Below are 56548 nucleotides of genomic sequence, written 5' to 3' on the forward strand. Positions count from 1 at the left end.
CAGGGCCGGGAGCGTCGCTCCCACCGCCACCAGCAGCAGGCTGGCGAGCAGGGCGACCAGCATCGTGCCCGTCGTGCCGCGCAGCCGGGCGGGAAGCGCGGCCATGACACCGGGCTTCCGCCCGCCGCGCTCGAAGCCGTCACCGGGTTCGAGGACGAGGACGACCCCGGTGAAGCTGGTGTCGAAGTCCTCGGCGGGCACGAACCGGCGTCCCTTGTCGGGGTCGTTGATGTGCACGCCCCGCCGGCCCAGACGGCGCCCCACGCCGTCGTACACGACGTAGTGGTTGAACTCCCAGAACAGGATCGCGGGCGCCTGTACCTCCGCCAGGGCCGCGGGCTCCATCTGCATGCCCTTGGCCTGGAGACCGTAACTGCGGGCGGCCTTCAGTACGTTGCTTGCGCGCGAGCCGTCACGCGAGACGCCACAGGCGATCCGCAGTTCCTCCAGCGGCACGTGCCGGCCGTAGTGGCCGAGCACCATCGCCAGCGAGGCGGCACCGCACTCCAGGGCCTCCATCTGGAGCACGGTGGGAGTGCGCACGGTCCTGGTCCGTGCGGGCTTCGGCGCCGGCCGCGACCGTCGTCTGCCGGCCGGGGACCCCTCCGGGCGGTGCCTGCCGCGGCCGGGCGGCGGCAGCTGCTGGGCGGTGCGGGAGGGGCGCGGTGCGGTCACGGGAGCAGCCAATCGATCGGGCGCTGGTCGGCGAGACGGACGGAGCCGGTTGCCAGGGTCATGGAGCCGATCGCGTACGGGGGGCCTTCGGCCGAGGACCACCGGTAGCCGGACTTCGTGGAGTCCGAGCGCTGGATCCTCACCAGGACCGCCAACGGCCTGCCGTGCCGGGAGAACTCCTTGCCGAGCTGCGCGTCGCCGAGGAAGCGGGTGATCTGCTGCTGTGTCTGCGCGGATCTGCCGACCGCGGCCACCTTGCCGCGCAGTACCCCGTACTGCTGGGCGGGCACGGACTGGACGGTGAGGTCGACGAAGGCGCCCACCGGGACCGACGCGGCACTGCTGCCGGACACGTACAGCAGGACGACCAGCGGGTCGTCGGCGCCGTCGATCCGTTCGACGCTCGCCACGTCCGCGCCGGTGGTGACCACGGCGCCGATCGTGGCCGTCACCGAGGTGAGCCGGCCCGCGTCGATCGTGCGGACGACGCGTTCACCCCGGTCCGTACGGACCTTGAGCAGGGGGGAGTTGCGGGGCAGGGTCTCGCCCTCGTCGGCGAGCACCTCGGTGACCTGGCCGGCGACCGGGCTCTGCAGGACGTAACTGCCGCGGGCATGCGTGAGGATGCCGGGGGCGTCGAGGGTGCCGGTGACGGAGCCCGTCACGGCCCAGAAGCAGGCGGCGGCCATCACGGCGACGGTGACGCAGAGGACGAGCAGGCCCTGCGGGCGGGCGAAGCGCACCGGAAGATCGAGCTGTTCGGGCGACTGCAGCTTGGAAAGGGCCTGTTGGCGGAACTGCACGGAACTCTTCCCTCACCTGTCAGCGGTCGGCACCGAGCCCCGGAACCGACGGGTTCCGGGGCTCGGCGGGGTGCTGCCGTCTCTCAGAGACCGGCGGTCAGGCCGGTGGCCAGACCGGTGACCGCGCCCGTGTTCACGCCGGTGGCGCCCTCGACGAGACCGGTGACCGAGCCGACGAGGCCGGCGACCGGGACGATGCCCTCGACGGTGCCCGTGACGTTGCCGACGACGCCGCCGACGAGGCCGCCCGAGACGCTGTCGAGGTCGCTGTCGGAGATCTCGGCGGTCTCGACCTGGGGGGTGTAGTTCATGATGAGCGCCCTTCGTGTGGAAATTGCTTATCCACGGGAGCCCCGTCGTGCGGCCCCCGTATGGGCCAGGATCAAAGCACGCCCCTGCCTTGTACAGCCAATCGAACTACGACGGATCCGTGGTTATCGCTCCGCTTGAATCGAATCACGTGCAGAGGAATCCATTGCATGGGAGCAGATCCTTCATGAGCTTCACCGGATGAATTCGACGCCCCCGCAACTTCATGCCTCGCGCGGGTGTTACCGCCCCAATCGTCCCCTTGAGCCGCCCCGACCTGGTGTCCCGTGACCGGAACGGTGACCGGTGTGCGCACGCCGTGTGCGGGTTTCTCCGGTCCGGCCGTCCCTCGCGATTCCGGACGGCCGACGCGGTGTGCTGCCGGGGGAGTGCGCAAGACCTGCGTATTGCACTGATGTGAAATCGAGGCGGACTTACGGGCGACTGTGCGTCATCTGCGAATGGATGGCGCGTTTATGGAGCGTTTTACGGGCCCGCGTGTTCACCTCGTCACTTTGCCTCCGGATATGTGGAGAAGGTGCGCGCGGATCAATGCCGGCTGCGTCGCGCCGGGCCGCGGGGCATCGGGCCGCGGTCCGGCAGCGGAGCGTCGCTCGGACGCTCGGCATGACTCATGACCGACGAAGGGCCCGGTCCCCTCAGCGGCTGCACGTGGTGAGCCGGAGCCGGTGCCGGCAGCTCAACCCCGCTGCCGGTCAGCGGCGCTCACCGGGCGAGCCGCGGTGCGACCTCTACGGAGAGGTCGTTGTCGAACGTGTAGTACGGACGCGCCGATACCCCGCCGAGCTCGGCGGCCGGGTAGACGAAGACCGCCTTGCGGTCCGCGATGTCGTCCAGCAGCCGGGCCACCCGGATCAGGGGTGCGCCGGTGGCCGGCCGGACGTACACGTCCCAGACCACCGGGGCCTCCCCGGCTCCCGGCCCGCCGCCTTCCGCCATGAGCTCCTCGTAGCCGACGGTGAACGAGAAGTCCTGGCCCCCCTCGGCCCGGAGCGCGAACTCCCGTACGGCGGAATCCTTCCCCCGCCGGTTCAGCGACGCCGTCGCGCCGTCCCCCAGCCGGACGCCGAACAGCCGCGCCGTCACGGTCATCGAGCTGTCCGCGAGGACGATCCGGCCGGCCTCCGCGTGCGTGGCCCGCCACCAGGCCCGTACGGCGAGCCGGCCGTCCTTGGTGGCGTACGGGATCCGGACCGCGACCGGCGTGGCCCGGTCGTCGCCCCCGCCGGACACCAGCGCGCGCAGATCACGCAGGCCGGGCAGCAGCGGTGTGCGCTCCTTCCCCGGCGCGCCAACGACGTAGGCATCCCAGCGGCCCTCCTCAAGAGCCGGGGCCGTCTCCACCACTGCCCGCCACCGGTCCTGCCCCGCGGGCTCCAGCTCGACGTAGCGGCCGGTCCCCTCCGGCTTCCCCTTCTTCGGGCGCGGCTGAAGGAGCAGCCGGGGATGCGCCGAGGCAGGCAGCGGCCACCGTACGTGCAGGACCAACCGCCCTTCCTCCTCCGCGGTCACCTCCCCGCAGGGCTTCTCCACCGGTGCGTTCGTGCCGTCGCCATCTCTGTCACTCATCGTCGAGCCTTCCGTGCGACCCTCACGACGCTGCCGGCCGCGACGAGCATGGTGTCCCTGGCCGCGTACCCGCCGCTCACCAGGGCGTGGTCCGTCCCGCGCGCCGGACGGCCGCTGCTGCGGGCCGCCAGCAGTTCCTCGAACAGCTGCTCCGCCTGGGCCACGACGGGGGCGGGGGCGTAACGCCGGGAGTTCTCCAGCGCGGCGCGCCCCATGCGCCGGCGCAGTTCGTCGTCCCCCACCAGGTCCAGCAGGGCGCCGGACAGCGCGTCCCGGTCCCCGACCGGTACCAGCCGGCCGTCCTCACCGGGCGCGATGATCTCGCCGGGGCCGTACGCGCAGTCGGTGCTCACGACAGGCAGCCCGCAGCGCATCGCCTCGACGATGGTCATGCCGAAGGGCTCGAAGTCGGACGTCGCCGCCCCGATCGAGCCCTTGACCCACTCGGCTTCCATCGGGGTCACCGCGCCCATCAGGAAGACGTTGTTGTACAGCCCGAGCCGGTCGATGAGCCCACGCAGCCGCTCCTGCTCCTCGCCCCTGCCGTAGATGCGTAACTTCCAGTCGGGATAGTGCGCGGCGACCGCGGCGAAGGCCTCGATCAGCAGGTCGAACCGCTTCACCGGCGCCAGCCGTCCGGCGGCGACGACCACGCGCTCGCGGCCGTCCGCCGGTGGAAGGGCCGGGGCCGGGACACTGTTGGCCAGCGCCTGCACCCGTACGCCCGGCAGCCGCATCTTGCGTCGGTAGGCGACGGCGTCGGCCTCCGTCACGGGGGTGATCGCGTCCAGGCGCGGATAGACCCGGCGCAGCGCCCTGCGCAGCCGGGGCGGGTGGTTGTCGAGCGTGAGGTGTTCCTGTCCGACCCGCACCGCCCGCGCGGGTGCCTGGAGGGCCAGGTGGACGTTGAGACCGGGGCGGGTGCCCACGACGACATCGGCGTCGAGCGACGCCAGCGCCTCGCTGATGCGCTCGTCGGTGAGCGCGCTGTACTCCCGGTAGCGGTACTCGGACGAGGGAAAGATCTTCGCCGGTGTCAGATGCCGCGGGTCGTTCTTCTCATGCCGCAGGTCCACCAGGGGCCGCAGCCGCACGCGCGGGTCGAGTGCGAGGTTCGGCCGTTCCCGGTTGCGGAGAGCCGAGATGATCTCCACGTCGTGCCGATCGGCCAGCGCTCGGGCCAAGTTGAACGTAGTAGTGATCGTCCCTCCGATCCCGTATGCGTTGTGTATAAGAAATGAGACTTTCATGCCGTGCATGACGGCCGGCACCTACGGAAGGTTGCCTGCGTGACCCCTCGGTATGGGGCCGGGGCTCGGGTGACGGGACTTAGCGGGTCGTCGATGCGTGGGGTGCGACGGGCCCGGGGGAGTGCGCGGTGTTCGACCGCACCCGGACCCACCTCTCCCGGGTGTTCCGCAAGACCGACGTCGGCACCCGGGCGGGTCTCGCCGCCCTCATGGCGCGTTCCTGACACCAGGAGACGTCCCTGCGGCCGCATGCCTCCTGCACGGGGCGGGCCGCGCCGCAGCACTACGTCGTCGCCGGCGCGATTGCGCGGATGCGGCCCGTGCCGGCCGATTCGGCCCCGGGACGCCGGCCGGGCCGCGTGCCGGGGCGGCGGGGTGTGTCTCGAAGTCGGGGGTAGGAGGGTGAGAAGAGCGGAGTGAGGGAGGGCCGATGGTGAAGGACACGTCGCTGCGCGCGATGGGATGGGCACAGACGTTTCCGGTATCGCAAGGAGTGCGGGCCGGCCGTCAGTGGACGCGGGAGCACCTGGCGTCCCTGGAGTGGACCAAGGACGCCCCCGAGACGGTGGACTCGATACTCCTGAGTGTGTCCGAGCTGATCACCAACGCGCACGTGCACGCGCACAGCGACGCCCAGCTGGTTCTCACCTGGGACAGCCACTGCCTGCACGTGAGTGTCCACGACTCCGATCCGCTGCCCCCGGCGAAGCAGTCCGAGGACGTCACGACGACCGGCGGACGCGGACTGGCCATCGTCGACGCGCTCGCCGACGGCTGGGCCACCCATCCGCAGGCGTCGGGCAAGACCGTCACCGCCTGCTTCGTGCCGCCCGGCGCTCCGAAGCCGAGGCACGGCGCGGACGTCAGCTGAGATCCGGGCGCCGGCGACCGCTGAGGAAGGGCGCGCCGGGCCGGTGAGCGGTGTTCCCGCCGGAGCGTCGACCGGCGCCGGGTTTCGCCGCCTGCCGGCTGCCTCGCCGGGTACACGTCTGTGCAGCCTCCCCCGGTGGCGTGCGCGGGAGCTGACGACCGGGTGGCTGTTCAGCGGTATCGGTGTCGGCGTCGCCGCAATCGCCTGATGCGCCCGCCGGCTCGCCGGTCCGCCTCCTCGTGCTGTCGGTCGATCACGTCGGCGGCTGCAGCGCACCCGGGACCGAGGCAGACCGGTGGGACGAGGCACTCCTCCGGCTCGATCCGCAGCACGAGCAGGCCCTGGCCCGGCGGACGAAAAAGGCGGCCGCCGCTCGGCCGGCGGTTTTGGGACCTCGTCCCCATGGGCGTCATCTGGGCACTGGGTGCCCAGCTGCGGTTCCGCCGCCTGCGCTCCGCTTTCCGGGTCAGCCTCGAGGACGCCAGTCGGAGCAGTCGGAGCCACCTTGCGTTTCCCGCTCTTCGCGCGGCGGGTATCGCTGTGCTCGTGCTGACACTGCCCTCCCACCCCGCACCGCTCCACACCCATTTCACCGAGAACGGATACCTGCCGCTCCCCGGTCTCCTGACCCACGAGGGCCTCCAGGCGCTGCGTGACGAGTCCGCCAGGCTGGAGGCCGCTGCCACCCGCCGCGACTTCGACATGGAGTGCATGGCCGACAGCCCCCGCCACATGACCACCCTGGGCGGACAACACATCGCGCAGGACTCCGAGCTCATCGGCTCGCTGTACCGCGACACCGAACTCCTCGCGCTCCTCTCCGCCCTCCACGGCACGCACGTGCTTCCGGTGCAGGAGGTGGTGGAGCGGCACGTGCTGAACATCCTGCACCACCCCGGCGACACCCACGGCGCCCATACCGACGACTACCCGCTGGCCTTGGTGCTGTTCCTGGAGGTACCACCTGGGTCCGCCGACGGCGGGCTGCTCGAGTTCAACCCCGGACGGACGGACCTGACGGCCCTGGGCAAGCCCGGCACGCAGCAGGTCTACCACCACGCGGGCGACGCCTACCTGCTGCGCAGCGATCTGACCGCCCACCGCGTCACGCCCCTGAGCCGCCCCGGCACGCGCCGTTCCGTCCTCAACTTCGCCTACACGGCCAAGGGGCACCGGGCACCCGTCACCGAGTCGGCCGAGCGCCTGTACGCCTGACCGGCTCGCGGTTCAGGCCGGGCGGGACGGCTTCCGCTTCCTGGCGGGACGAGGCGCCTGTAGCCGTGCGCCAACCCCGCCCCCCGGCCGTCCCGGTGCCCCGGCCGAGGTCGGTGGCCCGCCGCCTCAGTCCGGGGATGCTGCGGTCTCAGCTCAGGCGGTGGTCCAGGAGGGCGAGTCCGGCTGCTGCCGCGCGGTGTTGGTAGTCGCGCAGTCCGGGGGCGCCGGGTGGGGCGGGCCTGCGGGCGTTGCGGTGCCAGTGGCCGGTGAGTGCCGCGAGGAATGCGGTGGTGGTGTCAGGGCTGCCGGCGGTGGCGGGGTGGTCCAGGAGCAGGCGGGCGATGTCTGCGGGGCGTGGCCGGCGAGGACGAGTTGCGGCGCGAGGGATGCGGCATCGACGCAGGCGGGGCCGGTGGTGGCGTGCGCCCAGTCGACGAAGGTCACACCGCGGTCGTGGTCGCGGACCATGTTGTCGGCGCGGAGGTCGCCGTGGACGACGCGGTCACCTGTGGCGAGGGCGGGCCAGGCCGCTTCCAGTTCTGCGAGTTGTGGCAAATGGCTGCGCGCGGCGGGAGCGAGGTCGTCCGGTGGATCGTCACGCAGTTCTTTCCAGCCGTGCAGGAGCCCCGCTGCCGAGGGCGCGGCGCTCACCGCCGCGACGTATGACGCCGGGGCGGGGGCGGCGGTGAGTGAGTCGAGGAGTGCCCAGGTCTGCTCGACGTCGCCGGAGGCCGGGGACAGGTCGGGGTCGGGGCCGTCCAGGTGGGCGATCACGACAGCGGTCCAGCCGGCGGTGCGATGGATGCCCAGCAGGTCCGGGGCCGGGGCGTAGGGGGGTAGCGCGTCCAGGGCGGCGGCCTCGTGGAGGTTGGCGACGGTCAGCGGGTCGTCGTCGGGCGCCGCTTTGACGAAGACCCGCCGGCCTCCGGCCAGTCGTAGCGCGGCGGCGAGCTGATGGCCGAATCCGCCGCTGGGGGTGACCGCTTCGGTGACGGGTGCTCCCAGCGTGGTCTCGAGGCGGGCGCGCAGCGGCGGGGGAACGTCAGCCCATTGCAGACGGCCGCTGGGGGAGGGTGAGGGAGGAGGCATCGGAGCAGCTCTCAGGAGTCGGGGTGTCCTGCTCGCGGACGTCGCGCTTGTCCGGCGCGTCGTGGTCCAGGGTAGGGAACGGTGAACGGCTGCCCGACGGGATGGGGGCGTCCGGGTGGAAGCCGGGGGCATGACAGCGCGCCCGCGGTCTGCTGGGGGACTGGTCCGATCAGCAGGCGCGGGCGCGCCGGGGGTGGGGCGCTGTCTGTCGAGAGCGGGGGTCAGCGCTGCCAGGTCCACTTCTGGTTCGCGGTGCCGTTGCAGGTCCACAGTTGCAGCTCGGTGCCGTTCGCGGTCTTGCCGCCCTTCACATCCAGGCACAGTCCGGACTGCTGGGCGACGATGGTGCCGTCGCTCTTCACGGTCCACTTCTGGGACGTGCCGCCGTGGCAGTTCCACTGCGAGGCGCACCGCCTTCGCCGCCCCTCGTTCCGGTCTGCCGAGGGGCACGGAAGGTGGTGCGGCATGTCCGGTACCGGTTCGGCCTCGGCGCGGAGTGGGCGTGGGGTGGTGTCGGCCCCGCTGTTCCCGGGCCGCCGACCGATGCGGAGCCATGTGTTCCAAGGTTGATTTCTGGTCGAGCACGGCCGGGCGGAACGCGCCCCGGCACCTTCGGGTCTCCTCGCCCGTGCGGGGGCAATCCGCGCCGCAGGCAGCGGTGTTGCGCATGATGCAACAGTGATGTGTGACCAGTTGAGGGGCCGCAGGCCTCAGGCCATCTCTTGCCACCTCTCGCTCGGGTGTGCCATTAATCAGCGGTCTCGCAGGGGCCTCGGCCTGGAGGCACCAGCGGTGCACGACGTATCGGTGGCAGCCGCATGCCCTGCGGCCGTTACTCCGCGCGCCCTCGACATCATCGGCTGAAGGAGTGCGAACGAATGACACGTAGGACGATCGTTGCAGCTGCACTGCTCACGCTTGCCATCGCCGTACCCACGGCCACGGCGGCGGCAGCCGTGGACGCCTACGCCGGCGGTGCGCACGGCTGGTCTCCCGCCAAGGCCGACAGCGGGATGGTGGCGGTCAAGGACAACAGCAGTGACGGGGACCCGGTGAAGGCGGAGTACTACCGGATCGACTCCGTGGGGTCGAAACGCACCCTCTGGAACCACAGCGGCCCCAGCACCACCTCGTACTCGGCCGACGCCTCGACCATCTACGAGTTCAAGGTCTGTGACGAGAACTACGCCGCGCCGGACGACTGCTCAGGCTGGAAGTTCCCCTAAGGCCCCGAGGGCCGGTGCGGCACCTTCATTCCCAAGAACAAGAGGCACGTTTCTGTGGACCGGCAGGACTCTTCGGGGCTCCACGTCAGCGACCTGTACTACGAGGTCGCCGGGCGGACTCTCCTCGACGGTGTGGAGCTGTCCGTGGCCCGGGGCGAGTCCGTCGCCGTGACCGGCCCGAGTGGATCAGGCAAGTCGACCCTCCTCATGTGCGTACTCGGCCTGATCGAACCGCAGGCGGGAACCATCACGGCAGCGGGCAGGGACATCACCGGACTCGGACCGGCGCGGCTCGCCCAGGCACGCCGGGAGACGCTGAGCATGGTGTTCCAGTTCGGCGAACTCCTCCCCGAACTCAGCCCGGTGGAGAACGTCGCCCTGCCGGTCCTGCTCGCCGGTGGACGCCATCAGGACGCCTACCGGCGGGCGGAGGAACTCCTCGGTGAACTCGGTGTCCCCACCGGGTCCGTTCCCACCGGCACACTCTCCGGCGGCGAGCGTCAGCGCACTGCCGTCGCCCGCGCCCTGATCACCGAGCCCGCCGTCCTGCTCGCCGACGAGCCCACCGGAGCCCTCGATCCGCAGGCCAAGGAGGCAGTCGCCACCCTCCTGTTCACGGCCGCACGCGACCGGGGCTGCGCACTCCTGGTCGTGACCCACGACGTCTCGGTGGCCGATCGCGCCGACCGGCGCCACGAACTGCGCGGCGGGGTCCTGACCGCAGCGGGAGCCCTCTGATGCGGAACCGCATCCGCACCGCGTCCACCCTGTTCAGGATCGGCCTCGCCGCAGGCCGTGCCACGCCCGGTGACCGCTTGCGATGGTGGGGCCTGTTCGGCGCCGCGGCCGCCGTCGCCTTCGTCGTCCTGGCGAGCGTGGCCACCGTCGCGACCTTTGACGGCCGGGAGACCAGGGCCGACGCCAGAGGTCCGGTGGTCACCTTCGGCAGGGACGCCCCTCTGCTGTACCGGATGGGGGCCGACGCCGTCGGCAGCCGTCCCGTCTCCCTGGTCTTCGTCCGGCCGCTCACCGCCGATGCTCCGGTGCCCGCCGGTGTGACCCGCTGGCCCGAGCCGGGCGAGGTGCTGCTCTCTCCCGAACTCATCCGTACCGGGGCCGGGGAAGGAATCCTGACCCGCTACGGACGGTTCGCCGGCACCGTCACCACGGACGGCCTGGTCACTCCCTCCGAGCGGATCGCCTACGTGCGGGTGGCGGACGAGGCGCCCAGGAACGATCGCAGGTGGCTGCCCGTGTCCGGCTTCGGCAGCAACGGCGCAGCGACGGGGGAGATGGTCGATCAGCCGGCGGTGAGCTCTCCTCTCCTCGCCCTGTGGGCCTTGACCGGGCTGCCCGCCCTCGCTCTGACCGTCGTCGCCGCACGGGTAGGCTCCCGCACCCGCGACCGGCGCAGCAGCCTGCTGCAGGCGCTGGGCGGCACATGGCGCCACCGCATGGGCGTCAACATCGGCGAGGCGGCCGTCCCGGCCGCGCTGGGCACAGTCACCGCGCTCGTCCCGTACGCCGTCGCATCCGTGCGCAGCACACGCCTGGCGCCCACTGGGTACATCCTCGATGAGCGCGATGTGTGGGGCGCCTGGCCCATGGCGGCCGTTGCGGCAGTGGTGTCTCTGGTGGTGGTGCTCGCCGTCGTGGTGGGCGCGCACCGCGTTCACCGGGACGGTACGTCCACCCGCCCCACCACCTTCGGCGACCGGGTCCCCGCATGGCGCCTGGGCCTGTGCGGTGCGGGCGTCGCCCTGGTCCTGACGAGCCAGTACCTGCCCCGCAAGGCGCAGCTCTTCGTCTTCACCTCCGGAACCGTCGTGATGTGGGCCTTCCTGTCCTCCGTCGTGGCCCTCCTCACCCGTCGCCTGGGTTCCTCGGTCGCCGACAGCGGGAGACGCAAGGGGCATCCGGGCCGTCTGATCGGCGGGCGGTGGACGCATGCGCACCCCGGCGTGGTCGTCCGCCTCGCGCTGGCGATGGTGATCGGCATCGGCATCGTCGCCCAGATGCAGGTGTGGACCAGCAGGCTCGGAGTTCACTCGCAAGCGGCGGCCGCCACGCACCAGCGGATCAAGGACACCGTGATCGAGGTGACCTCCAGCAGCATGACCGCGGCGCGGACCGGCCGCTTTCGTTCCTCTCTGCCGGCCGGGGCAGTTCTGCTGAGCCGTACGTTCCATGATCCCGGACCGCCGCGAGATCCATGGGTCACGGTCGGAGGAACCTGCCGCGACCTGCGCGTCCTGCGGGTGAGGTGTCACGGTGGTGCGACGACACCGACCGGCGGAAACGCCCAGGTGGAGGAGATGCGCCGCTGGTACGGCAACCTCAGGTTCGAACCGGTCCCACGGTTCAGCGTGAAACCGGACAGCACGCAGTCCCTCCTCGTCGTGACCTCGGCCCCTGGACAGTTGGCCGAGGTGAAACGGGCCGCCTTCACGCTCCCCAACCCTCCGGTGCAGGTCGAGGCGTTGGGAGGGAACTGGCTTGGGTCCTCCCGCTCCCGGCTGCCGAACTGGATTCAGCTGTTCGGCATCACCGGCATCCTCTTCGTCCTCGGAGCCGGCGCGGTGAGCGCGGCGGCCGAGTTCGTCCGGATCCGCCACGCTCTCGCCCCGCTCTCCGTCCTGACCGGCCGGCGCCGGGTGTTCCGGTCCGTGGCCGCATGGCACCTCACCGCGCCCCTGCTCATCGCGACCGTCGTCACAGGGCGGTGACCGCGTGGCACTCGGTGTTCTTCATCGCCCTGGTGCAGGAGGGCTCGGTGTCCTGGACCGTTCTGGCAGCCGGCGTCTCAGCGTGTGCCGCGGTCTCCCTGGCCGTCGGACTCCTCGGCGCACGCGCGGCAGCGCGCGAGGCCGAACGGTGGAGGCCGACCGCCGACTGAGGCACTGGTAGGCCGAACCCCCGGGGCACAGCCGCTACTTCTGCGCAGAGGCCAGGGTGTACGACGTCTCCTCGGGGACGGGCGGCGTCTCACGGCGGGCCAGCAGGTAGTAAAGCGCCGCCGGGACCGTCAGGCCCACGATCCAGGAGATGTCCGCGCCGCCCAGCGGAGCCGCCAGCGGGCCCGTGTAGAAGTGCGTCACGAGGAACGGGAGCTGGGCGAGGATGCCCACCCCGTAGACCGTGAGGGCCTCCCAGCGCCAGGCGCCGTAGCGGCCCTGCGGATCGAAGAGCGCCGGGATGTCGTACCGCTCCCGCGAGATCAGGTAGTAGTCGACCAGGTTGATCGCCGACCAGGGCGTGAAGAACGTCAGCAGGAACAGCAGGAAGTCCTTGAAGGACGTCAGGAAGCTGTCCTTGCCCAGGAGCGCCACCACCGTCCCCGCCACCATGATCAGCGCGATGTACGCGGTCCTGCCGCGCGGCGACAGCGCCTTCCGGCCGCGGAATCCGCTGATGCCGGTCACCATCGACATGAAGCCGCCGTAGGTGTTGAGCACGTTGATGGTCAGCTTGCCGAGCGCGATCACGAAGTACAGGAACGACGCGATCAGGCCCGTGCCGCCCAGGCCGACCAGGTATCCGACCTGGTTCGCGAGGAACGCGTCCCCCGCGCTCGCCGCGACGAGCACTCCGAACGTCGTCGACCACTGCGAGCCGATGGCCGAACCGGAAAGGGTCCACCAGAACGTGGCCCGCCCCGACGTCGTACGCGGCAGATAGCGCGAGTAGTCCGCGACGTACGGCCCGAAGGCGAGCTGCCAGGATGCCGAGAGGGATACCGCGAGCAGGAACATCGGCAGGTCGAAGTGTGCGTCCCCGAGCAGCGCGGACAGGTCGACCCGGTCCAGGAGGCGGATGCCCAGGAAGACGAAGGCGAGCGCGCAGACCACACTGGCCACCCGCCCCAGGACGTGGATCACGCGGTAGCCGACCGCCGCCGTCACCGCGGTGACGACCGCGAAGAGGATGATGCCGGTGGTGTCGTTCGTGTGCGTGAGCTGGGCCGTCGCCTGCCCGGCGAGGACGCTGCCGCTCGCGAAGAAGCCCACGTACATGAGGACGACCAGGAGCAGGGGAACGGCCGCGCCACGCACCCCGAACTGGGCGCGGGACTGGATCATCTGGGGCAGGCCGAGCTTCGGGCCCTGCGCGGAGTGCAGGGCCATGACGGTGCCCCCGAGCAGATTGCCCAGCAGCAGGCCGGTCGCCGACCACACCACGTCGCCGCCGAAGACGACGGCGAGTGCGCCGGTGACCACCGCCGTGATCTGGAGGTTGGCACCGAGCCACAGAGTGAACTGACTGAACGCGGTCCCGTGCCGTTCGTCGTCCGGGACGACGTCGATGGAGCGTCGTTCCACCAGTTTTTCAGCTGCCATGACTCGGTTACCTGGCCTCTCGGTGATGTGTGCTGCCGCTCGGTCCGGGGGCGGCAGCTACTTCTTCTTGATCCCGTGCTCCGCCGCCCAGTCGTTCGCGACGTCCTCGGGGTCCTTCTTGTCCTTGTCCACCAGGCGGTTGAGCTCGGTGAGGTCCTTGGTCGTCAGCGCGTTGCCGAGACGGCCGAGTGCCTTGCGGACCGTCGAGTCGGCCTTGCGGTCGGCGATGAGGGGGACCACGTGCTGACCGGGGATCAGGTTCTTGGGGTCGGTGAGGACGACCCAGTGCTCGGCGACGATGTCGGTGTCGGTGGTGAAGAGGTTCGCGACGTCGACGTCGCCCTTCTTCAGGGCGCCCTTGACGAGCGGCCCCGAGGAGTCGAGGGACTTGAACTCCTTGAACTCCACGCCGTACACGTCCTTGAGGCCCACCGAACCCACCGCCCGCTTCTTGACTTCGGGTGCCGCACCGATGACGAGCTTGCCGTTGTGCGCGGCGAGGTCGGCGAGGGACGCGAGACCGTACTTGTCGGCGGTCTCCCGGGTGACGACGAAGGCGTCGGAGTCCTCGGCACTGCCGTAGGGGAGTATCTGGAGGCCGTCCGGCAGGACCATGGCGAGGGCGTTCTGCATCTCGCCCTCGGCCGAGGCCGTGGACTTGGCGTCGAGATAGTGCAGCAGGGCGCCCTGGTATTCGGGCAGGAGGTCGATGTCGCCGCCCTTGAGGGCGGGGATGAGGATCTCGCGGGTGCCGAGGTTGGGGCGGACCGTGGTCTTGACTCCGGCCGCCTCCAGTGCGGCGGCGTACAGGTATCCCAGCACCTGGTTCTCGGTGAAGTTGGCGGTGCCGATGGTGACGCCGTCCTTGCTGGAGCCTGCGCCCTTGCCGCCGGAGCCCTGCCCGTCGAGGGAGGTGATGCCACCGCTGCAGGCGGCGAGGGCGGGGACGGAGGCGGCGGCGAAGAGCCCGCCGAGGAGAGTCCTGCGGTTCATGGTGCTTACTCCTGGGCCGACTTGGCGGGGCGGTGACGGAAAAGGACGCGCTGGAGTGCGGAGAGCGCGAGATCGAGTACGACGGCGACGACCGCCACGAGTACGGCGCCCCCGAGCACCTGCACGAGGTCGCGCTGGGCGAGCCCGTCGAAGACGTACCGGCCGAGCCCCCCGAAGGAGACGTAGGCGGCGATGGTGGCCGTCGCGACGACCTGGATGAGCGCGAGCCTGAGCCCGGTCATGATCAGGGGGAGCGCGAGCGGCAGTTCGACCTGGAGGAGGACCTGGTGCCGGCGCATCCCCTGGCCGCGCGCCGCGTCCCGCACCTCGGGGTCGACGGCCGTCATCCCGGCGTAGGTGTTGGTGACGATGGAGGGAACGGCAAGCGCCACGAGGGCGATGTAGACGGGCCACATCGACAGTCCACTGGCGAGGAAGACCAGCACGACGAGCCCGACCGTGGGCAGCGCGCGTCCGAAACTGGACAGGTTGATGGCGAGGAAGGCACCGCGCCCGGTGTGCCCGATGAGCAGGCCGACCGGCAGCGCGATGGCGGCGGCGACGAGGGTGGCGAGCAGCGAGTACTGCAGGTGCTCGGCGAGGCGGTGCCCGATGCCGTCGGGACCGGCCCACTGCTCGCCGCTGACCAGCCAGGCGCCGAGGCCCTTGAGGAGTTCGTACATCAGGTCAGGCCCTCTGCTTCTGCCGGCGGGTCCAGGGCGTCAGTACGTACTGGAGGGTGACGAGCAGTGCGTCCGCGACGAGCGCGAGGAGCAGGGTCAGGACGACTCCGACGATGACGGGGGTGGGGAAGTTGCGCTGGAAGCCGTCCGTGAAGAGCTGTCCGAGTCCGCCGTCGCCGATGTACGTGGCCACGGAGACGAGGGAGATGGCCATCACCGTCGCGATCCGCACCCCCGCCATGATCACGGGGAGGGCGAGGGGCAGTTCGACGGTGAGCAGGGTGCGCAGCGGCCGGGTGCCCATGGCCTTGGCGGCTTCCTTGGTCCTGGCGGGGACGGAGTCCAGACCCTCGACCGTGTTCCGCAGGAGTACGACGAGCGTGTAGATCGTCAGGCCGATGACCGTGGTGGTGCGGGTGAGCCCGCTGACCGGCAGGAGGAGTACGAAGACGGCGATGGACGGGATGGTGAACAGGACGTTCGACAGGCCGAGGAGGAGCCCGCGCAGTTGCGGTACACGGTGTGCGACCACGGCCAGGGGGAGCGAGATGACCAGGCCGAGGAGCACGGCGGTGAGGGCGGCCTGGAGGTGGGAGAGCGTCAGGGTGGCGAGATCACCGGTGTGGTCGGATATCCACGACCAGTCCACGGTCATGCGGCGACCGCGCTTGCCGCGCTGTGCACGTGCCCCGCGTGTGCGTGGATGTCCTCGCGGGACGTCACGCCCGTGAGGACACCGGCCGCGTCGACGCGTGCGACCAGTCCGCTCGGTGCGGAGATCGACTCGTTGAGAGCCGAGAGGAGTGAGTCGGTGTCCCGCAGGGGGCGGACCGGCATCTGCGTGTCCGTGTCGGTGTCGCGCCAGGCCAGCGGCTTTCGGGCGGCGTCGAGGGACAGCTGCCAGCGGGTGCCTTCAGGCGCGGGCCCCTGGGGGACCTCCGCGAGCGTCGTCAGGGAGAGCAGCTTCAGGCCGCGCTCCGCGCCCAGGAAGTCCGCGACGAACGCGTCCGAGGGGCGGGCCAGCAGTTCGGCGGGGGCGGCGCACTGGACGAGGTGGCCGCCGGTGCGGAAGACGGCTATGCGGTCGCCGAGCCGGACCGCCTCGTCGATGTCGTGCGTGACGAAGACGATGGTCTTGTTCAAGTCTCTCTGCAGGCGCAGGAGTTCGTCCTGGAGCTGGGTGCGGACCACGGGGTCGACGGCGCCGAACGGCTCGTCCATCAGAAGTACCGGCGGGTCCGCGGCGAGCGCGCGGGCCACGCCCACGCGCTGCTGCTGGCCGCCGGACAGCTGATGCGGATAGCGCCGGCCGGCGTCGGCGGACAGGCCGACCGTCTCCAGGAGTTCCGCCGCCCGCGCCCGCGCCTTCCTGCGGCCCCAGCCGAGCAGCAGCGGCACGGTCGCGATGTTGTCCAGGACTGTGCGGTGCGGGAAGAGCCCGGACTGCTGGATGACGTAGCCGATGGAGCGGCGCAGCTCGGCGGCGTCCTGCTCCAGGACGTCCCTGCCGTTGACCCTGATCGTCCCGGAGCTCGGATCGACCATGCGGTTGATCATGCGGAGCGTCGTCGTCTTGCCGCAACCGGAAGATCCGACGAGGACGGTCACGCCCCCTTCCGGCATCTCGAGGGTGAGGTCGTGTACCGCGACTGTGCCGTTCGGGAAGCGCTTGTGGACCTTGTCGAACTGGATCATGAGGAGTCCCTTACCCGGCTGCATATCATCATGCAGAGTTCTCGGTGACTGAATGGATTGTCAATAGGTTGTCGCCACTCGGGCGTAAATCCCTGGCGATGAGCGGTCGTAGGGCAAGACGGAGTGCCCGATCGGGGATGAATCATCACTGATGTCGTCTCATATCGTGGACGGGGTCGCCGACGACGCCGGCGCGATCGTCGTCCTGGACGGCCGCGGACCGATGGTCGCAGATACCGAACGGCTGGCCGAATTCGCCGCAAGTCGGTTCCGGTCGCCGACGGGGCGAGGCGTGTGGAGACCTCGCGGAAGGCTGCGCGGGAGATCGCCGCGTGGGTTGCGCCCGTGAGCGCGCGGCCGATACCGGTGCCAACCGGAACGGTTCCGTGCCGGCTGTCCGCACGGAGTTCAGCGCGCCCGGGCGGAGGCGGGAAGGGCCGTACTCCTCGGTCGCCTCGTCCAGCCGGCGGCCGGTGCCCAGCGTCGCGCAACGGCTTCGAGCACGGCACCTGAGAGGGCGTGGCGCCGACGGCGGCGCTCCCTGTCTGCGGCCACGGGACAGCGCATCCGGGTCGCCACGGCGACGGACGTCCTGGTCAGGCCGACAGCCAGGTGGAGGAATCCGCCAGGGCGGGCCGGCAGGAAGTCTCCCGGATTCTCGAAGTGCTGACGACGCCCCGGTGCCGTGCGCCGTCCGCCAGGGTCCCCACGTACCGCGTTCCCCCGCAGGCCTTCTCCAACTTGCGGCGCAGGTTCATGACATGGGCGTCGACAGTTCCGCCTCGGTGCTGCGGGCGGTGAGGAGCAGGATCGGCTTCCGTGAGTGCGGCCGGCTTCCGGCCCTGCCTCGAAGGACGGTCAGGGAGCCGGGGTGGGGCCGCCGGGCCGGAACCGCTCGACCCCGACGATGTGCCGCACCTTGACCGGGCGGACGATCACCGCGACCCGTTGCTCAGTCGGCATGACCCACTCGAACCGCTCAACGCCCAGGTACTTGCGGGCCAGCCGGTCCATCCGGTCATGCGCCTCCTGACCCTCGATGAAGCGGGTCACCTCGCCACTGATCTGCACCCGGTCGAAGGGGTCGTCGGCGTCCGCGTGCGAGAGGTAGACGCGCGGATCGCGGCGGAGGTTCTCCTCCTTCACCCGGCCCACCGAGGTGTTGAAGGTCAGCTCGCTCTCGCCCTCCAGATCCACCCACATCGGGCTGACCTGCGGCGCTCCGTCGGCGAACACGGTGCCGACGTACCAGATGTGGGCGGCCCGCAGTCGCGCGCGAACAGCCTCGTCGAAAGTCGCAGTCATCTGCGGAGGCTACCAACCATGATCGACGCGACGTTTCCGTGAGCCATGGATTCGCCGGGCCCCGTTCCTGTCCGCCCGGGCCGCAGCGCCCTACGCCCGGGGGCATTCTTCAACCGTGGTCGTCACCCGCGTTGCTCCGGCTCACCGCCCTGCGGCTAGTTTGTGTGCAGTACGGATACGCAGCCCGTGGTGGCAGAGGTGCACGGGGGAGCAGGAGGTCGGGAAGAGTGTCGCTGCGTGCAGGTGACCCAGTCGAGATCGGCGGCTATCCGCTTGAGGCACGGCTCGGCTCGGGCGGCATGGGCACGGTCTTCCTGGCCCGGACGAGCTCGGGGCGGCCTGTCGCCATCAAGCTGATCCATCAGCAGTTCGCGGGCGACGACGAGTTCCGCACCCGTTTCCGGCAGGAGGTGGCCGCGGCGAGGCGGGTGAGCGGCGCGTTCACCGCCGCCGTGGTCGACGCCGCCCCCGAGGCCGAGCAGCCGTGGATGGCAACGACCTACATCGAGGGGCACACGCTCGCCCAGCGCATCGCGGCCGACGGACCGCTGAACGGAGCGGAGCTGAAGCGGCTCGCCATCGGGCTGGCGGAGGCACTGCGGGACATCCACCGGGTGGGGGTCGTCCACCGGGACCTGAAGCCCTCGAACGTCGTGCTCTCGCAGGAGGGCCCGCGCGTCATCGACTTCGGCATCTCGCGCGCCGTGGACCAGCAGACGCTGACGATGACGGGGCGGGTCATCGGCACGCCACCCTTCATGTCACCGGAGCAGTTGCAGGCGCCGCGTGGTGTGGGGCCGAGGTCCGACGTCTTCTCGCTGGGGACACTCCTGGTGTACGCGGCTACGGGCCACGGGCCCTTCGACGCCGACAGCCCGTACATCACGGCGTACCAAGTGGTGCACGAGGAGCCGTTGCTGGGCGCCGTGCCGGTGGCCTTGCGCGCGGTCGTCGAGCCGTGCCTGGACAAGGAGCCCGAGGGGCGCCCCTCGGCGGACGAGCTCCTCGTGCTGCTGCGGGACCTGCCGGCCGAGCTCGGCGGGACCGACGGCGGGACCGACGCGCGCGGGGCCGGCGCGGGCCGCACCCGCGACATGATCACCCAGCAGCACCTCGCGACGCGGGCCCCGGCCGGCCCCGACACGGACAGCGCCGGCGCCCCCGTCGCCCGCAGGCTGCGCCGCCGATGGCGGCCCGTGCTCGCGGCCGCGGTAGCGGTGGCGGCGATCGGTGGGGGAGTCGCCGCGATGAAGGCGGGCGGCGTGGGGGAGAGCGGCGACGGGGACAAGGGCAACAGCGTCGCGGCGCCGGGTGCCGCGCTGCCGACCGGCTTCGGCCCGTGGCGCAAAACGGTGCCGGGCGGTCGCGAGGACATCCCCGACGAGCTGCGCTGCGTCGCGCACGGCGACGCGCTGTTCTGCGGCGGTGGCGGTGTGGTCGCGACCCGTATCCGGGCCTCGGACGGCTCGCGGGTGTGGACGGCGAAGAGCCCGGGCGTCCCCGTCCAGGGCATGCACCTGGTGGGCGCCACCGACGACACGGTGCTCGGATACCGCTTCGCCGCTCAGGACGCCCCGCAGGGCCCTCCCAGCGAGGTCGTGGCCATCGACGCGAACAGCGGCCGGGAGCTGTGGTCCGTGCCGTCGGGCGCCCAGTCGAAGGCCGTCACGGGGCGGACCCAGGACGCCCTCGTGGTCGGCTCCGCCGTCGTGACGGTCGACTCCTCCGACTCCCGCTTCGAAGCCCGGGACGCGCACAGCGGGGACGTCGCCTGGACGACGTCGTTCCCCGCAGGCACCCAGTGCGCTCCCGTCCCGGTGGGCCCGCAGCTCTACGCGATGTGCGCGATGAACACGGAGGTGGATGCCTCGGAGGTGCGCCACCCCACCCTGTACGCCGTCGACCGCACCTCGGGGTCTCTGGGCAGGCCCATCGCGGTCGACGGCCCGGCTGTGCCGATGGGAGTCGCCGACGGCAGTCTCGTACTGCTGCAGGAGCACATCGAGGGAACGGCGCTGGCCGGGTACGACGGGGTGGCGCGGGTCGACCCGTCCTCGCGGAAGGTCACGTACTCCCGGCTGGCCAAGACGTACGCGGGGACGCCCGGCATGGCGGGCGGCTCCGTCTACGTGAGCGGGCAGACCGGACTCGTCACCGCGCTCGACCCGGCGACCGGCCGGAAGAAGTGGTCGCGGCAGACGGGCGTGGAGGGTGCGTCGGGTCCCGTGGCGGGAGCCGGCGCGCTGTACTTCAGCTCGGCCACCGGCCGGGTGGCCGCGCTGTCCCCGAACGACGGCGCACCTCTGTGGGCAACAGATCCGCGGGCCGACGGTCTGACGGGCGAGCAGGGCGCGAGCCCGCGCGTGACCGTCGCGGGGCGTGCGGTGATCGTGGCCGCGGCCAAGAACACACTCTTCGCCTTCGACGCGCAGAACCCGCCGAAGTCCGGCTGACCCCGGCGGCACCGGACACCGACACACTCACGTCAAGAGTCAACTCTGCTCGTGAGTGTCGGCCCCAGGGGCCCGAACACGCACAACCCTCCCCAACACTCACGCCCGTGTGCCAGGGAGCTTCGTCGTTGCGCGGGTCCGCCCAACTCGAGGTCAGCACCTCAACAGTGGAAAGCGCTCAGCGGTAGTACCCCTCGAACACGGCTCGTACCTCGTCGAGCAGCGCGGGGCCGTGCTGTGGCACGGGCGGCCGACCGCTGCCCGGCCTGATGTCCAGGAGCTGGTCGTTGGACAGGGCGTACACCACCCGTCGTAGCCCGGCCTGCTGGATGACCGCCTCGCACATCCCGCACGGCTGGCAGCTGGTGTACATCGTGGTGCCCGCCGCCGTGGCCGCGTCCAGCTCACGCGCGGCCCACCTGGCGAGCTTCAGTTCCGGGTGCGCCGTGATGTCCTTGTCGGTGAGGGTCGTGTTGTGCTCCTGCGCCAGCACCGTGCCGTCCGGGCCCGCCAGCAGCGACCCGAACGGCGGGTCACCGCCCGCGCGGGCCTTGGCCGCGAGCGCGATGGCCTGTCTCAGGAGGGCGTGGTCATCGGGTGTGGTCATGACTGCTCCGTCACGGTGCGGGGTGAGTGGAAGTGCGCGGCCACTGTGGCGAGTGCCTGCCGGCCCGCCTGCGGGTGGCATGTCTCGCGGGGGTCGCCGTCGTAGTGGTCGAGGACGACGGTCTCGGCTCCCAGCAGCTTCAGTTGGTCGAGGTCATCCATGATCTGGTCGATCGTGCCCTCCCCGGCGAGCCGTTGCGGTCCGCTGAGCGGCGCCGCAGTGGGTTTGAGGGCGATCCGGGGGGCCAGGGCGGGCACGGGGAGGTGTTGCTCGTCCGCGGCCGCCTCCAGCCTGACCGCGGCTTCGCGCAGCCACGGCATGGTGCAGCGCAGCGGGTGCCATGCGTCCCCGAGTCGCACGGCGCGGCGCAGTCCCGCGTCGCTGTTGCCGCCGACCCACACCGGGATCTTCCGCTTTCCGTAGTCGGCGGTGTCCGCCCAGGCCGCCCGCATGTCCCGCAGGTGGTCGTCGGTCAGGCGTCCTCGGCGTTCGAAGGGAATCCCGAGGGCGGCGAACTCCTGCCGTGCCCAGCCCACCCCCATGCCGAGGACCAGCCGGCCGCCGCTCAGCTCGTTCAGATTGGCCGCCATCCGGGCCGTGAGCAGCGGGTGCCGGTAGGGCGCGATGAGGACTGTCGTGCCGAGCCGGACCCGGGTCGTGAGGCCGGCCAGCCAGGACAGGGTGGTGAAGGGCTCGTAGAAGGGCGCCGGATACTGCTTGGCGACGTCGGGCGTGATGGCGACGTGGTCCGAGACCATCAGCAGGTCGAAGCCCAGGCCCTCCACGGTCTGGGCCCAGTTCCGCAGGACTCCCGGGTCGGTTCCCGGGCCGAAATTGAGGACGTTGACGCCGATCTTCATGCAGATCAGCCTAGCCAGGCCAGATGGGCCGTCAGAAGAGATTCCTGCCTGTTCAGACGCGGTTCGCCCGTGGATACCCCGGTAATCTGGCCGGATGACCGAGAATCTTGACTCGACGGACTGGGCGATCCTGGATGAGCTTCAGCGGGACGGCCGGATCGCGTTCACGGAGCTGGCACGGCGGGTGAACCTGAGCGCGTCGGCGACGACGGAGCGGGTGCGGCGCCTGGAGGCGACAGAGGTGATCACGGGCTACCGGGCTCAGGTACATCTGGAGCGGACCGGATATGCGGTGCTGGCAGTGGTGCGGCTGAAGTACCCGGGCAACCGGCACGAGCCGTTGCGCAGGCTGCTCGGGGAACGTCTGGAGATCCTGGAGTGCCTGCGCACCACCGGGGACGACTGCTACGTCATGAAGGTGGCAGCCACATCGATGGCCCACCTCGAGGAGATCGTCGACGCGCTGGCCGAGTTCGGGAGCACGACCACCAACGTCGTCCTCAGCCGGACTCTGCCGTCCCGCGGCCCGCAGGAGCCCAGGGTGAATACCCCGGCCGCTCTCTGAGCGATCACCCGTCCGACAGAAGAACCCAGGGACAGTCGGACGGCGATGTCGAGATCCCGTGGCCGGCTCCGTCACCGTAGTGAGAGCGGCCGGAACGGGCCGCACCGGTACCGAGGAGAGACACCATGGCCAAGTACCTGCTGCTCAAACACTACCGCGGCGCTCCGGCTCCGGTCAACGACGTGCCCATGGACCAGTGGACGCCGGAGGAGATCTCGGCCCACCATGAGTGACTTCGCGGCCCGGCTGGAGACGACCGGCGAGTTCGTCGACAGCCAGGCCCTCTCGTCCGAGGGGACGTTCGTCCGCTACGACGGCGAGGGGCGCCCGCCGGTCACCGACGGCCCGTTCGCCGAGACCAAGGACGTCATCGCCGGCTGGATGGTGATCGACGTCGACAGCTACGAGCGTGCCGTGGAGCTGGCCGGAGAGCTGTCGGCCGCCCCCGGGGCGGGTGGCAAGCCGATCCACGAATGGCTGGAGCTACGCCCGTTCATGGGCGCGCACCCCACCATCACGGAGTGCCCCCATCGATGAACGAGGCCCTGCTGAGGACCCTCACGCCTGGCGTGCTCGCCGTCCTCGTCCGCCGCGGAGCCGACTTCGCGGCCGCCGAGGACGCCGTGCAGGACGCACTCGTCGAGGCGTTGCGCGTCTGGCCGGACGACCCTCCGCGCGATGCGAAGGGCTGGCTGATCACCGTCGCCTGGCGCAAGTTCCTCGACGCGATGCGGTCGGACGCCGCTCGCCGCAGGCGTGAGGACCTCGTCGACGAGGAGCTGCCGCCCGGACCCGGGCAGCCGCCCGCGGTGGACGACACGCTCCAGCTCTATTTCCTGTGCGCCCACCCGTCGCTGACACCGGCCTCCGCGGTCGCCCTCACGCTGCGCGCTGTCGGCGGGCTGACCACCCACCAGATCGCCCAGGCCTACCTGGTGCCCGAGCCGACCATGGCGCAACGCATCAGCCGGGCCAAGCGCACCGTCTCCGGCGTGCGGTTCGACCAGCCCGGCGATGTCGCCACCGTGCTGCGCGTTCTCTACCTGGTCTTCAACGAGGGCTACTCCGGCGACGTCGACCTCGCCGCCGAAGCCATCCGGCTCACCCGGCAGCTCGCGGCTGCCGTCGACCACCCGGAGGCGGCGGGGTTGCTCGCTCTCATGCTGCTCCACCACGCCCGGCGTGCCGCCCGGACCGCGTCCGACGGCAGCCTGGTGCCGCTCGCCGAGCAGGACCGCGGGCGCTGGGACACCGGGTCGATCGCCGAGGGCGTCGGGATCCTCCAGGCCGCCCTCGCCCGCGACCGGCTGGGCGAGTTCCAGGCCCAGGCCGCCATCGCCGCACTCCACGCCGACGCGCCCACCGCCGAGGAGACCGACTGGGTGCAGATCGTCGAGTGGTACGACGAGCTCGTGCGCCTGACCGACAGCCCGGTCGTCCGGCTCAACCGCGCGGTCGCCGTCGGGGAGGCCGACGGACCGCGCGCCGGCCTCGCGGCGCTCGCGGCCCTGGACGTCTCACTGCCCCGCCACGCCGCGGTTGCGGCGCACCTCCACGAGCGCGACGGCAACCTGGCGGCGGCGGCCCGGCTGTACGCCGAGGCGGCGCACAAGGCACCCAACCTCGCCGAGCGCGACCACCTGACCCGCCAGGCCGCCCGGCTCAACACCCGCCGACGGCAGTGAGGTTCGTGCGCGGATTCCCCCGCGGCTCCGGCCGCAGCCTCTCACGTGGTGGGTAAAGGAGTGGGAGGGTTCGCGGGCGGCTGGTAGCTTGCAGTCGACCGCGAAGACGTGCGAGGAGGTGAGACCCATGAACGCTGTTTCCCAGTGGGTGCTCCCCTTTCGTGTCACGGTCGGGCGATTGACGTAGATGTCGCCGGGAGCCCGCCTACCAAGGCACTTCCGAAAGGCATCACTTATGTACTCTCTGCAGTTCACCGCCGAGTCGTCATCGAACGGCATGCTCCAACGCGAGTTCACCATGGGCGACGTCCCCGGCGTCCTCTGGTCGCCGACAGCCGGCGTGGCCGGTCGCGCGCCTCTGGTGCTGATGGCCCATGGCGGCGGCAACCACAAGAAGCACCCGGCGATGGCGGGCCGCGCGCAGCGCGTCGTGACGGGCTGTGGCTTCCACGTCGCCGTCATCGACGCGCCCGGCCACGGTGACCGCCCCCGCTCGGCGCACGACGAGGAAGAGATCGCCGAGTTGTACCGGGCGAGGGCGGCGGGCGAACCGGAAGGCCCGGTCGTCGTGCGCTACAACGACCACTTGGCGCAGCTCGCCGTACCCGAGTACCGGGCGACCCTGGACGCCCTCCAGGAACTCCCGGAGATCGGCGCCGACGGACCGGTCGGCTTCTGGGGCATCAACATGGGCACCGCGATCGGCGTACCGCTGGTGGCGATCGAGCCCAGAATCACCGCTGCGGTCTTCGGCCAGCACTGGCCCGATGTCCTGGCCGAGAAGGCGAAGCGGATCAGCATTCCCGTCGAGTTCGCCATGCAGTGGGACGACGAGCACATCTCGCGCGAGGAGAGTCTTGCCCTGTTCGACGCCTTCGCCTCGAAGGAGAAGTCGCTGCACGTGAACTCGGGCAGGCACAAGGAGTTGCCCCGGTTCGAGGCCGACAGCGCGGTCCGGTTCTTCGCCCGGCACCTAAGGGCTGTCCCGTAATCCCTGGCGGGCGCACGACGACAGCTACTTCCCCAAGCTCTCGGCTGCGCTCGAGCAGGGGAGGCCCCACTCTCGCCGCGTTGTCGGAACGCCCGAATACATCCAGTATGCGGACGCCCCTCCGCCTTGCGATGCGCCGCATCTGACGCCGCGCGCTGATCCACCAGGGATTACGGGACAGCCCTTAGGCGGAGCCGCCACCGTACCGGCCTGACCTGACCTGACCTGTGCGGTTGCGGCGCCCGGCTCGCCGGCCGGGTGCCGCAACCCATGGGCGCCGGTCGACCCTGCGCGGCGGGACAGACCTTAGGCTTCTCGCGGACCCGGCAGGACTCGGACGGTGGTCTCTGCACGCTCAGCCACCTCCGCGCGAGTATCAAGATCACTACAGGACATTCGAAGTGTCAGACGGGTCTTGCAGCTGGAGAGAAAGCGGTCGTGGTGCGGGAACAGTGGCGTGCGGCAGTGCGGTGGCTGGGGTGGGAAGGCGCGGCTGTGGCGCGCACGGCCGGTTCCGCGGTCAGGTATTCGGGGCCCGAGCGCGACGCGATGGTGCAGTCGCTCAAGGCGGCAGTGGCGGCGATAGCGGCTTGGGCCCTGACCGGGTGGTGGCTGGATGCGCCGCTGGCCCTGATGGCGCCGTGGACGGCCATCCTGCTCGTCATGGGCACCGTCTACCGCTCCGTGTACTCCGGGGCGCAGCAGTTCGTCGTCATCGTGGTGGGGACGCTGTGGGCGTCGGCGGCCATGGCCGTCACCGACGATTCCACCCTGGGCGCCATGGCGCTGACGCTGCCGTTCATGGTGCTGCTCGGCAACTACCGTCGGCTTGGAAGTCAGGGCATCTACGGAGCGACCACCGCGCTCTTCGTCATCACCTACGGCGCGTCGACCCTGGCCGACGTCGGTCACCGGTTGCTGGAAACACTGATCGGCGCGGTGGTGGGCGTTGCCGTCAACGCGTTCATCCTTCCGCCGGTCCACCTGCGAAGCGTTCGGGACAACCTTCACGCGTTGGCACGCGAGAGCGGGGATCTGCTGACCACCGTCGCTCAGGGCTTGCGCGAGGAGGGCGGGCTTGCGGGTGCCGGAGGCTGGCATGACCGCGCGTGCCGCCTCGGTCAGACCGTGCAGGCCCTGGCGGACGCCCGGCAGTGGAGGGCCGAGAGCTATCGCTTCAACCCCGGCTGGCGCATGCGCCGAAGAGGCCTTCCGCCACCCCCCGTTCGCATCGACGCGCTCTGGGAGCGCGTAGGGGCTCACCTCGTCGCCCTCACCCGGACGCTCCGGAACGCTGCCGGTGAGGACGCCCCGCTCACCTCGCCCTCACAGGCGTACCTCGCACGATGGGCCGACGTCGCGGAGAGCGCCGGGACCGTGTGCTGCGCGGAAGCCGAACTCATCGAAGGCGTCGGGACATCGCAGGCGCTGCGGGACCAACGCGATGCCGCGCTGGAAACCGCGTGGGTGGCGTACGAGGACCTCACCAGGGACCTGCCGCGGGAAGAGGCGGCGGCGATCGCGGTCGCCGGCGAACTCATCGTCGAGACACAACAGCTTCTGCGTGAGCTGGCGGCGGGCATCGACTCACCGCCCGCAGCATGACGGGTAGCTCCTGCCGAGAAGCCGGCACGGGAAACCGGTGCTGGAAGTCGGCGCAATCGGCGGTGCGGGCGGGCAGGCGTCCCGTGCGGCGGAAGCACTTGGAGAATCAAAGGGAATCGAACGGGTATGCGTTCCAGGTCCCTGTCCACCACGTTCGAGACGGTGCAAGACTATGAAGATGACCGGAAATGAGAAGAAGAACCGCTTCTGTCTGGCATGCGGGACGCCCGCCGGTGATGCAGCCATATGTGAGCATTGCGGCGTCGCGCTGGACCTGCCTGACGACGCGGGGCTCGTGGAGGACGAAGGCGCAGCCGCGCGGCACGTCTTCGAAGAGGGCGAGGAGCAGCGGCGGCAGGCCTGAACGGAGCTGGAGTCCCGTGCCCCGGTCGACGGGAAGCGGCCTGCGCGGCCGGCGCGCGGGCAACTGCGAGAAGGCACCGGCCCAAGGCGGTCCAGGCCGGTCAGGGCTGGTACGAACGAGCGAACCGCCGCACGATCATTGCTCGCCGGCGTTCGGGTCCCACGTCGGGGAATCCGGAACCTCGGCGACCTGGCGCAGCGTGCGGCCGGTGCGTGCCGAGCGAGCGCGCCGCGGGTCGGGACTGCCGCCGCCACTCTTGCCCCGCCCGGAGCCGGTCCGTACGAGGAGCCAGGTCGGCTTCCTGGCAGAACTGCCGCTCTTCTCCTCACGGCCGTGGAACCGGGTGAGTGCGAACCGGCCGCGCAGCTTCTCGCCGTGCAGATCGAACGTCGCATGGCCGTTTTCCAGGGCCTCGTCGAACGGGACGGGCCGGTTGCGCTTGTCGTGGCTGGTCGGACGGTAGGTGCCGTGGTCCCAGACGATCACGGTCCCGCCGCCGTACTCACCCTCGGGAATCACTCCCTCGAAGTGCCGGTATTCAAGGGGATGGTCCTCGGTGGGGATGGCGAGCCGCTTGTCGCGCGGGTCTGTGGAGGGACCCTTGGGGACGGACCAGGACTTGAGTACGCCGTCGACCTCCAGGCGGAAGTCGAAGTGCATCGTGCTCGCGTCGTGAATCTGCACGACGAAGCTGGGTTCGCCGGCCGGCCTGATGACGACGGGCTCGCGTGGCCTGCACGTCGTGGTTCCGCTGAGCCGGCGCGCAGACGCGCAGGACGTTCTGACGTTCGCCCGCACTGCCGCGGAGACGCTGGCGGCGAGGTACCCGAAGGACCTGACCACCGAGCCCCGCAAGGACGCGCGCAAGGGGCGGCTGTACCTGGACGTCGCGCGCAACGGCTACGCCCAGACGGTGGTGGCCCCCTTCGCCGTCCGTGCCAGGCCGGGCGCACCGGTTGCTGCGCCGCTGGACTGGGACGAACTGGACGCTCCCGGCCTGACTGCCCGCCGATGGACCCTGCGGGACCTCGGCGACCGCCTCGACAGGGGCCCGTGGGCGGGGCTCAACCGCCATGGGCGCGGCCTGACCGCAGCGGCCAGGCGCCTCAGGGGCTTGCGGGGGAGCGCGGGGTGATGGGCCGCCTGACCGTGCACGGGGCGATGGCCGCTTGATCGTTTCGGCTCGGGCGTTGCCTGGCCGACCGGCGCGGCGGGGGCGACGATGGAGATATGGGCAGGACGGCACTCATCGTCATCGACATGATCAACACGTATCAGTACCCTGACGCGGATCTGGTCATCCCCGCAGTCCGCAAGGCCCTGCCTGCGATGTCGCGGCTGCTGGAACGGGCCAGGGCTGCCGGCGTCCCGGTGATCTACGCCAACGACAACTTCGGCGAGTGGCGTTCGCACCACGGTGAGATCGTGGAAAAGGCGCTCTCGGGTCAGTACGCCGATCTTGTCGAACCTGTCCGGCCGGACGGGGATTCGCTCTTCGTGGTCAAGGCGCGACATTCGATATTCTTCGAGACGCCTCTGGCGTATCTCCTGTCCCAAATGGGTGTGCAAGAGGTCGTCCTGGCCGGCCAGGTCACCGAGCAGTGCGTGCTCTACTCGGCGCTCGACGCCCACATCAGACATCTGGACGTGGTCGTTGCCGAGGATGCCCTCGCGGCCATCCACGACGACTTGGCGCAGGCGGCGCTGCGGATGATGCAGCGCAACATGGGCGCGAAACTCATGGCCGTGGAACGGATCGAGTTCCGGGGGGAGGCGGAGGCGTGAACCTTCAGCCCGGCCCCGTTCCGTCAGTCCTCGCTGCGAACGATGTTGTCCTCGCCGGCGCCGGACTCGGGGGTTTCGAGCTTCGTTTCGGGATCCACGGCCGCGGGGCGGCATGTTCTCACCCGCTCGTGGACGGGGACGGGGTGGCTTATCGGATCGGTGTAGGTCCGCGTTTCCATGGCTTTCTCCTTCTCGAATGCCTCGCGGTGGTTCGTCTTATTCTGACCGGGTACCCCATCGGGATGCAGGCATGCGTGGCGGGAGCGCCGGCGATATTCGACGTACTGAATCGAGCGATCCGGAGGACGCCCTGATATGTCCCGCGACTTGACGGTCAAGGAATTGCTGGAGGAGCACGGCCGGACATATGCGGAGGAGGCCGGTATCCGGCTGAAGAACACGCCCGCGCCGTTGTATCAATTGCTGACCCTGTGCCTTCTGTTCTCCGCTCCGATCAAAGCCGATATCGCCGTAGCCGCAGCCCGGGAGCTGTTCGCTGCCGGTATGCGCACGCCGCAGGCCATGGCGGAATCCGCCTGGCAGACTCGGGTGGATGCGCTCGGCCGCGCACACTACCGTCGTTACGACGAGAGCATGGCCACCGCGCTGGGGGCCGGGGCGCAGCGCCTTGCCGACAGGTACCGCGGCGACCTGCGACGGCTGCGCGAAGAGGCCGGGGGAGACCCGGAGCGCATCCGGGAACTCCTTCAGCAGTTCCCCAGGATCGGTGCGGTGGGAGCGGACATCTTCAGCCGCGAGGCACAGGGCATGTGGCCCGAACTTCGTCCGGCGTTCGATGCGCGGGCACGCGACGCCGCCGTGGAGCTCGGACTCCCGAAGACCCCCGCGGGGCTGGCCCGTCTCGTGGCGGACGATGACCTTCCGAGGCTGGCGGCCGCATTGGTCCGCAGCGGTCTGGGGAACTGAAACGCCGAAAGCTCGGTGCGGGGAGCCCCCCGACCCGTCGATGCCGCCATGGCGCGAAGACGCACCTGGAGCGGCCGCTGCACCCCGTGAGCCGTGTGTCTCAGCCCTGGGTCCTGGAGACGCAGTCGGCCACGACGGCACCCAGGCTTCCGGCGCGTGTGAGCGCCTCGCGTTGGGTCCGCGCGCCGGTTCCGCGTTGCAGGACGTTCTTGAGGGCCTTCTCGGCCGAGCCGAAGTCGTCGGTGTCCTCCAGGGCGGCCCGGACGTGTGCGAGCAGGGCGCCGATCACATCCGCCGCGGGCTCGGGGCGCATGGTGCGGGGATTGAGCAGCCGGCCCTCCAGCCCTGACCGCGCGGCCTGCCAGGCGGCCATGCGCAGAACCCCCAACCCGCTCGGATCCGGTGGGCCGCCGGCCCGCCATTCGCGGGCCGCCGTCTCGACGAGGCCGCGTACCAGCGTGGCAAGCAGCACGGTGTCGGCCGGGTCCAGACAGACATCCGCCACTCTGACCTCGACCGTCGGGTACCGGTGGGAGAGCCGGGCGTCGAAGTAGATCATTCCCTTGTCCCGCAGGACCTCCGTGTCGACGAGCGCCGAAACCTGTTGGTGGTACCGGTCCGCGGAGCCGAAGACCTCGACCGGCCCGGCCGAGGGCCACCGGCCCCAGACCCTGCTGCGATAGCTGTGGTAGGCGGTGTCCTGGCCCTGCCAGAAGGGGGAATTGGAGGAGAGTGCCAGGAGCACGGGCAGCCACGGACGCATGCGGTCGATGACCCCGACGCCTTCCTCGTCCGATTCGACCGACACGTGTACGTGGCAGCCACAGGTCAGCTGTTCCTGGACGGTCAGGCCGAACTGTTCGGCCAGCCACTGATGGCGTTCTCCCGCCCCGATCGAGGGGCTGACCGGCAGGGGGGAACTCGCCAGAGCCGCCACGGCTGCCCCGGCCTGCGCGGCGCTCTGTGCCGCCTCGGCCCGCCAGCGCAGGATCTCGTCCGCCAGTTCACCCATCGTGCTGCGCGGTTGGGTGGCGAACTCCATCTGCTGAAGGTGCAGCTCCGACTCGAAGGCGGAGTCCCCTTCCGCGCGGCCCTCCGCGAGTGCCAGCACCGCCGTCGACAGTGCCTGTGGCTCACCACTTTGCCCGTCGACGAGCAACAGCTCCTCCTCGACACCAACGGTCCGCACCATCACGTCTCCCAGCCACTCGCCATCAGGCGCGCTTCCGCCATTTTTTCGCCGTCGCCCTGTCATGCCCTCGATGTGGCGAAGGATGCCGGCGGCGCACACGGGATATCGAACTGCGCCACTCGGACACCCTCTCCGTCCGCGCCCCGGGCGAGGAACCCGACAGACCTGAGGCTCCTGCGGACACCGACTGCCGACGCGACGTCCTGGACCACGTGGTTCAGCCCGTCTGCCGTGTGGAGTGCGCCGGTCGACCGCTTGATCGTCCCCGTCCGGGGTAGCGAAGTGAAATGGCCACTGAGAACACATCTGCTGCTGAGAGCGGTTACGTGCAGCCCGAGATCGACGTCCGGGCGCTGACCGAGGTGCTCGACGGCGAGTACGCCGAGATCCGCGACCTCGTCCGGACCAACCTGGTGGCGTCCGCCTCCGTCCTCGAGGAGGCCGACGAGCTCGGCATCGACGCGTTTCGGGAGCGGGTGCGTGAGCTCGTGGTCGACATGGCCGCGACGGGCCAGACCGGTATGGGTTTCCCGGCCGAGTATGGCGGGGGCGGGGACGTCGGAGCCTCGATCGCCGCGTTCGAGACCCTTGCCTTCGGTGACCTGTCGGTGCTGGTGAAGGTCGGCGTGCAGTTCGGACTCTTCGGCGGCGCGATCCTGCACCTGGGCACCGAGCGCCACCACGACGCCTATCTGCCGGACCTGATCACCGGGCGGCTGATGGGGTGCTTCGCGATGACCGAGACCGGGCACGGCTCCAACGTCCAGGCGCTCGGCACCGTCGCGCGGTACGACGCCGACAGCCAGGAGTTCGTCATCACCACGCACGGCGACCAGGCGCGCAAGGACTACATCGGCAACGCGGCCCGCCATGCCGAGCTGGCGGTCGTCTTCGCCCAGCTGGAGGTGGACGGGAAGGCTGAGGGCGTGCACGCGTTCGTCGTGCCCGTCCGGGTCGGCGGCGAGGTGGCGCCCGGCGTCCGGATCGAGGACGCCGGCCGCAAGATGGGCCTCAACGGCGTGGACAACGGCCGCATCTGGTTCGACGGCGTGCGGGTACCGCGCGAGGCGCTGCTCAACCGCTTCGCCGACGTCACCCCCGAAGGGGTCTACGAGAGCCCGATCGAGAACCCCGACCGGCGCTTCTTCACCATGCTCGGCACTCTGGTGCAGGGCCGGGTCAGCGTCGGCGGAGCCGGGATCAACGCCGCCAAGGTCGCCCTCGCGATCGCCACGAAGTACGCCGTGCGGCGCCGGCAGTTCGAAGCGGCCTCGGACACCGAGGAGCAACTGCTCCTCGACTACGGTCTGCATCAGCGCCGCCTGCTGCCGCTCATCGCGCGTACGTACGCGTTGCACTTCGCGCAGGACGTCGTGCGCACGCACATGCACGAAGTCTTCTCCGGCATCGAGGACGACGCCCAGGCGCGGCGCCGGCTGGAGTCACGGGCCGCCGGCACCAAGGCGCTCGGCACCTGGCACGCCACCCGGGTCGTCCAGGAGTGCCGCGAGGCGTGCGGCGGAGCCGGCTACCTCACCGTCAACCGGTTCGCCGCCCTCAAGGGCGACAGCGACATCTTCACCACGTTCGAGGGCGACAACCACGTCCTGATGCAGCTCGTGGCCAAGGGCCTGCTCACCCATTACGCGAGCGAGTTCGAGGACCTGGACCAGCTCGGCATGGTCCGCTACGTCACCAATCTCGCCGTCGAGACGGTCCTGGAGAAGACGTCGGCCCACAAGCTGCTGGAGCGGGTACGAGACCTGTTGCCCGGCGGCGACGAGTGGGACCAGGAGGCCGGCCTGCTCGACTCGGAGTACCAGCTCGCCATGCTCCGCTACCGCGAGGAGCACATGCTGGCCGGCGTGGCCCGCCGGCTCAAGCGCGGGATCGACCAGAAGCGCAATCCCGGCGTCGTCTTCTCGCAGGTGCAGGACCACGTCATCGCGGTCGCCCACGCACACGTCGAGCGGCTGGTGCTGGAGGCGTTCGTCGACAAGGTGCGTGCGCTGCCCGAGAGCGGCAACAAGGTGGCGCTGGGCCTGCTGTGCGACCTGTTCGCCCTGTCGACGATCGAGGCGGACCGGGCCTGGTTCATGGAGCACGGCCGGCTGACCGTCCAGCGTTCCAAGGCGATCAGCCGCGAGGTGAACGACCTCTGCCGCAAGGTGCGCCCCCTCGCGGTCGACCTCGTCGACGCCTGGGGCATCCCGGCCGAAATGCTGCGCGCGCCGGATCTGGTGGGCTGATCCCGGGACGGGGCTCCACGCAGTCACCACAGGGAGGCCATCGCTGGACACCGTGGGCGGTTCGGTCGGCACGGCTGCCTCGCCGTGGTCCCGCAGAACCGACTGTCCGCCCGCGGCCCGGACACCGCGGGGCGTTCGGCTTCGGCGACACGTGCTGGCGGGTGCTCGCCTTCTGCCTGCTTGGCGCCGTGGGCGACCCGGCTGCCGCGGACCCAGGCCCGCAAGCCATGGGGGCCCGGCTTCACGGAGTGGCCGGCGACTCGTCCCACGGCCACGGCGGCGCGGTGCCTTGGCGGCTTCACCTCCCGAGGACCCCCGCGACCTCGTCCGCCATCACCCGGTACCCCGCGTCGTTGGGGTGCAGGGCGTCCCCGTGGTCGTAGGCGGGGTTCAGGCGGTCCGGGTCGGACGGGGCGGCGAGCGCCTTGTCGAAGTCGGCGTAGGCGTCGAACTCGCCGGCGTGCCGGACCCAGTCGTTGACCTCGTTGCTGACCCGTGCCGCGTGCGGGCCCCAGTGGTCGGAACCCTTGAGCGGCAGCAGCGTCGCCCCGACCGCCTTGAGGCCCTTGTCGTGCGCGGCGTGGATCAGCTTGCGGTAGCCGGCGATGAGTGCGGCGGACGAGACCACGGGGGCGGGTTTGTAGGTGGGAGGGGGGTTGGCGCCCTTGGCCGCTTCGCTGAAGCCGATGTCGTTGAGTCCTTCCAGGATCACGACCGTCGAGACGCCGGGCTGGGCGAGGACGTCGCGCGCGAAGCGGGCGGTGGCACGCTCACCGAACCAGGCCGAGTCGTTGAGCACCAGGTTGCCGCCGATCCCCTCGTTGACCACGGGGCGTCGGGTCCGCTCGGCGAGCGCGTCCGAGTAGCGGCGGTCGGTGCCGGGGGTGGAGCCGAAACCGTCCGTGATGGAGTCCCCGAAGACGACGATGCCGTCCGGCCCGGCGCTCTCACCGGCTGACGTGGCGTCACCTCCCGGAGTAAGTGCGCCGCTGCCGCCCACCTCGATGCCGGAGAGGTAGTACCACGACTGGGTGCTGCTGGTGTACGCGGCGCCCGACGTGTCGGCCTGGTGGTCGCCGTCCGCACGGTAGGTGTCGGCCCAGCCCTGCGCGTGGAAAGTGGCGGGGCCCGTGGTTCCCGCGAGGTAGAGGGTGACCGTGACCGACTCCAGCCTCTTCAGCCCCAGCGCGGCCGCATCGCTGCGCACCTCACCGTGCGCGGGTACGGCAGTGGCGCGCTCGCCGCCGAAGGTGAGGTGACGGACAGAGCCCTGCCCGACCCCCGCGCCCCGCGTGGTGCGGGCGATCGTCGCGCCGGTGATCTTCAGGGGTGAGGTGCCGTACGTGTTCGAGAGCCGGATCCTGGCCAGGTCACCCCCCTTGGTCACCCGGACGACCTGGCGCAGGGACTGGTGGGAGAAGCCCTCCTGGGACCAGTTGGGCGTGAAGCCGGTGCTGGGGAGCTGCGGGGAGGCTCCCCAGGCAGCGGTCCAGGCGACGGGTGCGGCCTCGCCGGGGCCGGACAGGATTCCGACGGCGAGGGACCCGGCGACGAGGGAGGAAGCGATGCGGCGTACGGGAGGGATCTTCATGACCGACCTTTAATGGGTTTGTGGTTCCGTTAAGTTGGGGGAACCGTAGCAGGTCGATGCGAGTTAATGGAACCCTGGGCCCGTTTGTGAGTGGCTTCGCGGGCCGCCGACCAGGGGCTTCGGACGGTTCGCATCATTGAGTAAGTCTTTGCCCGTGGCTGGAAGGTGACGCTCCGGCCTGCCGTTCGTGTCGGTACGGCCGGGCGTGGCGAGGGGCGCCCCGTTGCGAGCCGGCGCGGGCGGCGCGGCGGGCGGCCGAAAGTGTGCGGACGGCGGCCCCCTGCGGTGTTACGGCCATGTTGACCGTATGCAGCGGCAGGACGCACGCTCGTGACGTAACTGGTGAGTACACCTAGTTGGGCCGGGAGTGGTAACGGCCCCGAACCCGCTGCTCAGCGGCGGCTTCCGGGCCCCGGCCGACGACAGCACGCAGGAGGTAGCGCATGTGTGGCATCACCGGCTGGGTCTCCTTCACACGTGACTTGCACGGTGCGTCCGAGACCTTGGACGCCATGACGGAGACGATGTCCTGCCGCGGTCCCGACGACCGTGGCACCTGGATCAACGGTCCGGCCGCGCTCGGGCACCGGCGGCTGGCCATCATCGACCTGCCCGGTGGGCGCCAGCCGATGACGGCGGACACACCCGGCGGTACGGTCGCCCTCGTCTACTCGGGGGAGACGTACAACTTCACCGAGCTGCGCCGCGAACTGACCGGGCGGGGGCACCGGTTCACCACGGAGTCCGACACCGAGGTGGTGCTGCGCGGCTATCTGGAGTGGGGCGAAGCGGTGGCCGAGCGGCTCAACGGCATGTACGCGTTCGCCGTGTGGGACGGCCGGCACGACAAGCTCGTCATGATCCGCGACCGGATGGGCATCAAGCCCTTCTACTACTACGAGACCCCGGACGGCGTCCTGTTCGGCTCCGAGCCCAAAGCGATCCTGGCCAACCCGCTGGCCCGCGCCCGCGTCGGCCTCGACGGACTGCGGGAACTCTTCGCCTTCGTCAAGACGCCCGGCCACGCCGTGTGGGAGGGGATGCGCGAGGTCGAGCCCGGCACAGTCGTCACGGTGGACCGCAACGGACTGCGCCGGCACGTCTACTGGCAGCTGGAGACCCGCCCGCACACGGACGGCAAGGACGAGTCCATCGCCCATGTGCGCGCGCTCCTCGATGACATCGTGCGGCGCCAGATGGTCTCGGACGTGCCGCGCTGCACCCTGCTCTCCGGCGGACTCGACTCCTCCGCGATGACGGCGATCGCCGCGCGTCAGCTCGCCGAGACCGGCGAGACGGTGCGGAGCTTCGCGGTCGACTTCCTGGGGCAGGCCGACAACTTCGTCGCCGACGAGCTGCGCACCACTCCGGACACCCCGTACGTGCACGACGTCGCGCGGGCCTCGGGCACCGACCACCGCGACATCGTGCTGGACTCGCATGCGCTGGCCGACCCGGAGGTCCGCGCCCAGGTGATCCGGGCGCGCGACATCCCGATGGGCTTCGGCGACATGGATGCCTCGCTGTACCTGCTGTTCAGGTCCATCCGCGAGCACTCGACCGTCGCGCTCTCGGGGGAGTCGGCGGACGAAGTCTTCGGCGGCTACCTGCAGTTCTTCGACGAAGAGGCCCGGCGCGCCAGCACCTTCCCCTGGCTGGTGCGCTTCGCCCAGCACTTCGGCGACGACTCCGACGTGCTGAGGCCCGAGCTGACGGCCGCCCTCGACATCCCGTCGTACATCCAGGACAGCTACGACACGGCGGTCGCCGGAATCCAGCGCCTGGAGGGCGAGAGCGATTTCGAGTTCAGGATGCGCAGGATCTGCCATCTGCACCTGACGCGATTCGTGCGCGTCCTGCTCGATCGCAAGGACCGGGCGAGCATGGCGGTCGGCCTCGAAGTGCGCGTACCGTTCTGCGACCACCGTCTCGTCGAGTACGTGTACAACACGCCCTGGTCGCTGAAGTCCTTCGACGGCAGGGAGAAGTCCCTGCTGCGCGAGGCGACCGCGGACGTGCTGCCGAAGTCGGTCTACGACCGGGTCAAGAGCCCCTACCCCTCCACTCAGGACCCCAAGTACGCGCTGGCCCTGCAGGGTCACGCCAAGGACCTGCTCGCGCGGCACTCGCACCCCGTCTTCGACCTCGTCGACCGCGACCGGGTCAAGCGCGTGGCGCAGCACGACGCGCCGCAGATCACCCAGGCCTCCCGGCGCGGTCTGGAACGCACTCTGGATCTGGCGCTGTGGCTCGATCTCTACAAGCCGGAGATCTCGCTGTCCTGATCACCCGGCCGGTCGGCCCGTACGGCGGGGCGGCGAGGGGAGGGCCCGGACCGGGGGCGGGGGCCCGGCAGTCCGGGCCCTCCGGCTCCCTCGGTCCGGTCGCGTCCCGTCCGTCTCCGGACGCGCCGCTCAGTAGATGTTGGCCTCCACCGCCGGGCCGTCGCCCCGGGTGCTGTTGATCTGGGCCCGCAGCGAGATCTCGTCGTAGACACGGAACTCCCGCACGATCCGGCCCTCCTGGATCAGGAACTGGGACACCCCGAGCACGGTCACCGGCTGATCGGTCAGCTGCCCGAAGACCGGCGTGCCCCGGTAGGTGCCGTGCATCGTCCACGTGACGGCCACCCGCAGACCGGCGTACCGCGGGGAGTAGTTGGTCTGCACGTCGCGCACCGCGAACCGGGCGTCGGGGAAAGCCCCGACCATGGACAGGAGATCGCTCTGGTAGCGCTCAGGGCGGATGACGGTCCGGTCGCCGATCGTGTGGAGGAAGAGGTCTCGCACCATGAAGTCGTTGACCCGGTGCAGCCGACGCTGCGACCACACCTCCTCGATGAACTCCAGCACCATCTCGCACTCGGGCCGGAACTCGTCAGGTCGCGGTCCGCTCACACCGGCCAGCAGCACGTCCTTCGGCGGCTCCTCGGTCATCGACCCGCTGTATCCCTGGAACCGCAGCGCCCGGGCGGCCTCGTCCGGGTCCACGCCGCGCTGCAGACAGTCCGCCAGTTCGTCACGGACCACCCACTCCTCGACCATCCGGCCACGGCGGTAGAGGCAGTTGGCGACCGTGCGCTTGCGGATCCGGATGTTCCTGCCGTCGACCAGGTGCTCGTCTGCGGAGAAGACGAGGTGCGAGCTGAGGAAGGCGTCATCCCCGCGCGCCTCCCACACCACGTCCTCGGCCTGGCCGATGTGTCCGGGCGTGCTGCCCATACGCATCGTGCTGCCCTCGATCACGCCGTCGCGGCCCACGACGGTGCCGAGGCTGGTGTGGACGATCGAGTCCGGCTCGTAGTTGTCGACGATGTACGCGATGTCGCGGCCGACCCAGATGCGGTCGGTCACCTCACGGATGAAGTCGTCGGGGTCCTTGTAGGGGAGGTAGGCGGCGGGGTCCAGTGACATGGTGCTTCCTTTTCTCGATCCGAACTGTGTATGCGTATGCACTTGCTGTTCCGTGCGAGGTGATTCGCCGGGAGCCGGTTCTGTGGTGCGTGCGGTGCCGGCCGTACGTCAGGCGCTGCTCACCGGGCGAACTTGTCCTCGCCCAGCTGACTCCGGTACGTCTCCGTCATGAAGACGCTCACGACCACGAGGGCCATCACCGCGGCCGCCGCGAGGTAGACCCACACGGCGTAGATCGTGTCGAAACTGCTGACGAGCAGGGCGGCGACGAACGGCGTGATCCCCATGAAGATGGAGAACGAGCTGTTGTACGCGATGGCGCTGGCGCTGAACCGGGTGCGCGTCGCGAAGAGTTCCGCCGTGCAGACCGTCACGATGCCGGTCAGGAAGAACTCGGGAACGATGTAGATCAGCTGGCTGGCGACGGCCGTGCCGAAGGTGCCGCCCTCGCCGACCCGGAAGGCCAGCGGCACCAGGACGATGCACGCGACGGCGCCGGTGATCAGCATGGGCTTGCGGCCGATCCGGTCCGAGAGCATCCCGGCCAGCGGCAGCATCGGGATGAGCACGGCGATCGAGATCGCGTTGGACGTCAGCGCCATCCAGCGCGGCAGGCCGAGCGTGCCGGTCAGGTACTGGGGATAGAAGGTGACCCAGCTGTACGACAGGATCGCGGCCATGATCGAGACACCGCAGAACGCGAGCATCGGCCGCCACTGCGTGCGCAGCGCCTCCCGGATCGGGGCCTTGACGACCTCGGTACCGCCCTCCGTGGCCCGGACGAACTCGGGCGACTCCTCGATGCGCTGCCGCAGCCAGATCCCGACCGCGCTCAGCGGCAGCGCGAGCAGGAACGGGATGCGCCAGCCCCATGAGTCGAGCGAGGGGCCGTCGAACAGCCAGCTGGTGAGTGCCGCGGTGCCGGCGCCGGCGAGGATGCCGACGAAGCAGCTGTTGGAGGCGTACGAGGCGTAGTAGCCGCGCCGGTTCGGCTCGGCCCACTCCACGATGAAGGCCACCGCCCCGACGTACTCGCCGCCCGACACCATGCCCTGGACGACGCGCAGGAGCAGGAGGAGCAGCGGCGCGAAGACCCCGATCTGCTGGTAGGTCGGCAGGACGCCGATCAGGGCGGTGGCCACGCCCATGAACACGATGGTCCACAGCAGCGTCTTCTTCCGGCCCACCCGGTCCCCCCAGCGGCCGACGAGCGTTCCGCCGAGCGGGCGGAACAGGCATGCGACGGCGATGATCGCGTACGTGCTCAGCACCGCCACCGCCTGGTTGCTCTCCGGGAAGAAGGAGGGGGCCAGCACGGGGCCAGATAACCGTAGAGGCCATAGTCGAACTGTTCGACGAAGTTTCCGATGCTTCCCGCGCCGATGGCTCGGCGTATCGCATTCCGCTTGTCCGTGCTGACCTCTTGTGGGCCGACAGCGGTGGTGGGCGGCGCTACAGCGGACATGGCTTCTCCGTTCGCGCGGTGAGGTGACAATCGCGGTGACGTGGCAATGCATACGTATGAACTTCCGCCGAACACTAAGGAGCGCAGAGGAGACCGTCAAGAGGTGGGCGAGATGCGCCCGGTGCCGGCGAGGGCGCTGCCGCCGGACAAGGCCTGGTGGGACGGGGCAGGGGTGCTCGTGGCGCCGCGGGCCTGAGCGGGCGCCGTAGGACCGGCTCCAGCACGGGGCAGCCCGCAGCGCCCGCTCGCCCCCGTGCCCTGTCCCGCCGCACCCTCCGGGGCCGTCCGGCGAACGGCGAATCAGGGGCGGCCGAGGTCCTGGCCGGGACCACCTGGCGCGGCGAGGGACCGGAAGGTGTCCATCAGGACCTGGGTCATGTTGTAGAGCACCAGTTGGGAGCCCGCTCGCTCCGCCGCCCTTGCCCCGTCGGCGCCCGGGACGATGGTCATCACGGCGCGGCCGGCCCCATGGGTCGCCCGGTGGGCGGTGGCGATCAGACCGTCGACGACGTCCTGCGCGGGGAAGGCGCAGTCCGCCGCCAGGTCGGCCGGGCCCACGAGGACGGCGTCGACGCCCTGGGTGGCGACGATCTCCGCGGCGTCGGCACAGGCGCGCGCCGTCTCGATCATCGCGACCACCAGGGTGTCCAGGGAGGCGGCCACGTGCTCCGCCGCCGGGACCGTGCCGAATCGGCCCGCCCTGCTGTACGTGGCGAAGCCCCGCGTCCCCAGCGGCGGGTAGTGGACCGCGGCCACCGCCCGCTGCGCGTCCTGCGCGCTGTCGATGTGCGGATGGATGATCCCGGCCGCCCCGAGATCCAGACAGCGCAGGGCGAGGGCGGGCTCGGCCGTGCCCACGCGTACGAGCACGTCGATGCCCTGCGCCGCCGCGGCCGTCAGATGGTGCTGGAGGACCGCCATGTCAGCCGGCCCGTGCTCGCAGTCGATGACCACGTAGTCGAGCCCCGCGACGCCCGCCATCTCCACCAGCGTCTCGCAGGGGAGTCGCAGCAGGGCCCCGTAGAGACGTTCGCCGGCCGCGAGCCGCTGCTTGAGGGAGCGGCGTTCCGCTCGTGCCGCCGTCACCGTGCCACCATCCCCGCCGAGAGGTCGATGTCGGCGCCGCACAGCCCCGGCATCCGCAGCATCGCGCTCACCGCCGCGCCCACCTCCTCCTCGGTGACCATCCGCCCCAGGGCCGACCGCGACACGAACGCCTCCTCGGCCTGCGCGCGGCTGCTGCCGGTGCGCTCCGCCTCCAGGCGGAAGTTCCGCTCCATCCGGGGGCCCGATACGGGGCCCGGGGACAGCGAGTTCACCGTGACGCCCAGCGGTCCCACCTCGCCCGCCAGCGTCGCGGTCAGGCCGATGACCGCCATCTTCGACGCGCAGTACGGAGTACGCCGCAGCAGCGGCCGCTTCCCCGACACCGAGGCGATGTTCACGACGTCGCCCGCCCCGCGTCCCGTCATGCCGGGAAGGAAGGCCCGGCACATCAGGAAGACGCCTCGCACGTTCACGTCGAAGACCTCGTCCCAGCCCCGCGCGGATATCTCGGTCAGGGGCGCCACCGGTCCGGCGATCCCGGCGTTGTTGACCAGCACCGATATCTCCTCGCCGGCGAGGCTCTCCGCGAGTGCCTCGACCTCGTCGGGCCGGGACACGTCGCAGACGCGGTGGGTCACAGCCGGCCCCAGGCGCGCGGCCGTCTCCTTCAGGGTCTGCCCACTGCGCCCCGTGATCACCACCCGGGCCCCGTCGGCCAGCAGGGAACGCGTGATGGCGGCGCCGAGCCCGCTGCCGCCCCCGCTGACCAGCGCGGTGCGCCCGGCCAGCGGCGTGCTGCCGCCGCTCATGCGCCGGCCTCGGCGTTCCACGGCAGCGTGCCGTTGCCGTACTTGGCCGCCCGGACGTCGCCGGAGCGGGCATGGCCCTCGAACAGCTCGACGCGAGCGGCCCGTCCGCACACCTCGCCGAGGAGCGCCGAGGACGCGGTGTCGGTGACCTCCTGGTAGGTCACCGTCTTGAGGTACTTCCCGACCCACAGCCCACCGGTGTACCGCGCGGCTCCCCGCGTGGGCAGCACGTGGTTGGTGCCGATGACCTTGTCCCCGTACGAGACGCACGTGCCCTCGCCGAGGAAGAGCGCCCCGTAGTCGCGCATCCGGTCCAGTGCCTGGCGCGGGTTCTCGGTCAGGACCTCGACGTGCTCACTGGCGTAGGAGTCCGCGATCTCGAAGGCCTCGGCCAGCGACCCGGCCACGACGATCTCGCCGTGGTCGCGCCAGGCGGGACCGGCGAAGTCCTTCGTCGGCATGCCGGGCAGCAGCCGCTCGATGTGGCGCTCGACCTCCCGGCCCAGCTCCTCGGACGTGGTGACGAGGACGGCGGGGGAGTCCGGGCCGTGCTCGGCCTGCGAGAGGAGGTCGACCGCCACCACGAACGGGTCCGCCTGCTCGTCCGCGATCACCAGGATCTCGGTCGGCCCGGCGAACAGGTCGATGCCGACCTCGCCGAACAGCTGGCGCTTCGCCTCGGCGACGTAGGCGTTGCCGGGCCCGGCGATCATGGGCACCCGGCCGACCGTCTCGGTGCCGACGGCGAGCGCCGCCACGGCCTGCACCCCGCCCAGCAGGTAGATCTCGTCGGCGCCCGCCAGGTGCATCGCCGCGACCGTGGCGGCGGGGATCTCGCCCCGGATCGGCGGGGTGCAGGCGGCGACCCGCTCCACCCCGGCCACCTTCGCCGTCACGATCGTCATGTGCGCCGACGCGGTCAGCGGGTAACGCCCACCGGGTACGTAGGCCCCGGCTCCGGCCACGGGGACGTGCCGGTGCCCCAGGCGGACCCCGGGCAGGGTCTCGATCTCGATGTCGTGCAGCGAGTCGCGCTGCGCCTGGGCGAACGTGCGGACCTGGCGCTGGACGAAGCGGATGTCGTCCAGGACCGTCTCCGGCACCCCGGCGACGATCTCCCTGATCCCGTCCGGCCTGAGGAGGAAGGACTCGGGGCTCCAGTTGTCGAACTTCTCGGAGTACTGGCGGACCGCTTCGTCCCCCCGTTCGCGGATGTCGTCGAGGATGGTGCGGACGCGCTCGGCGACATCCGCTCGGGCCGCGCGCACCTGGCCGGCGGGCACGGGGGACTTGAGGAAACGAGGCATGACGGCTCTCTTCTCGGGGTGGGTGTCGACTGCGGTGACGGGGTTGGGTGAGGGGTGCGGGTTCAGCGGGAGGCGGCGGGTGCGGGCCCGTCCGGCGTGGCCGGGGCTCCCGGAGGTGCGGTGGGCAGCGAGGCGTCCTGGGCCCGGGGCAGCAGGTCCCGCAGGGCCGCCGAGACCGCGGACGGGCGCTGCCACGGCAGCAGGTGCCCGGCGGCAGGCACGTCGCGCAGTCGGGCGTCCGGCACGGCATCCGCGATCACGCGGTGGAAGTCCGGCGGGCACAGCGCGTCCCGCTCCCCGGACAGGACCACCGCCGGGCACCGGGCGCCACGCAGCGCGCGGAGCGCGTCCGTGCGGGTGGCCTGCGCGGCGAGCTGGGCGCGCGCGGCCTTCGGCCCCACGGCGTGCGCCATGCGCCGGTACCGCTGCGCGGCCCCGCTCGGCGGCCCCGGCACGGGGAACATGCCCGGCAGCGTCTGCTCGACTGCCTCCGCGAACCGGCCGCCGGCGATCAGCCCGTCCATCGCGCGCCAGGCGGCGTACTGCTCGGGGCGCGGCGCGCCCGCGTTCGTGGACATGACGCACAGGCCACGGATCCGCTCCGGCGCCCGGCGCAGTGCCTCGAAGCCGACGATGGCTCCGAGGCTGAGCCCGACCACGACGAACGGTCCGCACACCGAGGCCAACAGGTCCTCGGCCATGGCCCCGATGTCCGGCTTCGTCAGCTCGACGTGACGGACCGGGTGGCCCTCGGGGAACTCCACCTCGGACCAGAGGTCCGCGTCGCACAGCATCCCGGGGACCACCACCAGCGGCAGCGGGCCGGACGGTCCGGTGCGGGGCACGGCGGTCACCAGGGGCGCGCGGAGCGGGGGAGCAGTGCGTACGGCGCGACGTAGCCGTTGTGGTCGATGCCGAGCCCCGCGTCCGCGGCGCTCTTGGCGACCTCGTCGTCCCAGTCCAGGCGGACCCGGCCGTCTCCGGAGTTGACGACCATGAGGTCGCCCCGGCTGTCGCCCACGTTGCGCAGGGTGCGCCAGGCGTCCTGCGGGACGGAGAGCATGTCGCGGGGTCCCAGCCGTACCTGTACCGGGTCGGTGCGGTTGAGCGTGACCTCCCACAGGCCGTCCTTGACGATCAGCGTCTGTGTCTCGTGCTGCCTGTGGAGGGAGACCCCCTGCCCCGGTTCGGCGCGCAGCCAGGCGACGTTGTGGCCGTGCGGATTGAAGATCCGGGGCGCCTGGTGCAGGTCCTCGGTCATGCCGTAGCCGATGACGCAGCTGAGCCGCACGCCGCCGCCCGGCAGGGTGCTGTCCAGGAAGGGCCGCTCGGACCAGACCAGCTCGTCCGAGGCCGCGACCCGGGCCTTCATCTCCTCGGCGCCGTAGTGGCGCAGGCGGTCGATGTACTCCTGAGCCATCGGTTGGGTCAGCTCGGCGCCCTCCGGGATCTCGTCGCCGGCGACCGTGTCGATCAGCTCGTTGTCGGCGCTGAGGTAGAGGCCGTGGCCCTCCGCCTCACGCAGCACCGACGGCCCCCAGATGATGCCGCCGGTGTGATCCATGCCGAGCACGGTGAACATCCAGCCGTCGTCGGGACCGGTGTTGGTGAAGCCGCGGAAGATCCAGGTGGGGACGGACGCGATGTCCCCGGCCCGGAGCAGCAGCTCGCCCTCGGATCCGTCGGCGCCCCAGCGCAGCAGGTACTCGCCCTCGGTGCAGACGAACACCTCGGCCGTGTAGTGCAGGTGCAGGTTGTTGGTGATGCCGTGGGGCATCGCGGCAGCGCCGATGTTGTAGCCGTGCGGCAGCCGGAGGTTGACGTGCTGGCCGGCGGCCTGCGAGACGCCGGGCCCGATCATCGCGTAGTTCTCCTTACGGTCCGAGCCCGGTGTGCGGCAGTCGATGAAGGCCTGGTTGCAGGAGACGAAGTCGCTGCGGCGGACCGTGCGGCGCCCCAGTTCGGCGGTGGACACGATGACATCGGGCATGACAGCTCCCTCGCTTGGAATACGTATGCATTTCTATGACAGGCTCTCTGCCGGGCAATGTCAAGGGATCGCGTGGGGTCGGTTTCAGACGTATGGTGCGCGGGGTCCGTGCCCCGGTCCGGCGTGACGTCCTTGTGGACGGGCAGGGTGTTCGACTCAGCAGGCGGAGGAGCCGCGCCGGTTCGTGCCGTGCGGTGTGGGTGGGTGCACGGGGCCCCTGTTCGCGCCCGGCTACCTGGCTGGTGGCTACATACGTATACTGACCGGATGGCGCCAGGGGTGGCGCCCCGGGCGACGGGAAGAGGGCCGATGGCGATCACGAGCCACGACGTGGCGAGGCTTGCGGGCGTCTCGCAGCCCACGGTCTCCCGGGCCCTGCGGGACGACCCCCGGGTGTCCGCGGCGACCCGCGAGAAGGTCAGGCAGGCCGCGCAGGCGCTGAACTACGTGCCCAGCGAGGCGGGCCGGACCCTGTCGACCCGGTCCACCCGGCGGATCGGGGTGATCGTGACCGATCTGACGAACCCCTTCTACCCGCACGTCATCGCGCCCCTGCACGACGAGCTCCAGCGCCTGGGCTACCGGATGATGCTGCTGACCGAGCGCTCCGACGAAGCGGTGGCCGAGGAGAAGCTCCTGGACCAGTCCCTGGACGGCGTCGTCCTCGCGACCGCCACCACCGACTCGCGTCTGCCGGCCCAGCTCGACCGCCGTGGCATGCCCTACGTGTTCCTCAACCGCGACACCGGCGGCCGCGGCGACTACGCGTCCGTCGTCGACAACGAGGGCGGCGGACGCCAGGTCGCCGATGTGCTCGTCGAACTGGGGCACCGGCGCATCGCGGGCATCTTCGGCGCGGCCAACACGACCACCGGCCGGGAGCGCGAGCTGGGATTCCGGCTGGCCCTGGCCGACGCGGGCATAGGGCTCCCCGACGACCGGGTGGTGCGCGGTGCCTTCGAGTACGACACCGGATACCGGGCGCTGCCCGCACTGCTCGACGCGGCCGAGGCGCCCACGGCGGTCTTCTGCGGCAACGACGTGGTTGCCATCGGCGTCCTGAACGCCGCTCTCGCGGCAGGGCTCAAGGTCCCCGACGACCTGACCGTGATCGGCTTCGACGACCTCCCCATGGCGGCCTGGGAGGTGTTCCGGCTGACCACCGTCCGGCACGACCTGCAGGAGCTGTCGCGGCAGGCGGCGCGCCTGCTGGTGCGGCGTATCGACGGCGGGGCCGACCCCGGCGGTGAACGCCTCGTGCTGCCTACCGAATTCGTGCCCCGGGCCACGCACGCCCGCCTCGCCTGACCCGTCACCGCGATGACGGGCCGGTCCGCGCGGACGGTCCGGTCAGGGCGGCCCCGGGGGTGGCCTCGTAGCTCCCGGGCCGGTCGCCGTGCCGTCGTTGCCGCAGGACACCGACGCAGACCAGGACGGCGGCCAGGGCGAGGGAGAGCCAGAGTTCGAGACGGTGACCGGGCAGCACCGCCATGAGGACCAGCACGCCGGCGATGAAGGCGATCGTGGCGAGCGTGAGGTAGGGGAACGCCCACATGCGCACCTCGCCCGGCTCCGGCCCCTTGCGCCGGGTGGCGTACTGGGTGATCGCGATGACCATGTACATCATCAGGGCGATCGCGCCGCTGGAAGCGATGAGGTAGGTGAAGACGCTCGGCAGCAGGTAGTTGGCGACCACCGCGGCGATGCCGATGACCGTCGAGGCGACGACCGCGTTGCGGGGCACACCGGACGCGGAGGTGGTGGCGAGGGCGGCCGGGGCGTCCTTGCGGCGGGCCAGCGAGAACGCCATGCGCGAGGCGGTGTAGATGGCGGAATTGAGGCAGCTGCTCACGGCGACGACGAGCACCACGTCCATGATCCGCCCGGCACCCGGGATGTTCATGAGGTCGAGAGCCGCCTGGTAGGAGCCGGCGGCGAGCCCGTCCGAGTTCCACGGCACGAGGCTGACGACGACGAAGATCGAGCCGACGTAGAACAGTCCCAGGCGCCACACGACAGCGCGGACGGCCTTCTTGATGTTCTTCTTCGGTTCGGCCGACTCGGCGGCGGCGATGGTGACGATCTCGCTGCCCTGGAAGCTGAACATCGCCGTGAGCAGACCGGTCAGTACCGCCACCCCGCCCTTGGGCGCGAACCCGCCGTTGCTCCACAGGTTCGTCACCCCGTGGGCGTCCGAACCGGGCAGGAGACCGAGGACGGCGAGCCCGCCGAGCACGAGGAAGGCCACGATCGCCACGACCTTGAGCAGGGCGAACCAGTACTCGAACTCGCCGTAGTTGCGGACAGCGAGGAGATTGCTGCCGGCCAGCAGCGCGATCATGGCGAGGGCCGGGATCCAGCTGGGTATCGAGGTCAGACCCGCGATGACCTCGCCCGCGGCGATCGCCTCGATGGGAATGACGAGGATGTAGAACCACCAGTACAGCCAGCCGATGGAGAAGCCCGCCCAACGGCCCAGGGCCCGGTCCGCGTACGTGGAGAACGAGCCCGTGTCGGGCTGGGCTACGGCCATCTCGCCGAGCATCTGCATGACGAGCACCACCAGGGTGGCCGCCAGGAGGAACGAGATCAGGACGGCCGGACCGGCGGCTGCCACGGCGGTGGAGGAGCCGACGAAGAGCCCGGCCCCGATCACACCTCCGATGGAGATCATGGTGATCTGGCGGCCCTTGAGGCCCTGGGTGAGTGCGGTGCCTGCCCCGTCCGAGGGGGCGGGGGCGGGCGGAGGGTGGTGCATGGGAGTTCCTCGGGGGAGTGGGGGCGCAGGTGCCCCTGCTGCAGGACGGTACTCACTCGTCTCGGGCGGGCGACGCCCCCGGCGGCCCGGGACACCGGACGGAGCCGTCCACGGTGTCCCGGGCGCCGGGAACCTCTTGGGTCTTTCGTCCGGGTCAGGCCGGGTCAGGGAGCGGTGCCGGGGCACGCGAGCCCGGCATGACCCAGACGAAAGGCCCTTGCCCCGGCCGCGGATGCGGCGGGGGCGACAGGGTCAGAGCTGTTCGCGCAACGCCTCGGGGACGGCGTCGAACGCTCCGGACGTGCGGCCGATCCGGTCGATCCGCAGGGTGGCGGTCGCACCGTGGGCGGCCAGCCCCTCGAAGGCCGAGATCCGCTCCACGGCCGGGGCCAGTGCGGCCGTGCCCTCCTTGGCCGCCCGCTGGTAGGTCAGGGGCTTGAGGAAGCGGGAGACGGACAGCCCCGCGTTGTACCGGGCGGTCTTGCCGGTCGGCAGTACGTGGTTCGTGCCGGCGATGCCCTTGTCGGAGTACGCGACGGTGGACCAGGGGCCCAGGAAGAGCGAGCCGTAGTTGGTGAGGTTTCGCAGGTAGTAGTCGTCGTCCTCGGTCTGGATCTCCAGGTGCTCGGGGCCGAGGATGTCCGACACGGCGACGGCCTCGTCCCGGTCCCGCACCACGATCACGGAGCCGAAGTCCCGCCAGGCGGGTCCCGCGATGTCCCGGGTGGCCAGCCCCTCGAGCTGCCGGTCGATCTCGGCGGCGACGGCGCGGCCCGTCTTCTCGGAGGTGGTGATCAGCGCGGCCGGGGAGTTGGGGCCGTGCTCGGCCTGGCCGAGCAGGTCCGCAGCGACCCAGACCGGGTCGGCGGAGTCGTCGGCGATGACGGCCACCTCGGAAGGGCCGGCCAGCAGGTCGATGCCCACCTGGCCGAAGAGCTGCCGCTTGGCCTCGGTGACGAAGGCGTTGCCGGCGCCGACCAGCATGTCCACCGGGGCCTCGCCGAGCAGGCCGAACGCCATCGCGCCGAGCGCCTGGACGCCGCCGACGGCGAAGACCCGGTCGGCCCGGGACAGGTAGGCGCCGTAGAGCACGGCAGGGTGGGCGCCGTGCTCGCCGGAGGGGGGAGTGCACGCCACCACGGTGGGCACCCCGGCCGTCTTGGCCACTCCCACGGTCATGAACGCGCTGGCCAGCAGCGGAAAGCGGCCCGCCGGGAGGTAGGCGCCGACCCGGGACACCGGGACGTAGCGCTGGCCGCCCGCCACCCCGGGGGCGAGCTCGATCTCGAAGTCGCTCAGGTGCTCGCGCTGCGCGGAGGCGAAGCGGTGGGTGCGTTCGTAACCCATTTCGAGCGCGATGCGGACATCGGCCGGCAGGGCGTCCCCCGACTTCTTCAGCTCGGCGGCTCCGATCTCCAGCTCGCCCGACCAGCCGTCGAGCTCCTGGCCGTAGGCACGGACCGCGTCCATGCCCTTGCTCTCGATCTCCTTCAGCATCTGGGAGACCCGCTCGACCACCTTGGGGTCGCGCTGGGCGGGGGGACCGTCGACCGCCGGCTTCTTCAGCCACTGGAAGGGAGCGAGGGTCTTCTGTTCGTCGTGCGTGATCTGCATACCCGGGACGGTAGACGCGGCGCTGCCACAGGACCAGAGGGGCGATTCCTGCACCTCCCACAGGGTTTCCCTGTGGGTCGGCTCAGGGCTGTGCCGTCGCCCCGCCCGGTCGGGGGTCAGGTGATCAGGCCGTTGCCGATCTCGCGGATGGTGTCCTCGGCGAGGCGGGCGAGTTCCCGGGTGGCGCGGGAGAGGGGATGACCGCGGCGTCTGACGAGCGCGATGGTGTCGTAGAGGGGCTCGGCGAAGGGGGCGGTGCGCAGTCCGGCGGGGAAGGAGGGGCTGGCGATCACCGCCCGGCTGGCGATCGTGTCACCGATGCCGGCCGCCGCCAGCTTCAGTGCCGCCTCGACGTGTTCGAGCTCGATCAGCGGCTCGACGCGCACCCCGGCGAGCTGGGCGCGTTCTGCGACCTGCCGCCGGGTCGGGTCCTTCCAGCCGTAGTGGGCGTCGTACAGCACGAGGGGCGCCCGGGAGAACTCCTCGATGGTCACCGGGGCCCGGGTGCGCTCGGCGCTCGCGCTGACGTAGTGCACCTCGTCGCGCATGAGGGGAGTGACCACGAGTCCGTCGTCGTCGATCGGCAGGATGACCAGCCCCGCCTCGATGCGTCCGGCCGCGACGGCCAGCGCGGTCTCGGCGGAGTTCTGCCCCACGAGCCGCACCCGGACGGCCGGGTAGCGGGCGTGGAACATCTGCACGAGGTTGGCCAGCAGGTAGTAGTCGGCGTTGCGCAGCACCCCGAACGTGGCGGTGCCGCCGCCGAGCGACCCGAGGGAGTGCACGGCCCGTGCCCCGCTGTCCGCCGCCTCCAGCGCTTCCTGGGCGTAGGGAAGCAGCTCCTGCCCGGCCGCGGTCAGTGTCAGGGTCCGGCTGCCGCGCAGGAACAGTTCCGCGTCCAGCTCCGTCTCCAGGCGGCGCACCAGCTCGGAGGCCGACGCCTGGGCGATGTCCATGGACAGCGCGGCCGCGGTGAACGAGCCGAGCCGCTCGGCCTCGACGAAGGCCTTCAGCTGGTTGAGGGTCATGCCGCCCCTCCTGCCGGCCGGATACCGGGCGGCGGCCGCTTGGGCGCACCGGCGAGGCGGAGGAGGGCGACGTGGTGGTGGACATGCCTGAACCTTACGAACCCGGGAGCCGGCGGCCGGCCACCCCCGCCGCGGGCCGGGTCAGCCGCCGGCGCAGTCGGGGCACAGGCCCCGGTAGGTCACCTCGACCTCGGAGACGGTGAAGCCGAACCGTTCGGAGGACGGCAGTTCGGCCAGCGGGTCACCGCCCGGATGGACGTCCCGGATGGCGCCGCAGCCCGAGCACACCAGGTGCTGGTGGGGGTGGTGGGCATTCGGGTCGTAGCGCTTGGCGCGCCCGTCGGTGGCCACCTCGATCACCTCGCCGAGCGAGACGAGCTCACCGAGGGTGTTGTAGACGGTGGCGCGGGAAATCTCCGGCAGCCGGGCGGTGGCGCGCACCAGCACCTCGTCCGCCGTGAAGTGGACGTGTTCACCGGCGAGTACCTCGGCGACCACCCGTCGCTGGGCGGTCATGCGCCAGCCACGTCCACGGAGCCGTTCCAGCAGGTCACTCATGCCCACCAGCCTAACTGTGCATTGTCCGGGCGAATGATGCGTACAGCCCCGTCTGTCGTATTGACTTGGACTTGGTCCATCGTAGGATCGGTTCCGGCCGACAGCCAAGGGACAGGTCAACAGCAGGGGAAAATGTGTGACTTCAGGAGACGGGTGCGTACGAGCCGGCACCCGGACCGTGACCGCCCCGGAGCCGACGTGATCGCCTCCGGGGTGCGGCACCGCGCAGACCACCTCTTCCTACGAGGCGTGCACGAGACCCTCACGTGCCTGCCACGTGCACGGGGGTCCGAACCCCGGCTGTTCCACCACACGCAGTTCCAGAACGTGATCCGCCCCGTCCGGAAGGATTTCCATGACTGAGAACCACGACGCGATCGTCACCGACCCGAAGCCGGAGGAGGTTTCCGGCTGCCCGGTCGCGCACGGTCGCGCGCCGCACCCGACCCAGGGGGCGGGAACCGCCAGTGGTGGCCGGAGCGCCTCAACCTGAAGATCCTCGCCAAGAACCCTGCCGTGGCCAACCCCCTCGGCGAGGAGTTCGACTACGCCGAGGCGTTCAAGAGCCTCGACCTCCCGGCCGTGAAGCGGGACATCGCCGAGGTGCTCACCACCTCGCAGGACTGGTGGCCCGCCGACTTCGGCAACTACGGCCCCTTCATGATCCGGATGGCCTGGCACAGCGCCGGCACCTACCGCATCAGCGACGGCCGCGGCGGTGCCGGAGCGGGCCAGCAGCGCTTCGCCCCGCTCAACAGCTGGCCGGACAACGTGAGCCTGGACAAGGCCCGCCGGCTGCTGTGGCCGGTCAAGAAGAAGTACGGCCAGAACCTCTCCTGGGCCGACCTCATCGTCCTCACCGGCAACGTCGCCCTGGAGACGATGGGTCTCAAGACCTTCGGCTTCGGCGGCGGCCGCGCGGACGTGTGGGAGCCCGACGAGGACGTCTACTGGGGCCCCGAGACCAACTGGCTCGACGACGAGCGCTACACCGGTGACCGCGAGCTGGAGAACCCCCTCGGCGCGGTCCAGATGGGCCTCATCTACGTCAACCCCGAAGGCCCCAACGGCACCCCGGACCCGATCGCCGCGGCCCGCGACATCCGTGAGACGTTCCGCCGGATGGCGATGAACGACGAGGAGACGGTCGCCCTGATCGCGGGCGGCCACACCTTCGGCAAGACCCACGGCGCGGGCCCGTCGGACGCCGTTGGCCCCGACCCCGAGGCCGCCCCGATGGAGCAGCAGGGCCTCGGCTGGCAGAGCACGTACGGCACCGGCAAGGGCGCCGACGCGATCACCAGCGGTCTGGAGGGCATCTGGACCGACACCCCGACCGCCTGGGACAACAGCTTCTTCGACATCCTCTTCGGCTACGAGTGGGAGCTGTTCAAGAGCCCCGCGGGCGCCCACCAGTGGCGGCCGAAGGAGGGCGCAGGCGCGGGTACCGTCCCCGACGCGTTCGACCCGTCGAAGACCCACGCCCCGACGATGCTGACGACCGACCTCTCGCTCCGGCTCGACCCGGCGTACGAGGAGATCTCGCGTCGCTTCCACGAGAACCCGGACGCGTTCGCCGACGCCTTCGCACGTGCGTGGTTCAAGCTGACCCACCGCGACATGGGCCCGGTCGTGCGCTACCTCGGCTCCGAGGTCCCGGCCGAGACCCTGGTGTGGCAGGACCCCCTGCCCGAGCAGACGCACGAGAGCGTCGACGCCGCGGACGTGGCCTCCCTCAAGGCGCAGGTCCTCGCCTCGGACCTGTCGGTGTCCGAGCTCGTCTCCACCGCGTGGGCGTCGGCCTCCTCCTTCCGCGGCAGCGACAAGCGCGGCGGCGCCAACGGCGCACGCATCCGCCTCCAGCCGCAGAGCGGCTGGGAGGTCAACGAGCCGGACCGGCTGGCGACGGTGCTCCGCACCCTCCAGGGGATCCAGGAGTCCTTCAACTCCGCCCAGTCCGGCGGCAAGCAGGTCTCGATCGCCGACCTGATCGTGCTCGCAGGCGCCGCAGGCGTGGAGAAGGCGGCCAAGGACGCCGGCTTCGACGTCGAGGTCCCGTTCGCACCGGGCCGCGTCGACGCGTCGCAGGAGCAGACCGACGTGGAGTCGTTCGTCGAGCTGGAGCCGGCCGCCGACGGGTTCCGCAACTACCTCGGCAAGGCCAACCGGCTGCCGGCCGAGTACCTGCTGCTCGACCGGGCGAACCTGCTGACCCTGAGCGCCCCCGAGCTGACGGTCCTCGTCGGCGGGCTCCGGGTGCTCGGTGCCAACTACGCGCAGTCCTCGGCCGGTGTCCTGACCGAGACCCCCGGGGTGCTGACCAACGACTTCTTCGTCAACCTGCTCGACCTGGGTACGACGTGGAAGGCGACGTCCTCGGACGCCACCACCTTCGAGGGCCGCGACGCGAGCGGCACGGTGAAGTGGACCGGCAGCCGTGCCGACCTCGTCTTCGGGTCGAACTCCGAGCTGCGCGCGGTCGCGGAGGTCTACGCGAGCGATGACGCCAAGGAGAAGTTCGTGAAGGACTTCGTCGCCGCGTGGGACAAGGTCATGAACCTGGACCGGTTCGACCTCGTCTGATCCCAACGGCTCCGGGCCGTCGCGGCAGGGGAAACCCCTTGCCGCGACGGCCCGTTCCCGTCGGATGCGTCAGGCCGTGGCCACCGCGAAGACGTGGATCACGCCGCCGTCCGTGCTGGACGGCAGAGTCACGCTCGCCAGCTGCTTGCCCGCCTGGAGCGCGATCGGTGCGGTGGCGAAGATCTCGGTGCCCACCGGGTCCGTACCGCCGCCCTGGACGTCGCGGTAGGCGGTGTGGACCGCGACCGTGTTGCCGAACGCCGGCTTGTCCGCGCCGCCGCCCAGCGTCCAGTCGCTGAAGCCGATCTCCGCCTGCTGCGTCGTTCCGTCGGTGTAGGTCAGCGTGGCCTGCCCGCTGGCCGATCCCTCGGCCGCGCTCCCCAGCAGGCTGAGCTTGGTGCTCCCTTCCTTCGAGGGGACGTTGAGTACCTGCGGAGCGGCCCCGGCCACCTCGATGTTGTCCGGGTCGCCCGCGGCCACCTTCGGCCAGCCGAAGTCGAAGCCGCCGGACGAGACCGTGCCGCCGGGCGTCGCGCCGGCCGCGGCGAGTGCCTTGGCCGAGTAGCTCCACCCCTCACCGTCGAAGTTGGCCTGCGGGTTGTCGTCGTCGGTGGAGACAGCGGTGCTGTTGCGGTTCCACAGCATGCTGTTCCGCTCGGCGACGGTCACCGCGGCCGAGGTCTTCGGGAGCTCCTCACCCGTGGACGACTTCAGCGTCACCGGGACCGTGTAGTGGCCCTCGGCCGTGTCCGCCGGGGCCGTCACGGAGAGCTTCGCGCTCGCCGAACCGCGTGCCGGGACCGAGAAGTCGCCCTCGGCGGGAGTGACCGTCACGCCGGCCGGCGGCTTCGCCGTCCAGTGGACGGTGGTGGCCTTCGTCTCCAGGCTCTGCACCTTGACGGTCGTCTCCGCGCTACCTGACCCGGGCTCGACCTTCAGCTGATCGGGAGTGGCGCCGGTGAAGTACTTCAGGCCGCCGCCGGGGAAGGACGGCGGGGCGTCGGCCTTCGCGCTGCCCCAGGAGGTGTCCGCCGTCGCGCCGAGGGTGTAGTCCAGCGTGCCGCCACGGGTGACGAGCGAGGCGGGGACCCACGGCTTCGTGGACGTCCTGCCGTCGACCTTCAGGCCGTGGATGTAGGTGTTGTCCGCCGACGCGGCCGGTGCGTTCACCGTGATCGTCTTCCCGTGCCCGGTGTGCACCACCGCGTGCGGGAACAGCGGAGCGGAGAGGGTCAGATCGGCACGGCTCGGGTTCTGCGGGTACATGCCCAGCGCCGAGAAGACGTACCAGGACGACATGGTCCCCGCGTCGTCGTTGCCGGGGATGCCGCCCGGGGTGTCGGTCCACAGCTGGTCGAGCTCCGCGCGGACCGTCTCCTGCGTCTTGTACGGAGCCCCCAGGTAGTCGTACAGGTAAGGGGCGTTGATGTCCGGCTCGTTGGTCGCGTCGTAGCGCGTGTCGTCCTTCGCCGAGAAGTCGAACTTCCCGTCCGGCGTGCGGAAGAAGGCATCGAGCCGCTTCACCGCCGTGTCGTCGCCGCCCATCGCGCCCGCGAGACCCGCCACGTCCGAGTACACCATCCAGGTGTACCGCGCGCTGGACCCCTCGACGAAGCCGCTGCCGGTGCCGGGCGTGAAGGTGCCCGCCCAGGTGCCGTCGGCCTTGCGGTCGCGTATGTAGCCGCCCTGCGGTGTGGCGTTGGCGTCGAAGACGTTCGTCCAGTTCCCCGAGCGGTCCAGGAACTTCTTCGCGTCGGCGGTCCGCCCGGTCTGCCGGGAGAGTTCGGACAGGCCGTAGTCGGCCGCCGCGTCCTCCAGCGTCTCGGCCGCTCCTCCCCAGCAGTGGCAGTTGTCCGCCGGTACGTAACCGAGTTCCAGATACTTGTCGAGCGCGGGCCGCTGGCCCACACACTCGACGTTGCAGCCCGAGCTGTCCGAGTCGTTCGCCGTGGGCACGGTCGCGGCCCTGACGAGTGACTTCAAGGCGCCGTCGACGTCGAAGTCACGGCCGCCGAAGGCGTAGATCCCGGCGAGAGCCGCGTCGGAGGGGTCGCCCGACATCACGCTCGTCTTGCCGTTCTCCAGCAGCCAGCGGTCCCACTCGCCGCCGCGCTGGCCGGCGTAGTTGAAGAGGGACTGCGCGTAGTCGCTGCCCGCCTTCGGATCGAGCAGCGTCATCAGCTGCACCTGCGCGCGGTACTGGTCCCATCCGGAGAAGGTGCCGTACTGCGCCTGCTGCCCCTTGGCGAGCCGGTGCGGTTTGCGGTCGGCGCCGAGGTAGCGGCCGTCCACGTCGTTGGTCAGAGTGGGCTCCAGCATGGAGTGGTAGAGCGCGGTGTAGAAGGTGGAGCGCTGGGCGTCGGTGCCGCCGCCCACCTCGACCGACTTCAGCGTCCTGTTCCAGACCTTGGCCGCATCGGCCCGGACGGAGTCGAAGGTCTTGCGGGGCCCGTTCTCCGCGCGGAGGTTGGCCTCGGCGTTCTGCGGGCTGACGTAGGAGACGGCGACCTTGGCCTGCGCCTTCGTGGTTCCGTCGGCGAAGGTGATGTACGCGCCGGAGCCCTTGCCCTCCACGGCGTTGCCGGACGAGCTGTAGCCCGTACCGCCGGAGGCGGCGGTGGAGCCGGACTTGACCGTGCCGTCCGTCCAGGTGCCGACCTTGGCGAACGCCTTGTCGAAGTGGGCGGTGAAGTACAGCGTGTAGAGGTCCTTGCGGTTGTTCGCGCTCTGCGGGCCGCAGAAGTTGCCCGCAGTGACGGAACCCGTCACGGTCCGGTCGGCCGCGTCGACCTTCACGGTGGCGCCCGTGCTGCCGCTCTCCGAGTTCGAGGTGCGGAAGAGCATGCTGGCGGGCTTGTCCGCCGGGAAGCCGAACTGTCCCGTTCCGGTCCGGGCGGTCGTGGTGAGCGCCGCGGACGCGCCACTGGCCAGGCCCACCTTGTAGTAGCCCGGCGAGGCGCTCTCGTTGGCGTGCGAGAAGGTGCTGGCGTACTTCGCGTCGGTGGTGTCCGCGCTCGGGGAGGAGTCGACGTCACCCACGTACGGCATGATCGGGATGTCA

49 protein-coding genes and 2 pseudogenes (2 of these 51 running past the window's edge) are annotated in these 56548 nt (G+C 70.8%); 20 read left to right on the forward strand and 31 right to left on the reverse strand.

The annotated features are described in order from the left end of the window. The 5 genes from LNW71_RS30260 to LNW71_RS30280 all read right to left on the reverse strand — a co-directional run. Window positions 1-675, reverse strand: the 5' portion of a protein-coding gene (locus LNW71_RS30260) for an NHLP family bacteriocin export ABC transporter peptidase/permease/ATPase subunit (RefSeq protein WP_250971094.1). It extends 1599 nt beyond the left edge of the window; 675 of the gene's 2274 nt are visible here — the first part of the coding sequence; it begins with the start codon at window positions 673-675; its stop codon lies off the left edge, out of view. Continuing rightward, on the reverse strand, window positions 672-1478 hold the full coding sequence (locus tag LNW71_RS30265) for an HlyD family efflux transporter periplasmic adaptor subunit (protein WP_250971095.1): 807 nt from the start codon (window positions 1476-1478) through the stop codon (window positions 672-674). The genes LNW71_RS30260 and LNW71_RS30265 overlap by 4 nt, the downstream gene beginning before the upstream one ends. Before the next feature lie 83 nt (window positions 1479-1561). Beyond that, entirely contained in the window at window positions 1562-1789 is a 228-nt protein-coding gene (locus tag LNW71_RS30270) for a type A2 lantipeptide (protein WP_250971096.1), read from the reverse strand. A 724-nt stretch (window positions 1790-2513) separates the two neighbouring features. Next, window positions 2514-3377, reverse strand: coding sequence for a hypothetical protein (locus LNW71_RS30275; protein WP_250971097.1), 864 nt, complete (start codon window positions 3375-3377; stop codon window positions 2514-2516). Continuing rightward, entirely contained in the window at window positions 3374-4627 is a 1254-nt protein-coding gene (locus LNW71_RS30280) for a glycosyltransferase family 4 protein (RefSeq protein WP_250972195.1), read from the reverse strand. Before LNW71_RS30280 ends, LNW71_RS30275 begins: the two co-directional genes overlap by 4 nt. Before the next feature lie 430 nt (window positions 4628-5057). Here LNW71_RS30280 and LNW71_RS30285 point away from each other — a divergent pair, with 430 nt between their 5' ends. Together LNW71_RS30285 and LNW71_RS30290 are read left to right on the forward strand one after the other, a co-directional pair. Then, window positions 5058-5498 carry an ATP-binding protein gene (locus tag LNW71_RS30285; protein ID WP_250971098.1) on the forward strand — a complete coding sequence of 147 codons (441 nt, stop codon included), beginning with the start codon at window positions 5058-5060 and terminating at the stop codon, window positions 5496-5498. 546 nt (window positions 5499-6044) lie between these two features. After that, window positions 6045-6713 (forward strand): phytanoyl-CoA dioxygenase family protein, encoded by a 669-nt coding sequence (locus tag LNW71_RS30290; RefSeq protein ID WP_250971099.1) that lies wholly within the window; start codon window positions 6045-6047, stop codon window positions 6711-6713. A 153-nt stretch (window positions 6714-6866) separates the two neighbouring features. On the opposite strand, the gene LNW71_RS30295 is transcribed toward LNW71_RS30290, so the two are convergent. Then, window positions 6867-7802 carry a phosphotransferase gene (locus tag LNW71_RS30295; protein WP_250971100.1) on the reverse strand — a complete coding sequence of 312 codons (936 nt, stop codon included), beginning with the start codon at window positions 7800-7802 and terminating at the stop codon, window positions 6867-6869. Between the two features lie 221 nt (window positions 7803-8023). Beyond that, on the reverse strand, window positions 8024-8269 hold the full coding sequence (locus LNW71_RS30300) for an RICIN domain-containing protein (protein ID WP_374119468.1): 246 nt from the start codon (window positions 8267-8269) through the stop codon (window positions 8024-8026). Window positions 8270-8680: 411 nt separating this feature from the next. Between LNW71_RS30300 and LNW71_RS30305 the strand changes: the two genes are divergently transcribed. Genes LNW71_RS30305 through LNW71_RS30320 form a run of 4 tightly spaced genes read left to right on the forward strand, consistent with a single transcriptional unit; the run spans window position 8681 to window position 11924 of the window. After that, window positions 8681-9028, forward strand: a complete 348-nt coding sequence (locus tag LNW71_RS30305) for a hypothetical protein (RefSeq protein ID WP_250971101.1) — start codon at window positions 8681-8683, stop codon at window positions 9026-9028. 54 nt (window positions 9029-9082) lie between these two features. Further along, a complete protein-coding gene (locus LNW71_RS30310) occupies window positions 9083-9766 on the forward strand; it encodes an ABC transporter ATP-binding protein (RefSeq protein ID WP_250971102.1) in 684 nt (227 codons plus the stop codon). Continuing rightward, window positions 9766-11754: a permease gene (locus tag LNW71_RS30315; protein WP_250971103.1), complete on the forward strand. Its 1989-nt coding sequence runs from the start codon at window positions 9766-9768 to the stop codon at window positions 11752-11754. Before LNW71_RS30310 ends, LNW71_RS30315 begins: the two co-directional genes overlap by 1 nt. Further along, a complete protein-coding gene (locus LNW71_RS30320) occupies window positions 11751-11924 on the forward strand; it encodes a hypothetical protein (RefSeq protein ID WP_250971104.1) in 174 nt (57 codons plus the stop codon). Before LNW71_RS30315 ends, LNW71_RS30320 begins: the two co-directional genes overlap by 4 nt. A 34-nt stretch (window positions 11925-11958) precedes the next feature. Here the strand turns inward: LNW71_RS30320 and LNW71_RS30325 are convergent, their stop codons facing one another. The 6 genes from LNW71_RS30325 to LNW71_RS30350 all read right to left on the reverse strand — a co-directional run bounded on the left by LNW71_RS30325 (window position 11959) and on the right by LNW71_RS30350 (window position 18041). Beyond that, window positions 11959-13365 carry a cytosine permease gene (locus LNW71_RS30325; RefSeq protein WP_250971105.1) on the reverse strand — a complete coding sequence of 469 codons (1407 nt, stop codon included), beginning with the start codon at window positions 13363-13365 and terminating at the stop codon, window positions 11959-11961. A 57-nt stretch (window positions 13366-13422) separates the two neighbouring features. Beyond that, on the reverse strand, window positions 13423-14358 hold the full coding sequence (locus tag LNW71_RS30330) for an ABC transporter substrate-binding protein (protein ID WP_250971106.1): 936 nt from the start codon (window positions 14356-14358) through the stop codon (window positions 13423-13425). A 5-nt stretch (window positions 14359-14363) separates the two neighbouring features. Next, complete coding sequence (locus LNW71_RS30335; RefSeq protein WP_250971107.1) at window positions 14364-15041, reverse strand: ABC transporter permease; 678 nt, start codon at window positions 15039-15041, stop codon at window positions 14364-14366. A 4-nt stretch (window positions 15042-15045) separates the two neighbouring features. After that, on the reverse strand, window positions 15046-15696 hold the full coding sequence (locus tag LNW71_RS30340) for an ABC transporter permease (protein ID WP_250971108.1): 651 nt from the start codon (window positions 15694-15696) through the stop codon (window positions 15046-15048). Beyond that, a complete protein-coding gene (locus LNW71_RS30345) occupies window positions 15693-16760 on the reverse strand; it encodes an ABC transporter ATP-binding protein (protein ID WP_250971109.1) in 1068 nt (355 codons plus the stop codon). The genes LNW71_RS30340 and LNW71_RS30345 overlap by 4 nt, the downstream gene beginning before the upstream one ends. Window positions 16761-17594: 834 nt before the next feature. After that, entirely contained in the window at window positions 17595-18041 is a 447-nt protein-coding gene (locus LNW71_RS30350; RefSeq protein WP_250971110.1) for a TIGR03618 family F420-dependent PPOX class oxidoreductase, read from the reverse strand. A 227-nt stretch (window positions 18042-18268) separates the two neighbouring features. Here LNW71_RS30350 and LNW71_RS30355 point away from each other — a divergent pair, with 227 nt between their 5' ends. Continuing rightward, window positions 18269-20494 carry a serine/threonine-protein kinase gene (locus tag LNW71_RS30355; protein WP_250971111.1) on the forward strand — a complete coding sequence of 742 codons (2226 nt, stop codon included), beginning with the start codon at window positions 18269-18271 and terminating at the stop codon, window positions 20492-20494. 178 nt (window positions 20495-20672) lie between these two features. On the opposite strand, the gene LNW71_RS30360 is transcribed toward LNW71_RS30355, so the two are convergent. Continuing rightward, window positions 20673-21101, reverse strand: a complete 429-nt coding sequence (locus tag LNW71_RS30360; RefSeq protein ID WP_250971112.1) for a nucleoside deaminase — start codon at window positions 21099-21101, stop codon at window positions 20673-20675. Continuing rightward, entirely contained in the window at window positions 21098-21961 is an 864-nt protein-coding gene (locus tag LNW71_RS30365; protein WP_250971113.1) for an LLM class flavin-dependent oxidoreductase, read from the reverse strand. The genes LNW71_RS30360 and LNW71_RS30365 overlap by 4 nt, the downstream gene beginning before the upstream one ends. A gap of 94 nt (window positions 21962-22055) precedes the next feature. Between LNW71_RS30365 and LNW71_RS30370 the strand changes: the two genes are divergently transcribed. From LNW71_RS30370 to LNW71_RS30395, 6 genes and pseudogenes are all read left to right on the forward strand, one after another. Then, window positions 22056-22526, forward strand: a complete 471-nt coding sequence (locus LNW71_RS30370) for an Lrp/AsnC family transcriptional regulator (protein ID WP_250971114.1) — start codon at window positions 22056-22058, stop codon at window positions 22524-22526. A gap of 125 nt (window positions 22527-22651) precedes the next feature. Next, window positions 22652-23063 (forward strand): annotated as a pseudogene (locus LNW71_RS30375) (YciI family protein). Further along, on the forward strand, window positions 23060-24211 hold the full coding sequence (locus LNW71_RS30380; RefSeq protein ID WP_250972196.1) for an RNA polymerase sigma factor: 1152 nt from the start codon (window positions 23060-23062) through the stop codon (window positions 24209-24211). Before LNW71_RS30375 ends, LNW71_RS30380 begins: the two are co-directional and overlap by 4 nt. A gap of 235 nt (window positions 24212-24446) precedes the next feature. Next, complete coding sequence (locus tag LNW71_RS30385; RefSeq protein ID WP_250971115.1) at window positions 24447-25202, forward strand: alpha/beta hydrolase; 756 nt, start codon at window positions 24447-24449, stop codon at window positions 25200-25202. A 495-nt stretch (window positions 25203-25697) separates the two neighbouring features. After that, on the forward strand, window positions 25698-26807 hold the full coding sequence (locus LNW71_RS30390; RefSeq protein ID WP_250971116.1) for an aromatic acid exporter family protein: 1110 nt from the start codon (window positions 25698-25700) through the stop codon (window positions 26805-26807). Window positions 26808-26985: 178 nt separating this feature from the next. After that, window positions 26986-27171 carry a hypothetical protein gene (locus tag LNW71_RS30395; protein ID WP_250971117.1) on the forward strand — a complete coding sequence of 62 codons (186 nt, stop codon included), beginning with the start codon at window positions 26986-26988 and terminating at the stop codon, window positions 27169-27171. Between the two features lie 135 nt (window positions 27172-27306). On the opposite strand, the gene LNW71_RS30400 is transcribed toward LNW71_RS30395, so the two are convergent. After that, a complete protein-coding gene (locus LNW71_RS30400; protein WP_374119469.1) occupies window positions 27307-27969 on the reverse strand; it encodes a DNA polymerase ligase N-terminal domain-containing protein in 663 nt (220 codons plus the stop codon). On the opposite strand from LNW71_RS30400, the gene LNW71_RS30405 reads away from it, so the two are divergent. Continuing rightward, a complete protein-coding gene (locus LNW71_RS30405; RefSeq protein WP_308294529.1) occupies window positions 27914-28306 on the forward strand; it encodes a hypothetical protein in 393 nt (130 codons plus the stop codon). The two genes, LNW71_RS30400 and LNW71_RS30405, sit on opposite strands and share 56 nt — an antisense overlap. A gap of 95 nt (window positions 28307-28401) precedes the next feature. Then, on the forward strand, window positions 28402-28956 hold the full coding sequence (locus LNW71_RS30410) for an isochorismatase family cysteine hydrolase (RefSeq protein WP_250971118.1): 555 nt from the start codon (window positions 28402-28404) through the stop codon (window positions 28954-28956). A gap of 23 nt (window positions 28957-28979) precedes the next feature. Here LNW71_RS30410 and LNW71_RS30415 read toward each other — a convergent pair whose 3' ends face one another. Continuing rightward, window positions 28980-29135, reverse strand: a complete 156-nt coding sequence (locus LNW71_RS30415) for a hypothetical protein (RefSeq protein ID WP_250971119.1) — start codon at window positions 29133-29135, stop codon at window positions 28980-28982. Window positions 29136-29271: 136 nt separating this feature from the next. Here LNW71_RS30415 and LNW71_RS30420 point away from each other — a divergent pair, with 136 nt between their 5' ends. Further along, window positions 29272-29883, forward strand: a complete 612-nt coding sequence (locus tag LNW71_RS30420) for an endonuclease (protein ID WP_250971120.1) — start codon at window positions 29272-29274, stop codon at window positions 29881-29883. A 100-nt stretch (window positions 29884-29983) separates the two neighbouring features. Here LNW71_RS30420 and LNW71_RS30425 read toward each other — a convergent pair whose 3' ends face one another. Beyond that, the gene (locus tag LNW71_RS30425) at window positions 29984-31075 is read right to left on the reverse strand and encodes a glutamate--cysteine ligase (protein ID WP_250971121.1); all 1092 of its coding nucleotides are present in this window, start codon (window positions 31073-31075) and stop codon (window positions 29984-29986) included. Window positions 31076-31362: 287 nt separating this feature from the next. Between LNW71_RS30425 and LNW71_RS30430 the strand changes: the two genes are divergently transcribed. Continuing rightward, entirely contained in the window at window positions 31363-33324 is a 1962-nt protein-coding gene (locus tag LNW71_RS30430) for an acyl-CoA dehydrogenase family protein (protein ID WP_250971122.1), read from the forward strand. Window positions 33325-33622: 298 nt separating this feature from the next. On the opposite strand, the gene LNW71_RS30435 is transcribed toward LNW71_RS30430, so the two are convergent. Next, window positions 33623-34915: an SGNH/GDSL hydrolase family protein gene (locus LNW71_RS30435; protein WP_250971123.1), complete on the reverse strand. Its 1293-nt coding sequence runs from the start codon at window positions 34913-34915 to the stop codon at window positions 33623-33625. Window positions 34916-35358: 443 nt separating this feature from the next. Here LNW71_RS30435 and asnB point away from each other — a divergent pair, with 443 nt between their 5' ends. Then, window positions 35359-37200, forward strand: a complete 1842-nt coding sequence (asnB, locus tag LNW71_RS30440) for an asparagine synthase (glutamine-hydrolyzing) (RefSeq protein ID WP_250971124.1) — start codon at window positions 35359-35361, stop codon at window positions 37198-37200. 129 nt (window positions 37201-37329) lie between these two features. Here asnB and LNW71_RS30445 read toward each other — a convergent pair whose 3' ends face one another. The 7 genes from LNW71_RS30445 to LNW71_RS30475 all read right to left on the reverse strand — a co-directional run bounded on the left by LNW71_RS30445 (window position 37330) and on the right by LNW71_RS30475 (window position 44946). After that, a complete protein-coding gene (locus LNW71_RS30445; protein ID WP_250971125.1) occupies window positions 37330-38328 on the reverse strand; it encodes an ester cyclase in 999 nt (332 codons plus the stop codon). A 119-nt stretch (window positions 38329-38447) separates the two neighbouring features. Beyond that, window positions 38448-39644 carry an MFS transporter gene (locus LNW71_RS30450; RefSeq protein ID WP_250971126.1) on the reverse strand — a complete coding sequence of 399 codons (1197 nt, stop codon included), beginning with the start codon at window positions 39642-39644 and terminating at the stop codon, window positions 38448-38450. Between the two features lie 449 nt (window positions 39645-40093). Next, window positions 40094-40879, reverse strand: a complete 786-nt coding sequence (locus LNW71_RS30455) for an aldolase/citrate lyase family protein (RefSeq protein ID WP_250971127.1) — start codon at window positions 40877-40879, stop codon at window positions 40094-40096. Next, on the reverse strand, window positions 40876-41649 hold the full coding sequence (locus tag LNW71_RS30460; RefSeq protein ID WP_250971128.1) for an SDR family oxidoreductase: 774 nt from the start codon (window positions 41647-41649) through the stop codon (window positions 40876-40878). Before LNW71_RS30460 ends, LNW71_RS30455 begins: the two co-directional genes overlap by 4 nt. Next, entirely contained in the window at window positions 41646-42956 is a 1311-nt protein-coding gene (gene hisD, locus LNW71_RS30465) for a histidinol dehydrogenase (protein ID WP_250971129.1), read from the reverse strand. The genes LNW71_RS30460 and hisD (LNW71_RS30465) overlap by 4 nt, the downstream gene beginning before the upstream one ends. Window positions 42957-43018: 62 nt before the next feature. Beyond that, complete coding sequence (locus LNW71_RS30470; RefSeq protein WP_250971130.1) at window positions 43019-43801, reverse strand: alpha/beta fold hydrolase; 783 nt, start codon at window positions 43799-43801, stop codon at window positions 43019-43021. Between the two features lie 5 nt (window positions 43802-43806). After that, window positions 43807-44946, reverse strand: a complete 1140-nt coding sequence (locus LNW71_RS30475) for a hypothetical protein (protein ID WP_250971131.1) — start codon at window positions 44944-44946, stop codon at window positions 43807-43809. Window positions 44947-45255: 309 nt separating this feature from the next. On the opposite strand from LNW71_RS30475, the gene LNW71_RS30480 reads away from it, so the two are divergent. Then, entirely contained in the window at window positions 45256-46254 is a 999-nt protein-coding gene (locus LNW71_RS30480) for a LacI family DNA-binding transcriptional regulator (protein WP_250971132.1), read from the forward strand. A gap of 4 nt (window positions 46255-46258) precedes the next feature. On the opposite strand, the gene LNW71_RS30485 is transcribed toward LNW71_RS30480, so the two are convergent. The 4 genes from LNW71_RS30485 to LNW71_RS30500 all read right to left on the reverse strand — a co-directional run bounded on the left by LNW71_RS30485 (window position 46259) and on the right by LNW71_RS30500 (window position 50904). After that, window positions 46259-47704 (reverse strand): amino acid permease, encoded by a 1446-nt coding sequence (locus LNW71_RS30485; protein ID WP_250971133.1) that lies wholly within the window; start codon window positions 47702-47704, stop codon window positions 46259-46261. Between the two features lie 252 nt (window positions 47705-47956). Next, complete coding sequence (gene hisD / locus LNW71_RS30490; protein ID WP_250971134.1) at window positions 47957-49318, reverse strand: histidinol dehydrogenase; 1362 nt, start codon at window positions 49316-49318, stop codon at window positions 47957-47959. Window positions 49319-49434: 116 nt separating this feature from the next. Further along, entirely contained in the window at window positions 49435-50346 is a 912-nt protein-coding gene (locus LNW71_RS30495; RefSeq protein WP_250971135.1) for a LysR family transcriptional regulator, read from the reverse strand. Window positions 50347-50487: 141 nt separating this feature from the next. Beyond that, window positions 50488-50904, reverse strand: a complete 417-nt coding sequence (locus tag LNW71_RS30500) for a Fur family transcriptional regulator (RefSeq protein ID WP_250971136.1) — start codon at window positions 50902-50904, stop codon at window positions 50488-50490. Between the two features lie 355 nt (window positions 50905-51259). Here LNW71_RS30500 and katG point away from each other — a divergent pair. Beyond that, window positions 51260-53487 (forward strand): annotated as a pseudogene (katG, locus tag LNW71_RS30505) (catalase/peroxidase HPI). A 69-nt stretch (window positions 53488-53556) separates the two neighbouring features. Here the strand turns inward: katG and LNW71_RS30510 are convergent. Then, window positions 53557-56548: the 3' portion of a GH92 family glycosyl hydrolase gene (locus LNW71_RS30510; RefSeq protein WP_250972197.1), read on the reverse strand. Its footprint extends 290 nt past the window's final position; only the last 2992 of its 3282 coding nucleotides appear in the window; its start codon lies beyond the right edge, outside the window — the gene reads right to left on this strand; the stop codon is at window positions 53557-53559.

The organism is Streptomyces sp. RKAG290 (assembly GCF_023701695.1).
Taxonomy (GTDB): Bacteria; Actinomycetota; Actinomycetes; order Streptomycetales; family Streptomycetaceae; genus Streptomyces.

Bases quoted from the DNA above. Each gene is read 5' to 3' on its own strand.
- LNW71_RS30475 (WP_250971131.1), bottom strand. From the start codon at position 44,946: ATGCCCGATGTCATCGTGTCCACCGCCGAACTGGGGCGCCGCACGGTC.
- LNW71_RS30305 (WP_250971101.1), top strand. From the start codon at position 8,681: ATGACACGTAGGACGATCGTTGCAGCTGCACTGCTCACGCTTGCCATC.
- LNW71_RS30495 (WP_250971135.1), bottom strand. From the start codon at position 50,346: ATGACCCTCAACCAGCTGAAGGCCTTCGTCGAGGCCGAGCGGCTCGGC.
- LNW71_RS30350 (WP_250971110.1), bottom strand. From the start codon at position 18,041: ATGACTGCGACTTTCGACGAGGCTGTTCGCGCGCGACTGCGGGCCGCC.
- LNW71_RS30335 (WP_250971107.1), bottom strand. From the start codon at position 15,041: ATGTACGAACTCCTCAAGGGCCTCGGCGCCTGGCTGGTCAGCGGCGAG.
- LNW71_RS30370 (WP_250971114.1), top strand. From the start codon at position 22,056: ATGACCGAGAATCTTGACTCGACGGACTGGGCGATCCTGGATGAGCTT.
- LNW71_RS30430 (WP_250971122.1), top strand. From the start codon at position 31,363: ATGGCCACTGAGAACACATCTGCTGCTGAGAGCGGTTACGTGCAGCCC.
- LNW71_RS30360 (WP_250971112.1), bottom strand. From the start codon at position 21,101: ATGACCACACCCGATGACCACGCCCTCCTGAGACAGGCCATCGCGCTC.
- LNW71_RS30280 (WP_250972195.1), bottom strand. From the start codon at position 4,627: ATGAAAGTCTCATTTCTTATACACAACGCATACGGGATCGGAGGGACG.
- LNW71_RS30275 (WP_250971097.1), bottom strand. From the start codon at position 3,377: ATGAGTGACAGAGATGGCGACGGCACGAACGCACCGGTGGAGAAGCCC.
- LNW71_RS30315 (WP_250971103.1), top strand. From the start codon at position 9,766: ATGCGGAACCGCATCCGCACCGCGTCCACCCTGTTCAGGATCGGCCTC.
- LNW71_RS30285 (WP_250971098.1), top strand. From the start codon at position 5,058: ATGGTGAAGGACACGTCGCTGCGCGCGATGGGATGGGCACAGACGTTT.
- LNW71_RS30345 (WP_250971109.1), bottom strand. From the start codon at position 16,760: ATGCAGCCGGGTAAGGGACTCCTCATGATCCAGTTCGACAAGGTCCAC.
- LNW71_RS30365 (WP_250971113.1), bottom strand. From the start codon at position 21,961: ATGAAGATCGGCGTCAACGTCCTCAATTTCGGCCCGGGAACCGACCCG.
- LNW71_RS30480 (WP_250971132.1), top strand. From the start codon at position 45,256: ATGGCGATCACGAGCCACGACGTGGCGAGGCTTGCGGGCGTCTCGCAG.
- LNW71_RS30435 (WP_250971123.1), bottom strand. From the start codon at position 34,915: ATGAAGATCCCTCCCGTACGCCGCATCGCTTCCTCCCTCGTCGCCGGG.
- LNW71_RS30460 (WP_250971128.1), bottom strand. From the start codon at position 41,649: ATGAGCGGCGGCAGCACGCCGCTGGCCGGGCGCACCGCGCTGGTCAGC.
- LNW71_RS30380 (WP_250972196.1), top strand. From the start codon at position 23,060: ATGAACGAGGCCCTGCTGAGGACCCTCACGCCTGGCGTGCTCGCCGTC.
- LNW71_RS30410 (WP_250971118.1), top strand. From the start codon at position 28,402: ATGGGCAGGACGGCACTCATCGTCATCGACATGATCAACACGTATCAG.
- LNW71_RS30325 (WP_250971105.1), bottom strand. From the start codon at position 13,365: ATGGCAGCTGAAAAACTGGTGGAACGACGCTCCATCGACGTCGTCCCG.
- LNW71_RS30485 (WP_250971133.1), bottom strand. From the start codon at position 47,704: ATGCACCACCCTCCGCCCGCCCCCGCCCCCTCGGACGGGGCAGGCACC.
- LNW71_RS30340 (WP_250971108.1), bottom strand. From the start codon at position 15,696: ATGACCGTGGACTGGTCGTGGATATCCGACCACACCGGTGATCTCGCC.
- asnB (WP_250971124.1), top strand. From the start codon at position 35,359: ATGTGTGGCATCACCGGCTGGGTCTCCTTCACACGTGACTTGCACGGT.
- LNW71_RS30500 (WP_250971136.1), bottom strand. From the start codon at position 50,904: ATGAGTGACCTGCTGGAACGGCTCCGTGGACGTGGCTGGCGCATGACC.
- LNW71_RS30385 (WP_250971115.1), top strand. From the start codon at position 24,447: ATGTACTCTCTGCAGTTCACCGCCGAGTCGTCATCGAACGGCATGCTC.
- LNW71_RS30415 (WP_250971119.1), bottom strand. From the start codon at position 29,135: ATGGAAACGCGGACCTACACCGATCCGATAAGCCACCCCGTCCCCGTC.
- LNW71_RS30420 (WP_250971120.1), top strand. From the start codon at position 29,272: ATGTCCCGCGACTTGACGGTCAAGGAATTGCTGGAGGAGCACGGCCGG.
- LNW71_RS30295 (WP_250971100.1), bottom strand. From the start codon at position 7,802: ATGCCTCCTCCCTCACCCTCCCCCAGCGGCCGTCTGCAATGGGCTGAC.
- LNW71_RS30445 (WP_250971125.1), bottom strand. From the start codon at position 38,328: ATGTCACTGGACCCCGCCGCCTACCTCCCCTACAAGGACCCCGACGAC.
- LNW71_RS30270 (WP_250971096.1), bottom strand. From the start codon at position 1,789: ATGAACTACACCCCCCAGGTCGAGACCGCCGAGATCTCCGACAGCGAC.
- LNW71_RS30330 (WP_250971106.1), bottom strand. From the start codon at position 14,358: ATGAACCGCAGGACTCTCCTCGGCGGGCTCTTCGCCGCCGCCTCCGTC.
- LNW71_RS30300 (WP_374119468.1), bottom strand. From the start codon at position 8,269: ATGCCGCACCACCTTCCGTGCCCCTCGGCAGACCGGAACGAGGGGCGG.
- hisD (WP_250971134.1), bottom strand. From the start codon at position 49,318: ATGCAGATCACGCACGACGAACAGAAGACCCTCGCTCCCTTCCAGTGG.
- LNW71_RS30395 (WP_250971117.1), top strand. From the start codon at position 26,986: ATGACCGGAAATGAGAAGAAGAACCGCTTCTGTCTGGCATGCGGGACG.
- hisD (WP_250971129.1), bottom strand. From the start codon at position 42,956: ATGCCTCGTTTCCTCAAGTCCCCCGTGCCCGCCGGCCAGGTGCGCGCG.
- LNW71_RS30425 (WP_250971121.1), bottom strand. From the start codon at position 31,075: ATGGTGCGGACCGTTGGTGTCGAGGAGGAGCTGTTGCTCGTCGACGGG.